Origin of the sequence: Paractinoplanes durhamensis (assembly GCF_016862175.1) — a bacterium.
Classification (GTDB): Bacteria; Actinomycetota; Actinomycetes; order Mycobacteriales; family Micromonosporaceae; genus Actinoplanes; species Actinoplanes durhamensis.
The window spans coordinates 1-56,979 of sequence record NZ_BOML01000030.1; the positions used below are offsets into that span (position 1 = coordinate 1).

General features: G+C 69.8%; 48 protein-coding genes. 27 read left to right on the forward strand and 21 right to left on the reverse strand.

From position 1 onward, the window contains the following. Positions 1–80: 80 nt before the first annotated feature. Entirely contained in the window at positions 81–2,396 is a 2,316-nt protein-coding gene (locus Adu01nite_RS17365; RefSeq protein WP_203727923.1) for a glycoside hydrolase family 9 protein, read from the reverse strand. Positions 2,397–2,611: 215 nt separating this feature from the next. On the opposite strand from Adu01nite_RS17365, the gene Adu01nite_RS17370 reads away from it, so the two are divergent. After that, on the forward strand, positions 2,612–3,088 hold the full coding sequence (locus tag Adu01nite_RS17370) for a hypothetical protein (protein WP_203727924.1): 477 nt from the start codon (positions 2,612–2,614) through the stop codon (positions 3,086–3,088). Positions 3,089–3,092: 4 nt separating this feature from the next. On the opposite strand, the gene Adu01nite_RS17375 is transcribed toward Adu01nite_RS17370, so the two are convergent. Genes Adu01nite_RS17375 through Adu01nite_RS17385 form a run of 3 tightly spaced genes read right to left on the reverse strand, consistent with a single transcriptional unit; the run spans position 3,093 to position 6,996 of the window. Beyond that, positions 3,093–4,373: a M23 family metallopeptidase gene (locus Adu01nite_RS17375; protein ID WP_203727925.1), complete on the reverse strand. Its 1,281-nt coding sequence runs from the start codon at positions 4,371–4,373 to the stop codon at positions 3,093–3,095. Between the two features lie 11 nt (positions 4,374–4,384). Next, a complete protein-coding gene (locus Adu01nite_RS17380) occupies positions 4,385–5,785 on the reverse strand; it encodes a BNR repeat-containing protein (protein ID WP_203727926.1) in 1,401 nt (466 codons plus the stop codon). Positions 5,786–5,787: 2 nt separating this feature from the next. Further along, a complete protein-coding gene (locus tag Adu01nite_RS17385) occupies positions 5,788–6,996 on the reverse strand; it encodes a M23 family metallopeptidase (RefSeq protein WP_203727927.1) in 1,209 nt (402 codons plus the stop codon). Positions 6,997–7,179: 183 nt separating this feature from the next. Between Adu01nite_RS17385 and Adu01nite_RS17390 the strand changes: the two genes are divergently transcribed. The 4 genes from Adu01nite_RS17390 (at position 7,180) to Adu01nite_RS17405 (ending at position 10,730) form a co-directional block, all read left to right on the forward strand. Next, on the forward strand, positions 7,180–8,646 hold the full coding sequence (locus Adu01nite_RS17390) for a protein kinase domain-containing protein (RefSeq protein WP_203727928.1): 1,467 nt from the start codon (positions 7,180–7,182) through the stop codon (positions 8,644–8,646). An 11-nt stretch (positions 8,647–8,657) separates the two neighbouring features. Further along, positions 8,658–9,395: an FHA domain-containing protein gene (locus tag Adu01nite_RS17395; RefSeq protein ID WP_239132479.1), complete on the forward strand. Its 738-nt coding sequence runs from the start codon at positions 8,658–8,660 to the stop codon at positions 9,393–9,395. A gap of 66 nt (positions 9,396–9,461) precedes the next feature. Then, positions 9,462–9,860: an HPF/RaiA family ribosome-associated protein gene (locus tag Adu01nite_RS17400; RefSeq protein WP_203727929.1), complete on the forward strand. Its 399-nt coding sequence runs from the start codon at positions 9,462–9,464 to the stop codon at positions 9,858–9,860. Between the two features lie 9 nt (positions 9,861–9,869). Further along, positions 9,870–10,730, forward strand: coding sequence for an alpha/beta fold hydrolase (locus Adu01nite_RS17405; RefSeq protein WP_203727930.1), 861 nt, complete (start codon positions 9,870–9,872; stop codon positions 10,728–10,730). Positions 10,731–10,791: 61 nt separating this feature from the next. Here Adu01nite_RS17405 and Adu01nite_RS17410 read toward each other — a convergent pair whose 3' ends face one another. From Adu01nite_RS17410 to Adu01nite_RS17435, 6 genes are all read right to left on the reverse strand, one after another. Continuing rightward, positions 10,792–14,343 carry a discoidin domain-containing protein gene (locus tag Adu01nite_RS17410; RefSeq protein ID WP_203727931.1) on the reverse strand — a complete coding sequence of 1,184 codons (3,552 nt, stop codon included), beginning with the start codon at positions 14,341–14,343 and terminating at the stop codon, positions 10,792–10,794. Positions 14,344–14,387: 44 nt separating this feature from the next. Continuing rightward, on the reverse strand, positions 14,388–15,965 hold the full coding sequence (locus Adu01nite_RS17415; RefSeq protein WP_239132480.1) for a glycoside hydrolase family 13 protein: 1,578 nt from the start codon (positions 15,963–15,965) through the stop codon (positions 14,388–14,390). A gap of 66 nt (positions 15,966–16,031) precedes the next feature. Further along, positions 16,032–16,904, reverse strand: coding sequence for a carbohydrate ABC transporter permease (locus tag Adu01nite_RS17420; protein WP_203727932.1), 873 nt, complete (start codon positions 16,902–16,904; stop codon positions 16,032–16,034). Between the two features lie 4 nt (positions 16,905–16,908). Then, positions 16,909–17,850, reverse strand: coding sequence for a carbohydrate ABC transporter permease (locus Adu01nite_RS17425; RefSeq protein WP_379138431.1), 942 nt, complete (start codon positions 17,848–17,850; stop codon positions 16,909–16,911). A 66-nt stretch (positions 17,851–17,916) separates the two neighbouring features. Beyond that, positions 17,917–19,299: an ABC transporter substrate-binding protein gene (locus tag Adu01nite_RS17430; RefSeq protein WP_203727934.1), complete on the reverse strand. Its 1,383-nt coding sequence runs from the start codon at positions 19,297–19,299 to the stop codon at positions 17,917–17,919. Between the two features lie 220 nt (positions 19,300–19,519). Continuing rightward, positions 19,520–20,509 (reverse strand): LacI family DNA-binding transcriptional regulator, encoded by a 990-nt coding sequence (locus tag Adu01nite_RS17435; RefSeq protein WP_203727935.1) that lies wholly within the window; start codon positions 20,507–20,509, stop codon positions 19,520–19,522. Positions 20,510–20,647: 138 nt separating this feature from the next. Here Adu01nite_RS17435 and Adu01nite_RS17440 point away from each other — a divergent pair, with 138 nt between their 5' ends. Genes Adu01nite_RS17440 through Adu01nite_RS17455 form a run of 4 tightly spaced genes read left to right on the forward strand, consistent with a single transcriptional unit; the run spans position 20,648 to position 24,143 of the window. Further along, on the forward strand, positions 20,648–21,067 hold the full coding sequence (locus Adu01nite_RS17440) for a YchJ family protein (protein ID WP_203727936.1): 420 nt from the start codon (positions 20,648–20,650) through the stop codon (positions 21,065–21,067). Positions 21,068–21,109: 42 nt separating this feature from the next. Then, a complete protein-coding gene (kynA, locus tag Adu01nite_RS17445; RefSeq protein WP_239132481.1) occupies positions 21,110–21,943 on the forward strand; it encodes a tryptophan 2,3-dioxygenase in 834 nt (277 codons plus the stop codon). After that, entirely contained in the window at positions 21,940–23,160 is a 1,221-nt protein-coding gene (kynU, locus tag Adu01nite_RS17450; RefSeq protein WP_203727938.1) for a kynureninase, read from the forward strand. The genes kynA and kynU overlap by 4 nt, the downstream gene beginning before the upstream one ends. Beyond that, positions 23,157–24,143, forward strand: a complete 987-nt coding sequence (locus tag Adu01nite_RS17455) for an amidohydrolase family protein (protein WP_203727939.1) — start codon at positions 23,157–23,159, stop codon at positions 24,141–24,143. The genes kynU and Adu01nite_RS17455 overlap by 4 nt, the downstream gene beginning before the upstream one ends. Here Adu01nite_RS17455 and Adu01nite_RS17460 read toward each other — a convergent pair. Continuing rightward, complete coding sequence (locus Adu01nite_RS17460; protein WP_203727940.1) at positions 24,140–24,643, reverse strand: winged helix-turn-helix transcriptional regulator; 504 nt, start codon at positions 24,641–24,643, stop codon at positions 24,140–24,142. The genes Adu01nite_RS17455 and Adu01nite_RS17460 overlap by 4 nt on opposite strands. Before the next feature lie 82 nt (positions 24,644–24,725). On the opposite strand from Adu01nite_RS17460, the gene Adu01nite_RS17465 reads away from it, so the two are divergent. Together Adu01nite_RS17465 and Adu01nite_RS17470 are read left to right on the forward strand one after the other, a co-directional pair. Next, positions 24,726–25,397: a Type 1 glutamine amidotransferase-like domain-containing protein gene (locus Adu01nite_RS17465; protein WP_203727941.1), complete on the forward strand. Its 672-nt coding sequence runs from the start codon at positions 24,726–24,728 to the stop codon at positions 25,395–25,397. A 9-nt stretch (positions 25,398–25,406) separates the two neighbouring features. Next, entirely contained in the window at positions 25,407–26,225 is an 819-nt protein-coding gene (locus Adu01nite_RS17470; protein ID WP_203727942.1) for an SDR family oxidoreductase, read from the forward strand. Here Adu01nite_RS17470 and Adu01nite_RS17475 read toward each other — a convergent pair. After that, positions 26,202–28,289, reverse strand: a complete 2,088-nt coding sequence (locus tag Adu01nite_RS17475) for a bifunctional SulP family inorganic anion transporter/carbonic anhydrase (protein WP_203727943.1) — start codon at positions 28,287–28,289, stop codon at positions 26,202–26,204. The genes Adu01nite_RS17470 and Adu01nite_RS17475 overlap by 24 nt on opposite strands. Positions 28,290–28,403: 114 nt before the next feature. Further along, a complete protein-coding gene (locus tag Adu01nite_RS17480) occupies positions 28,404–29,483 on the reverse strand; it encodes an NAD-dependent epimerase/dehydratase family protein (protein ID WP_203727944.1) in 1,080 nt (359 codons plus the stop codon). A 194-nt stretch (positions 29,484–29,677) separates the two neighbouring features. Between Adu01nite_RS17480 and Adu01nite_RS17485 the strand changes: the two genes are divergently transcribed. The 6 genes from Adu01nite_RS17485 to Adu01nite_RS17510 all read left to right on the forward strand — a co-directional run bounded on the left by Adu01nite_RS17485 (position 29,678) and on the right by Adu01nite_RS17510 (position 38,086). Then, positions 29,678–32,257, forward strand: coding sequence for a carboxylate--amine ligase/circularly permuted type 2 ATP-grasp protein (locus tag Adu01nite_RS17485; RefSeq protein ID WP_203727945.1), 2,580 nt, complete (start codon positions 29,678–29,680; stop codon positions 32,255–32,257). 45 nt (positions 32,258–32,302) lie between these two features. Next, complete coding sequence (locus Adu01nite_RS17490) at positions 32,303–34,075, forward strand: N-acetylglutaminylglutamine amidotransferase (RefSeq protein ID WP_203727946.1); 1,773 nt, start codon at positions 32,303–32,305, stop codon at positions 34,073–34,075. Between the two features lie 22 nt (positions 34,076–34,097). Further along, the gene (locus Adu01nite_RS17495) at positions 34,098–35,855 is read left to right on the forward strand and encodes a S9 family peptidase (RefSeq protein ID WP_203727947.1); all 1,758 of its coding nucleotides are present in this window, start codon (positions 34,098–34,100) and stop codon (positions 35,853–35,855) included. A gap of 156 nt (positions 35,856–36,011) precedes the next feature. Beyond that, entirely contained in the window at positions 36,012–36,602 is a 591-nt protein-coding gene (locus tag Adu01nite_RS17500) for a Panacea domain-containing protein (protein ID WP_203727948.1), read from the forward strand. Further along, positions 36,595–37,176: a Fic/DOC family protein gene (locus Adu01nite_RS17505; RefSeq protein WP_203727949.1), complete on the forward strand. Its 582-nt coding sequence runs from the start codon at positions 36,595–36,597 to the stop codon at positions 37,174–37,176. The genes Adu01nite_RS17500 and Adu01nite_RS17505 overlap by 8 nt, the downstream gene beginning before the upstream one ends. 181 nt (positions 37,177–37,357) lie before the next feature. Then, entirely contained in the window at positions 37,358–38,086 is a 729-nt protein-coding gene (locus tag Adu01nite_RS17510; RefSeq protein WP_203727950.1) for an alpha/beta fold hydrolase, read from the forward strand. On the opposite strand, the gene Adu01nite_RS17515 is transcribed toward Adu01nite_RS17510, so the two are convergent. Then, positions 38,076–38,582: a hypothetical protein gene (locus Adu01nite_RS17515; RefSeq protein ID WP_203727951.1), complete on the reverse strand. Its 507-nt coding sequence runs from the start codon at positions 38,580–38,582 to the stop codon at positions 38,076–38,078. The genes Adu01nite_RS17510 and Adu01nite_RS17515 overlap by 11 nt on opposite strands. A 68-nt stretch (positions 38,583–38,650) precedes the next feature. On the opposite strand from Adu01nite_RS17515, the gene Adu01nite_RS17520 reads away from it, so the two are divergent. Continuing rightward, complete coding sequence (locus Adu01nite_RS17520) at positions 38,651–39,544, forward strand: LysR family transcriptional regulator (RefSeq protein ID WP_203727952.1); 894 nt, start codon at positions 38,651–38,653, stop codon at positions 39,542–39,544. Positions 39,545–39,554: 10 nt separating this feature from the next. Further along, positions 39,555–40,322: a methyltransferase domain-containing protein gene (locus Adu01nite_RS17525; RefSeq protein WP_203727953.1), complete on the forward strand. Its 768-nt coding sequence runs from the start codon at positions 39,555–39,557 to the stop codon at positions 40,320–40,322. Here Adu01nite_RS17525 and Adu01nite_RS17530 read toward each other — a convergent pair. After that, the gene (locus Adu01nite_RS17530; RefSeq protein WP_203727954.1) at positions 40,256–40,576 is read right to left on the reverse strand and encodes a winged helix-turn-helix transcriptional regulator; all 321 of its coding nucleotides are present in this window, start codon (positions 40,574–40,576) and stop codon (positions 40,256–40,258) included. The genes Adu01nite_RS17525 and Adu01nite_RS17530 overlap by 67 nt on opposite strands. A 57-nt stretch (positions 40,577–40,633) precedes the next feature. Between Adu01nite_RS17530 and Adu01nite_RS17535 the strand changes: the two genes are divergently transcribed. Next, a complete protein-coding gene (locus tag Adu01nite_RS17535) occupies positions 40,634–41,185 on the forward strand; it encodes a carboxymuconolactone decarboxylase family protein (RefSeq protein WP_203727955.1) in 552 nt (183 codons plus the stop codon). Between the two features lie 9 nt (positions 41,186–41,194). On the opposite strand, the gene Adu01nite_RS17540 is transcribed toward Adu01nite_RS17535, so the two are convergent. Then, the gene (locus tag Adu01nite_RS17540) at positions 41,195–42,049 is read right to left on the reverse strand and encodes a class I SAM-dependent methyltransferase (RefSeq protein WP_203727956.1); all 855 of its coding nucleotides are present in this window, start codon (positions 42,047–42,049) and stop codon (positions 41,195–41,197) included. 179 nt (positions 42,050–42,228) lie between these two features. On the opposite strand from Adu01nite_RS17540, the gene Adu01nite_RS17545 reads away from it, so the two are divergent. The 4 genes from Adu01nite_RS17545 (at position 42,229) to Adu01nite_RS17560 (ending at position 45,599) form a co-directional block, all read left to right on the forward strand. Beyond that, complete coding sequence (locus Adu01nite_RS17545) at positions 42,229–42,873, forward strand: DUF2076 domain-containing protein (RefSeq protein ID WP_307836638.1); 645 nt, start codon at positions 42,229–42,231, stop codon at positions 42,871–42,873. 116 nt (positions 42,874–42,989) lie between these two features. Continuing rightward, on the forward strand, positions 42,990–44,342 hold the full coding sequence (locus Adu01nite_RS17550; protein WP_203727957.1) for an MFS transporter: 1,353 nt from the start codon (positions 42,990–42,992) through the stop codon (positions 44,340–44,342). A gap of 16 nt (positions 44,343–44,358) precedes the next feature. Next, positions 44,359–45,093, forward strand: a complete 735-nt coding sequence (locus tag Adu01nite_RS17555; protein WP_203727958.1) for a superantigen-like protein SSL4 — start codon at positions 44,359–44,361, stop codon at positions 45,091–45,093. A 5-nt stretch (positions 45,094–45,098) separates the two neighbouring features. Continuing rightward, a complete protein-coding gene (locus Adu01nite_RS17560) occupies positions 45,099–45,599 on the forward strand; it encodes a mycothiol transferase (protein WP_203727959.1) in 501 nt (166 codons plus the stop codon). Positions 45,600–45,679: 80 nt separating this feature from the next. Here the strand turns inward: Adu01nite_RS17560 and Adu01nite_RS17565 are convergent, their stop codons facing one another. The 3 genes from Adu01nite_RS17565 to Adu01nite_RS17575 are packed head-to-tail and all read right to left on the reverse strand — an operon-like array spanning position 45,680 to position 49,960. Continuing rightward, the gene (locus Adu01nite_RS17565; protein WP_203727960.1) at positions 45,680–47,140 is read right to left on the reverse strand and encodes an ATP-binding protein; all 1,461 of its coding nucleotides are present in this window, start codon (positions 47,138–47,140) and stop codon (positions 45,680–45,682) included. Next, positions 47,140–48,798, reverse strand: a complete 1,659-nt coding sequence (locus Adu01nite_RS17570; RefSeq protein ID WP_203727961.1) for an NAD(P)/FAD-dependent oxidoreductase — start codon at positions 48,796–48,798, stop codon at positions 47,140–47,142. The genes Adu01nite_RS17565 and Adu01nite_RS17570 overlap by 1 nt, the downstream gene beginning before the upstream one ends. Before the next feature lie 4 nt (positions 48,799–48,802). Then, positions 48,803–49,960, reverse strand: coding sequence for an NAD(+)/NADH kinase (locus tag Adu01nite_RS17575; RefSeq protein WP_239132482.1), 1,158 nt, complete (start codon positions 49,958–49,960; stop codon positions 48,803–48,805). A gap of 250 nt (positions 49,961–50,210) precedes the next feature. On the opposite strand from Adu01nite_RS17575, the gene Adu01nite_RS17580 reads away from it, so the two are divergent. Next, complete coding sequence (locus Adu01nite_RS17580; protein ID WP_239132483.1) at positions 50,211–51,710, forward strand: ricin-type beta-trefoil lectin domain protein; 1,500 nt, start codon at positions 50,211–50,213, stop codon at positions 51,708–51,710. A gap of 128 nt (positions 51,711–51,838) precedes the next feature. Next, the gene (locus tag Adu01nite_RS17585; RefSeq protein ID WP_203727963.1) at positions 51,839–53,452 is read left to right on the forward strand and encodes a beta-1,3-glucanase family protein; all 1,614 of its coding nucleotides are present in this window, start codon (positions 51,839–51,841) and stop codon (positions 53,450–53,452) included. Between the two features lie 50 nt (positions 53,453–53,502). Here Adu01nite_RS17585 and Adu01nite_RS17590 read toward each other — a convergent pair whose 3' ends face one another. Continuing rightward, entirely contained in the window at positions 53,503–53,979 is a 477-nt protein-coding gene (locus Adu01nite_RS17590; protein WP_203728007.1) for a GNAT family N-acetyltransferase, read from the reverse strand. 127 nt (positions 53,980–54,106) lie between these two features. Here Adu01nite_RS17590 and Adu01nite_RS17595 point away from each other — a divergent pair, with 127 nt between their 5' ends. Further along, positions 54,107–55,267 carry a hypothetical protein gene (locus Adu01nite_RS17595; RefSeq protein ID WP_203727964.1) on the forward strand — a complete coding sequence of 387 codons (1,161 nt, stop codon included), beginning with the start codon at positions 54,107–54,109 and terminating at the stop codon, positions 55,265–55,267. A gap of 138 nt (positions 55,268–55,405) precedes the next feature. Here Adu01nite_RS17595 and Adu01nite_RS17600 read toward each other — a convergent pair whose 3' ends face one another. After that, a complete protein-coding gene (locus tag Adu01nite_RS17600; RefSeq protein ID WP_203727965.1) occupies positions 55,406–56,686 on the reverse strand; it encodes a multidrug effflux MFS transporter in 1,281 nt (426 codons plus the stop codon). Positions 56,687–56,979: the final 293 nt, after the last annotated feature.

A 56,979-nucleotide genomic window follows, 5' to 3' on the forward strand; every position in this document is an offset into this window, starting at 1 on the left:
TTTCCGCGAGGCGTTTCAGCGAGGCGTTTCAGCGAGGCGTTTCAGCGAGGCGTTTCAGCGAGGCGTTTCAGCGAGGCGTTTCAGCGAGTGCAGGTCAAACCATTGATGGTGTACGCCGTGGGCGCCACATTCGTCCCGGTGTAGGTGCCGTTGAACCCGGCACTCGTGGAGCCCCCGGCCGGCACCGCGCCGTTGTACGACAGGCTGGTCGCGGTGACCTGAGCCCCGCTCTGCGTCCAGTTCGCCGACCACCCCTGGCTGATCTTCTGGTTGCCGGGGAAGGTGAAGCCCAGGTTCCAGGCCGTCCACGCCGTAGTGCCGGTGTTGGTGAGCGTGACCGTCCCGGTAAAGCCACCACCCCAGTCGTTGACGCTGTAGGTGACCTTGCAGCCCGAAGCCGCGGTAGGAGTGGGCGTGGGTGTCGGCGAGGAAGTAACCGAAGGGGACGGCGAGGGCGAGGAGGTCGTGGGCGATGTCGAAACCGTCGGTGACGGCGTGACGGTGCCCGGCTCCTGGCCCCAGATCAGCTTGCCCGCCTCGTACAGCGGCACGTTCTTGTTGATCGCCGTGCCGGCCAGATAGGACGGATCGTTCGACGAATCCCACGTCCCACCATCGGCCACCCCGACCTTGAACTGCACCTCCATCCGATAGGCCGACTGACCGGCCGGCGTGATCGAGTACCCCGCACAGTTGACCTCGACATACCAGATGTCACCCGACCACTGCTTGGCCGTCGAGGGCGAGGGACAGCCCTGCGTGTATCCGGGGGTGACAACCAGGGCAGCCGTGCCCTCGCGCCGGAAGAAATACCGGTAGGTGGATGCGGTGAGCGCCCGAGCCGGATAGGCGGACTTGTTGTAGATCATCACCTTGAGCGCGGTGTCCCGCGGCTCGTCCTGCATGACGGTCGTCTCGACGGTGATCTCGTCCATGTCCGGCGTCTCGGCCTGCGGGAAGTTGGCGAGCGGCGTCCCGCCGTACTCCTGGTAGAGCCGGGCGACCGCCGACGTGAACCCGGCGTTGTAGTCGGTGGCGACCTCGTTCATCACGTAGTCGCTGCGCTGGTCGGCGTACGCGTCGTCGTTGGTGGAAGGACCGCCGACCAGAGCGCCGTAAAGGACATGCCGCGTCTCGGTCGGCACGGTCATGTTGTCCCACCAGGAGCCATGGGCCGTACGGTGATGGGGATTCTTCGGCGCATTGGCGCCGAACCCGATCAGATAGCTGGATTGCCGCGGGTTGTCGCCGAGCGCGTAATTGACCTGCCGCACCGCGAAGTCGTGATAGCGCGCTTTCCGGGTGGCATCACTGGTCTTGTCGCTGTAGACGAGCGCGGCAAAGGCGGTGTTGGCCGAATAGCGCAGCGATCCCCAGCTGTCGAGCACCGCTTCCCCACCGGGCGAGTAGCGCACCTTCTCGCCGTTGACCCCGACGGTCCACCAGTCGAGCCACCGGTTGGCGTCGTCGATGTACTTCTGCTTGCCGGTCAGGTTGGCCAGCAGCACGTACGCCCCGAACTGCTTGTTGTCCCAGGCGATCGTCCACTTGTAGGAGTGCGTGGTGGTCTGCGGTTCGGTCCCGAGCGCGTCATAACCCGCTTCGGCCTTGGCGAGATAAGTGGCGTCATTGGTGGCCCGATAGAGCCAGATCGCCCCCCACACGAGCTCGTCCTGATAGCCGCTCCACGACTTGTAGTAGGAGGCCGCGTCGGTGATGCAGTCGCTGTAGGCCTTCCGCACCGTGTCGGCGAAGGTATAGAGCTGCTTGGCGTGGGTGAGCAGCTTGTCGGCGTAGGCCGCGTCGGTGGGCCGGAAGACGATGGAGCTGGCCGCCATCGCGGCGGCGGTCTCGCCCGCCAGGTCCGAGCCGCCGCAGGTGGCGTCGATCTTGTAGGAGGGCCGCGCCATCGGCATCACTTCGGCCGGTCCCCACCACTTGTGGTCGTCGTCCCCCTTGCCGACCTGCCCATACAGCACATTGGCCGAGGGATGCGCCTTGATGAAGTAGTCGTTCGGCACCCGCAGGTTGTTCAAGAACGAGGTCAACTGCCCACTTGCTGCGTACGCGTCGCGGTATTCGACCGCGCCCCACGCGAGCATCGTGGTGGTGAACGCCATCGGGAAGCCGAACTTGACGTGGTCGCCGGCGTCGAACCAGCCGCCGGTCAGGTCGAGCCCGGCGTCGGACCCGTCGGTCATGGCCGCGTCGCCGCGCCACGACACCTGACTCCAGGCGGGCTTCTTGCCGGCGATCTGGGCCTGGTAGAAGAACATCGACTTCTGGAGAGCTTCGCCGTAGTTGAAGGCGCCCGCGGCGGAGGCGGATCCGTTGGCGAGGGCGAGGCCGGCGACCACGGCGGCGAGGGCGACAAGGGCTGCGAGCAGACGGCGCATGGGGATGCCCCTTCGGGGAGACGAGCGTCGATGGGAGCGCTCCCAGACATTGAACAATCTCGCTGTGAATTTGGGAAGGAGCAGAATCCCCGGCAGCCGACCCAACCGGACGGCGGCGGGGCGGGTAGACGGGGTGTGAGTATTCGGATGGCGGGGGCCGCGACCGACCGGGCGGTGTTCGAGGCCTGGGTGCGGTCCGCACTGGAGGTGACGGAATGAGCAAGAACCGCGACCATGTCGACGAACTTCTGCACGCGGCCGGCGAGCGGTGGCGCGCGACCCAGCCGGCGCCGCCCGAGCCCGACCCCGGCCGCTGGCCCGCCACCACGGCCCGGACCCGCGCCCGGTGGATCCCGATCGCGGCGGCCGCGGCGGTGGCGGTCGCGGTGAGCGCGGCGTCGGTGATGCTGCGGCCGTCCGGCCCGGACGTGCCACCGGCCGGGGTGGCCGAGCAGGGACCGCCGGCGGCCGCGACTCCCCCGGCCGAGCCGAGCATCGCCGAGGGGGTCGAGGCCGCCATTCCGATCGCGGATCAGCTGTTGACCGATCCCACCACCGGCGTCTACGGGATCGACACCGGCACCGGCCATGTGCAGATGGTCATGCTCACCCCGGAGCTGTACGAGCGGCTGGCCAACGCGGGCGCGGCACAGTTGCTGGACCTGGATCCATGGCTGCGGCCGGTGGCCTGACCGGTCAGCCGTTCCAGTCGCCGAAGACGCTGGTGATGGCGGCGCCGGCCGGGCCGAAGCCGAAGGCGAGGTCGGAGCTGCCGCTGGACAGCGAGTTGGACAGGTGGAAGGTGGCGTCCCGGGTGTCGTGATAGCCGATGGTGGTGCTGCCGTTCCCGTCGAAGTCCCCGGTCACCGGCTGCACCAGAGGGCTGGCCGGGCCGAACCCGAACGCGTAGTCGGAGCTGCCACTGGCCAGGTCGTTGGAGAGGTGGAAGGTCGCGTCCCGGGTGTCGTAGTAGCCGACGCTGTCCTTGCCATCGTTGTTCCAGTCGCCGACGACCGGCCGGACCGCGGTGCTGACCGGCCCGAACCCGAAGGCGTAGTTCGAGCTGCCGCTGGCGAGCGCGTCGGACAGGTGGAAGGTGGCATCGCGGGAGTCGTAGTAGCCGACGCTGTCCTTGCCGTCACCGTTCCAGTCGCCGGTCACCGGATAGATCGCCGAGCCGCTCGGCCCGAACCCGAACGCGTAGTCCGAGCTCCCGCTGGCCAGCGCATTCGACAGATGGAACGTCGCGTCCCGGGTGTCGTAGTAGCCGACGCTGTCCTTCCCGTCACCGTTCCAGTCGCCGACCACCGGCCGCACCGCGGTGCTGACCGGCCCGAACCCGAACGCATAGTTCGAGCTACCGCTGGCGTTCGTGTTGCTCAGGTGGAAGGTGGCGTCGCCGGCGTTGTAGTAACCGACCGTCTGCGGGCTGGCACCACAGTTGTGGCTGGTCACGCTGTAGGAGTTCTGCCCGCTCGCGCCCATGTTGTAGTCGACGGAGTTGAAGGCGGCGGTGACGATCTCACCGTTCTCCCCGTCACCGTTGCCGTTGCTGTCGTAGAGCAGCTCGTAGTGCAGGTGCGGGTCGGTCGTGCCGACGTTGCCGACCTCGCCGATCTTCTGCCCCTGGGCGACCCGGGTGCCGGGCGACACCGACCGCACCCGCATGTGCAGGTAGACGGTGAACCAGCCGTTGCCGTGGTCGATCTCCAGCCCGCCCGGGTCGAACCACTCGTGCACGGTGCCGCCGAGCGCGGCGACCACCGGACTGCCGAGCGTGGTGCCACCGATCCGCTGCATGTCGATCTTGCGGTCGGCCGGGTTGTGGCCGGCGTAGCTGAACAGCGACCAGCTCTGCCCACACGGAAACGGCAGTTGGAATCGAGGCTTGGCCGGCAGCGCATGCGCAGGCCCGGCAAAGATCAGGGACAGAAAGAGGGAGAGTACGGCGGCGAAAGTCAGACGTGTTCGCGACATCGAGAATCCCTTCAGGAGAGGCGGAAGTCGGCCACCTTCAGCGCGGAGGGGGTCGTTCCGCTGGATCGCTGCTGGTAGAGCACCGAGAGCACGTCCTCGCCCTCGATCCGGGACCGGTCGATCAGCACCTCGCCGAACGCGTTCAGGGCGGTCCCGTCGAAGCGGACCGTCCAGTCGGTCCAGCCACTGGCCGCGCTCGCGCTGACGATCCGGCCGTAGGGCATGACGACGTAGAGGTTGTCGTGCGAGTCGAACATCAGCTGGGAACGGTTGGTCGAGCCGAGCGGCTCCGGCACCTCGGCCTTGCGCCAGACTCCCGCCGCGTCGCGATAAAGATGGAAGAGGCGTGCGTACGCGGCCCGCTGGCTCGCATAGCTGGAAACGCAGGACAGGTAACGGCCGGGCACGTAACTGATCGCCACGTGCGGGTTGCCGGCCGAGTCGACGTCCTGACTCTCGTCGTTCATCAGGGCGTGGTCGACGTCGAGCGGGTCGACCACGATGCCGGGGCTGTCCAGGGCGAGCTGCGGCGTCCCGCCGGTGCGGGCGACCACGGCGCCGGCGTCGTTGTGCCAGGTGCGGCCGCGGTCGTCGCTGTAGACGTAGTCGGTGTCGTGGTTGGACAGCCCGCCACCGCTGCACAGGACGCCGGTGCCGCCTTCCCGCCAGGTGAACGCGGCGTGCAGCCGACCGGCCCGGTCGTAGGTGAAGCCGTGCGGATAGAGGTTGCGGGTCGTGCTCACGCCGTAGGTGCCGGCCGCCGACTGCCACCGCCCGAGCTTGGTCCAGCCGCCTGCGACGTCGTACTCGGCAAGTTCTTCGGTTCCGTTTCCGGAGACGCCGGTGCGGTAGCTGAGTTGAAGCACCCCGCCGGGCGCGGCGAGGAACCGCGGGTAGGTGATCGTGCCCAGCTCGGCGCCGTCGAGGGTGCGCTGGATCGACCCGAACGCGCCGGCCACCCAGGCGTGCCCGGCCGGCGCGGACACCAGCCCGGCCTCCGACTTGGCGTAGAAGATGACGGTGTCGTGGGTGTCCATCGCGACGTGCAGACGCCCGTCGGCGGTGGAGATGCCGAGCGAGATGACGTTGTGCGAGTCGTTCGCGGTCAGCTGGTGCGGCAGGGTGAGGGTCTGCCAGGTGCCGCCCGGCAGGGCTCGCCGCCCGACGACGACCGAGCGGTTCGCGGTGTACCAGGACGCGTACTGGTAGCCGGCGTAGCTGAGGATCCCGCTCTGCTGGAACGACTCGTTGTTGACCAGCCCCTGATAGGACTCGAAGTAGAGGGCGGCCGGGTCGACCACGGTGTTGCTGATGAGGGTGACGGCGGGCGCGGCGGCGGTGGCCGGCGCACCCCACCCGGCCGCCGCGACGACGATCATCACGGCGGCCAGGCCGAGGCGTTTGAGTTTCACGGTCAGCCGTTCCAGTCGCCGAAGACGCCCCGGATGCTCGCGCCGGCCGGCCCGTAGCCGAAGGCGAGGTCGGAGCTGCCGCTCGCCAGCTGGTTGGACAGGTGGAAGGTGGCGTCCCGGGTGTCGTGGTAGCCGATGGTGGTGGTGCCGTTGCCGTCGAAGTCGCCGACCACCGGCTCGACGGCGGTGCTGACCGGCCCGAACCCGAACGCGTAGTTGGAGCTGCCGCTGGCGAGCGAGTTCGACAGGTGGAAGGTCGCATCCCGGGTGTCGTAGTAGCCGATGCTGTCCTTGCCGTCGCCGTTCCAGTCGCCGACCACCGGCCGGACCGCGGTGCTCACCGGCCCGAAGCCGAAGGCGTAGTTGGAGCTGCCACTGGCCAGGGAGTTGGACAGGTGGAACGTGGCGTCGCGGGAGTCGTAGTAGCCGACGCTGTCCTTCCCGTTGCCGTCCCAGTCGCCGGTGACCGGATAGATCGCCGAGCCGGCCGGGCCGAACCCGAACGCATAGTCCGAGCTGCCGCTGGCCAGCGCGTTCGACAGGTGGAACGTGGCGTCCCGGGTGTCGTAGTAGCCGACCCCGTCCTTCCCGTTGCCGTCCCAGTCGCCGACCACCGGCCGGACCGCGGTGCTGGCCGGGCCGAACCCGAACGCGTAGTCGGAGCTACCGCTGGCGTTCACGTTGCTCAGGTGGAACGTCGCGTCGCCCTGGTTGTAGTAGCCGACCGTCTGCGGGTTCCGGCTGGTCGGCGTGCACGGCACGGTGAGGCCGCGGGCGAGCAGGTAGTCGGCCGGGTTGATGCCGTGCGCGTCGCCGGCCGTGGCGTAGGTGCGCAGGTGCAGGTGCGGCCCGGTGGCCTCGCCCTCCTGGCCCATCAGGGCGATCCGCTGCCCGGCCGCGACGGTCGCGCCGACCGCCACGTCCCGCTGGTACATGTGCCCGTACTCGGTCATGCTGCCGTCGGCATGCTTGATCCGGATCCACTGCCCGTAGCCCTGGGCCGGGCCGGAGGCGGTGACGGTGCCCGCGCCGACCGCGTAGATCGGGGTGCCGAGCGCGTTGGCGATGTCGATGCCGTCGTGCCCGCTGTGATAGCCCTGCGAGATCGAGCCGGCCGCCGGGCAGCGCGCCGAGTAGGCCGCCATGGCGGTCTGCGGAGCAACGAAGGCACCCGCGATCAGTCCGATCAGTCCGAAATGGAGAATGCGCATTTTCCCGCCTCAGCCGTAGATGTGGAAGGTCTTGTCGGGGCAGCCACGCCGGGCGCCACGGTCACCAGGGACATGGACACATGTTGATGGCGTGCGTTCCGGCCGGGCACCTGAGAGCTCTCAGGTTGCGGACGGCTGTCCGATGGAGACGGTGTTGCACAATGGCCCCCGAAAGGGGGCGAAATGTGGCTGGGCAGGTCCGACCGACCCTTGGCCGACGTGGCCGACGGGACGATCATCGGCGATTACCGGGTCGTCAGTTACCTTGCCTCGGGTCAATGGGGAAGCGTGTACGCCGCGCGCCGGCTGACGCCGCGGCCGGGCGCCCCGGACGACGTGGCGCTGAAGCTGCTGCCGGCGGCGACGCTCACACCGGCCCAGCGGGCGACGTTCGCCGAGATCCTGGACCGGGAGAAGCGGTTCGGCCGCGATGCCCGGCATGCTCATCTGATCCGCGTCTTCGAGGCGCTGACCTGCCCGGACGGTTCGGTCGCGCTGGTCATGGAGCTGGCCCGCACCGACCTGCGGCGACTCCTGGAGAGCAACCCCGGTAAGCCGCCCGCGGACGGCGCCATCCTTCTCCGCCAGGTGTGGCACGCGCTGACCTACATGCACGCCAAGGGCTGGGTGCACGGCGACCTGAAACCGGCCAACGTGCTGATCGCCGACGACGGATGGGCCCGGGTCGGCGACTTCGGCCTGGCCGCCGAGCTGGACGGCACGCACGGCTACACGCCCGGCCTCGGCACCCAGGACTACCTGCCGCCGGAGTGGTGGGACCAGGGCCTGGACAGCCGCGGCGTGATCACCCGGCCGGCCACCGACGTGTGGGCGTTCGGCGTGCTCGCCCACGAGGTCCTGACCGGCGGCATGCACCCGTTCCCGGGCGCGACCCCGGCCGCCCGGGCCGGCGCCATCCGCGAGTACGCCGCCGATCCCGGCCGGCTGCGGTTGGCCACGACGATCCCGGAGCCGTGGCCGGCGATCATCCGCGACTGCCTGCGCGCCTCCTACGCCGAGCGATTGGCCGCCACCCGGGACCTGGCCGCGCGGATGGCCGGCGCGACTCCGGCCGGTTCGACGCCACCACGGCATCGGGTCGCCTCCGCCGTCGCCGCCTCCATGGCGGTGCTCCTGCTGAGTGCCTCGGCCGCGCCCGGCGAGGTGAAGCCGGCCGTGCCGGTCCAAGAAGCGGCCAAGGGTGAGCTTCGGCCCGGCGGCGAGGTGCCGGCCCAGTACCGCACGGTGATCACCAGTGCGGCGCACAGCTGCCCCAAGGCTCCGGTCACGCCGGCCCTGATCGCCGCGATGCTCAAGGTGGAGAGCAACTTCGACCCGAACAAGCGATCCCCGCAGACCGACGAATACGGCATCGCGATGTGGACGCCGACGGTCTTCGCGGGCTGGGCACCCAAGCATCCGGACCGCACCGCCAGCGTCTTCAACACAGACGACGCGATCCGGGCGATGGCCGGCTTCCTCTGCTATCTCGTCGACACCGTCGGCTACCTGCCCGGCGACCCGCAACTGCTGATCGCCGCGGCCTACCGGGTCGGCGGCAAGCGCGTCCGCAAGGTCGACGGCATCCCACCGGAGACGACGGCCTACACCAGCAAGATCAAGACCAAGATGATTGCGTACGGCTACTGAGCGGACCCACCATGCCCGGTGTTCTCATCCAGATCCCGTCCGACGCCGACAAGCCGGAGCTGGTGCGCCTGCCCCCGGGCGGCACGGCCACGTTCGGCCGGGGTGGTTCCGGCCGCACGCCGGACGTACCGCTGCCGCACCCGGCGGTGTCCCGGCTGGCCGGCCAGTTGACCGCGACCGCCGACTTCTGGCTGATCAGCAACTTCAGCGCCGAGCGCACCTACGTGGTGGACAACCCGGAGGGCGGCGGCGAGCACCTGAAGATCGCGCCGCGCCGGATCGACGCGCCGGTGCCGTTCGAGTTCGCCCGGGTGGTGATCCCGGTCCCGGACGGCGAGGTGTCCTTCCTGGTCTACGCGCCCGAGCACACCTACGCCGATCCGGCCCGGGACGGCGCACCGACCGGCCCGGCCACGATGCCGGCCTTCTCGCTGGACGAGAGCGCGAAATACTTCCTGATCCTGGTGGCCCTGTGCGAGCCACGGCTGCGGGACAGTTCCTCGGTGGCGATCCCGCTGATCCCGGAGATCGTCGACCGCCTGCACGGCGCCCTTACCCGCAGCGCGGTCAACTTCCACATCGACTACCTCGCCGAACACAAGCTGCGCCTCCGGCAGCGGGACACCGCCGGGCAGCGCTCCGGCCGCCTCGATCACAAGCGGGAAGCCCTGGTCAGCTGCGCGCTGCGCTTCAATCTGGTAGCCGAGCGGCACCTCGCCCTGCTGCCACCCCCGCCGGGCGCTCGGTAGGGGTTTTCGTTGCGCGCTCCCGGGTAACAGGCGGCTTGTCCCAGTTGTCCACCACGAGGAGATCTGATGAGTGCGGTCAGCAACCCGGCCACCGTCGAGGAGTGCCTGCGGGTCGGCGCCGGTTTCAGCCAGGGCGACCGGAACTGGCTCGCCGAGCAGTTCGCCACCCTGGACAACCGGCTGGCCTCGTTCCACGCCGACGCCACCGAGCTGGAGATCTCCGTCAAGGACCGCGAGGCGCGCGGCCAGAAGGTCACCCTGGAGTGCTGGATCAGCGGTCGCGACAAGATCGTCACCACCTCGTCGGAGGAGGACCTGCACGCGGCGGTGATGGACGTCCGCGACGACCTGCGCCGCCGCCTGAACGACGCGAAGCACCGCCAGGAGCCCCGCAACAACCGCCACCTGCGCGAGGTCCCGACCCCGGAGATCGACCCCGAGCCGGAAGCCTCAACTCCGTCCTAGGCTGGGGCCATGGAGACTGTGGTTCTACCGGACGGACGCACGCTGGAATATCTGGTCGAAGGGCCGGCGGAGGGATTGCCGCTGGTCCTGCACCACGGGACCCCGGCCGCGGCCGTCCGGTACGGCCCGCTCGCCGTCCCCGGCATCCGCCTCGTCCTGATCAGCCGCCCCGGTTACGGCACCTCGACCGAGGACCCCGGCCGCAGCGTCGCCTCGGCGGCGGCCGACACGGCCGCGGTCCTGGACGCGGCGGGCATCGCGGAGTTCGTCACCGCCGGCTGGTCCGGCGGCGGCCCGCACGCCCTGGCCTGCGCCGCCCTGCTGCCCGGCCGCTGCCTCGCGGTGGCGACGATGGCCGGGGTGGCACCGTCCGAGGCCGAAGGGCTGGACTGGCTGGACGGCATGGGCAGCGAGAACGTCGAGGAGTTCGGCGCGGCGGCGGCCGGCCGGGCGAAACTGGAGGCCTTCCTCAACCACGCCGCCGAGACGATGGGCGAGGTGAAAGGGTCGGAGGTCATCGAGGCGTTCGGTGACCTGATCGCCGACGTGGACAAGCAGGCCCTGGTCGGCGGGTTCGCGGACTATCTGGCCCAGTCGTTCCGGCATGCGCTCTCCGGCGGGATCGCCGGGTGGCGGGACGACGATCTCGCCTTCACCAAGCCGTGGGGGTTCGAGCTGGCCACCATCGAGCCGCCGGTCTCGATCTGGCAGGGCGATCAGGACCGGATGGTGCCGTTCGGGCACGGCCAGTGGCTCGCCGAGCACCTGCCCGACCCGGAGGTCCACCTGCTCCCCGGCGAGGGACACCTCTCGCTGATCGACAACTTCAAGCTGATCGTGGCCACGCTCCGCCGGCAGGCTGCGGCCTGACCCGCGGAGGGGCCCGCGCCGGACGTGGCGCGGGCCCCTCCTCTGGGGATGGGAGCGGGGTTCAGTTGCGCACGATGGTGAACGTGCTGGTCGTGTTCTCGATGTCCCGGTAGTTGTTGCTCAGCACCAGGTTGGTGAAGGTGGCGGTGCCGACCGCCGGGCCCTGACCGGGTTCGGGCAGCGGGTTGGCCCAGATGCCGTAACCGGACTTGGCGTCGTACGCGTCGCCGCTCTTCTGCGCGCCGGTGATCGTCACGTTGGTGAAGATCGTGTCCTTGACCGGGTTCTGCGGCTGACCGCCGACGTAGTTGGTCTGGAACATGATCCCGGAGTAGGTCGGGTCGACGATGTCGACGTTGCTGACCCGGATCCCCTGGAACACCTTGGACGCGCTGAACACCCAGATCGCCGGGAAGACCTGCTGGCCCCAGAAGTGGCCACCGGCCCGGACGATCGAGATGTTGTCGAGCACGGTCGGCGGCGACGCGCCGAACCCGTTCATCGGATAGCCGAAGTCCAGCGAGCTGATCGTGATGCCCGAGTAGACGAGGGTGTCCGCGACGTAGATGTTCTTGAACGTGTTGGCGTACCCGCCGTAGACCGCGATGCCGGCGGCCCGCCAGGTCAGGATCGACGTCAGGTTCGAGAAGGTGTTGTTGATCTCGTCCGAGCCGCCGGCGTCGATCGCCGAGAACAGCGCGAACGAGTCGTCGCCGGTGGCCCGGGCCTCGTTGTTGTCGACCAGGTTGCCGGTGCTGCCGTTGGTCATGTTGACGCCGTCGGCGAACGTGTCCCGGATCCGCGAGTTCTTGATGACCATGTTGTCGGTGTTCGCGCCCCAGTAGAGGCACACCACGTGCTCGGCCCAGATGTTGTCGATGGTGATCCCGGAGACGTTCGCGAAGTCGAACACCTTGCCGGGACCGTCGATCCGGGTCGTGTAGTTACCGAAGAACGCGAAGTTCTTGAAGGTGGAGCCGTTCGCGCCCGAGTCGGCCCGGAAGCCGGCGTCGGTCTCGGTCTGGGTGGTCGGCGTGTAGAACCGGGTGTACCAGGGTCCGGCACCGGTCACCACGATCGGCCGGCCGTAGACCTGCAGCTTGCTGCTGGTCGAGTAGTCCCCGGCCGGGAGGTAGACGCCCAGCTTGGTGGTGTCCTGCCGGGCGGTGTCGAGCGCGTTCTGCACCGACTGCTGGTCGAAGCCGGCCGGCACCACGTACTTGGTCGTGTCGGGGTTGGCGACCGGCGCGACCTGCTCGGTGTTGACGAAGTCGATCGCGATGGTGCCCGAGTTGGCCGCGTCCTTCTGCAGCTTCAGCGTGCTGCCGGCCGGGAACGAGCCGGTCAGCAGGATGTTCGCCTCGTCGTAGATGTGCCGCGGGTTCGAGCCGGAGTTCTGCGGTGCGGTCTCGTCGCCGTACAACCAGGCGTACTTCGAGGTGAGCGGCAGGGTCTTGGTCAGGCTGCCGTTGACGTACACGTTGATCGAGCTGGTCGTGCCGTCCGGGATGGAGAACCGGGCGACGACCGTGTTGGTGGCGGCCCGGGTGGTCCACTGCACGTACGACCCGGTCTGGTTGAGCGTCACGGCCTTGCGCCCGGACGCCTCGCCGGCCAGGTCGCCGACGGTGCGGTTGGGCCCGACGATCGCCGCGCCACCGCCGACCGTGCCGTCCTCGGCCTCGTACATGTCGTACGGCATGTTGGCGCCGCGACCGACGAAGAACGGCTTCTCCGCGGTGTTGTTGGCCTGCTTGACGGCGAGCTCGTTGCCGTCGACCGCGACCACCGTCCGGACCGTGTACTTGCCGTTCACGGCGGTCCAGGTGCCGAGGTCGAGGGCGGGCGAGGAGGCCCCGGCGGCGAGCGTGCCGCTGTAGGAGCCGGTCAGCGTCTTCACCACGGTCGAGCCGTTGAGCACGGTCAGCGTGACGCCGTGCGCGCCCGCGGCCGACGCGGCCGACCCCTGGTTCTTGATGGTCACCGAGAAGGTCACCGTGTTACCGGCGGCCGGGTTGCCGGGCGACCAGGACACCACCGAGGCGACCAGGTCGGAGCTGCTGACCGGGGTCACCACCAGGTTCGACGCGGAGGTGAACGAGTTGTTCGCCTCGTTGGTCTCGATCACCGTGTTCGACTCGTCCACCTTGGCGGAGAGCGCGTAACTGCCGGCGTCGCGAGCGCCGATGTCGGCCGTGACGGTCGCCGAGGCGCCCGCCGCGAGCGCGGCCACGGTGGCGGTGCCGACCTTCGTCGTACCCAGATAGAAATTGACGTTGGTGGCGCCGGAGGAGGCCGCACCGCCGTTGCGCACCACCGCCGACAGCGTCACCGCGTCGGTCTCGACCGGCGCCGCGGGCGAGGACGACAGGCCGGTGATCGTCAGGTCCGGGTTGGGCGCCGCGACGCCGATCACCTGGAACTCGGCGACCTGACCGCTCGGCGCGCCGGTGTTGGCGGTGAAGGACAGCCGGACGTCGGCGGCGGTCCCGCTCACCGGAACCGTCACCGTGTTACCGGAGGCCGGGTTGAAGGTGTACGTCGCGGAACCGACCAGCGTGGTGAAGGTCGACGAGCTCTGCTCCCGGCCGAGGACCGAGAACGTCTGCTGCCGGGTCGCCCACGAGCTGTCCGGGTTGAGCTTGACCACCACCTGCTGCAGGGTGGCGTTCGCGCCGAGCTTGGCGGTGAGGGTCGCCGGGTAGGCACTCCCCTCCCAGTAGGTGGCGGTGTCGCCGTCGTCGGCGTTGGTCGCCACGAACGTGTAGATCGTCGACGACGCCTCGATCGGCTGGTTGAGGGCCAGGTTGGTGCCGGTCCCGCCGGTGCCGTTGCGGGTCACCGTGCTGCTCGCCGCCGACACGTTGCCGGCCGCGTCCTTCGCCGTCACGTAGTAGGCGACGGTGGCGGTGTCCGGCTGGCTGTCGGTCCAGGTCAGCGCGCCCGCGCCGAGGCTGGTTCGGAGCACGCCGTTGGCGTAGACGTCGTAGCCGGTGACGCCGACGTTGTCGGTCGACGCCGACCAGGTCAGCCGGATCTGCCCGGACGCCGGCTGGGTGTAGGCGAGGTTGCCGGGCGCGGTGGGCGCCTGGGTGTCGCCGGTGACCGGGCCGTAGACCTCGAGCTCGGACAGCTGACCGGCCGGCCAGCCGGTGTTGGCGGTGAAGGTGAGCCGGACGAAGCGGGCCGCGGCCGCGGTGAAGTCGATCGTGACGGTGTTGCCGGAGGCCGGGTTGAAGACGTAGCCGGCCGACGCCTTCAGGGTGCTGAACGACGAGCCGTCGGTGCTGCCCGCAACGGTCAGGGTCTCGGTGCGGGTGGCCCAGGCGGTGGCCGGCGGCAGCTTGAGGACCGCCTGGTTGACCTGGGTGGCGGCGCCCAGGTCAACCTGCAGCCACTGCGGGAAGGCGTTGTTCTGGCTCTCCCAGTACGTGTCGGCGTTGCCGTCGCCCGCCCTTGGGGCCTGGTAGACGTCGGCGTAGCTGCTGGCACTGAAGGTCTTTCCGGCGGCCAGGTCGGGGCCGGCGGCGGACGCTGCGGTGGGGACGGAGAATACGGCGGCGACGACTCCGGCCGCGGCGGCCGCGGCGAGGAGTCTTCTGAATCGAGGCATAGCGGGAGCGAGCCTTTCTTCCGTGAAAAGCCCCCGGCTCCCTGTCAGGCCGTCAAACGCAGCCAGACGGCGGTGTCCGGGGGGATACGGTCACCGTCGAGTGGGCCACTGGCGAGCAGGGAGGTCTCGTGGTCCGGCAGGGGGATCGGGGAGCCGGACATGTTGACGACGCAGGCGAACCGGTCGCCTCGGGTGTAGGCGAGGACCTCGGGGCCGAGGTCCAGCCAGGACATGGCGGGCCGGTGCAGCCCGTCCTCGGTGCGGCGCAGGGCGATGGCGTTGCGGTAGAGCTCGAGCATCGAGTGGGGGTCGCCGGTCTGCGCCTCGACGGTCAGGCCCTTCCACTCGATCGGCTGCGGCAGCCACGGCGTACCGGTGCTGAACCCGAACGGCTGCTCGTCGCCGCTCCACGGCAGCGGCACCCGGCAGCCGTCCCGGCTGTGCCCGCGACGCGCCCACATCGGGTCCTGGTATTGCTCGTGCGGGATGTTCTCGTTCTCCCCGAGGCCGAGCTCCTCGCCCTGGTAGACGTAGGTGGCGCCGGGCAGCGACAGGGACAGCAGCGCGGCCGCCCGGGCCCGCCGGGTGCCGAGCTCCAGGTCGACCGGGGTGCCGTCGAGGTTGTTGTCGAAGCTGAACGTGGTGTCGGCCCGGCCGTAGCGGGTGACGTGCCGGGTGACGTCGTGGTTGGACAGCACCCAGGTCGCGGGGGCGCCGACCGCGCGGTGCGCGTCCAGGGTGCGGTCGACGCATGCGCGCATCAGCCGCGGATCCCAGGCGCAGCCGAGGAAGTCGAAGTTGAACGCGGCGTGCAACTCGTCCGGCCGCAGGTAGTTGGCGAACCGCTCGACCTCCGGCATCCACACCTCGCCGATCAGGGCGCGATCCGGATATTCGTCGGCGACCCGCCGCCACCCGCGGTAGACGTCGTGCACCTCGTCGAGGTCGTGGAACGGGTGCTTCTCCCCGTCCACCACCTCGGGCAGGTCGCGGTCCTTGAAGAGCAGCGCCGCCGAGTCGATCCGGATGCCGTCGACGCCACGGTCGAACCAGAACCGCAGAATGCTCTCGAACTCGGCCCGCACATCCGGGTGATCCCAGTTCAGGTCGGGCTGCTCGGGCGTGAACAAATGCAGATACCAAAGGCCGTCCGGCGTACGCGTCCAGGTGGTGCCGCCGAATTCCCCCCGCCAATTCGTCGGCATCTCGTCGCCGTTGCGTCCCCTACCGGGCCGGAACCAGAAGTAGTCCCGTTCCGGCGCGTCCGGGGACGCGAGGGCGGCCTTGAACCATTTGTGCTCGCTGGAGATGTGGTTCGGGACGATGTCGACGATCATCCGAATGCCGGCCGCGTGTGCCTCCTCGATCAGCGCCTCGGCCTTGGCGAGCGTGCCGAACGCCGGGTCGATGTCCCGGAAATCGGCCACGTCGTAGCCGGCGTCGGCCATCGGCGACGGGTACCACGGGCTCATCCAGATCGCGTCGACGCCCAGGTCACGCAGGTGCCGCAGGTGGGCGCGGATACCGTCGACGTCGCCGACGCCGTCGCCGTCCGCGTCGGCGAAGCTCCGCGGGTACACCTGGTAGATAACCGCGCTACGCCACCACTCGGATGTGGACACGAGGACCTGCTTTCTCGCATGGGTGAGCGGCCCGGACAATGTCCGGACCCAATTTCAGATGATTTGTCAGCCTTTGAGGCTACCGCTGGTCAGGCCGGCCATGATGTTCCGCTGGAAGATCAAGAAGATGACCACCGTGGGGATGGCGGCGATGACCGAAGCGGCGACGACCACGTTCATCGGGGTGCCGCCGGAAAACGCGTAGATGCCGACGCTCAGCGTCCTCGTCTCCGGGGACGGCATCACCAGCTTCGGCCAGAGGAAGTCCTTCCAGACGTACGTGACCGCGAAGATCGAGACCACCCCGAGGATCGGCCGCGACATCGGCAGGATGATCGACCACAGCGTGCGCAGCGGCGACGCGCCGTCCACCATCGCCGCCGCGATCAGATCCTCCGGGATCGAGTCGAAGAAGCGCTTCAGCAGGAAGATGTTGAACGCGTTGGCGACCAGCGGCAGCCAGATCGCGAACGGCGAGTCGAGCAGGCTGACGTGCACGAACGGCAGGTCGATCGCGGTCACGTACTGCGGGACGATCAGCACCATCGCCGGGATCATCAGCGTCGCCAGCATCAGGCCGAGGACCACGTTGCCGAAGATCGGGCGGAGCTTCGACAACGCGTACGCCGCGGCGGTGTCGAAGACCAGCTGGAAGAAGACCGCGCCGATCGCGTAGTAGAACGTGTTGAACATCAGCTTGGCCAGGTTGAGATTGGTCCACGCGTCGGTGTAGTTCCGCGTCTGCGGATCCTTCGGAAACAGCGTCGGCGGGGTCTGCGCGATCTCCTGCCCGCTCTTGAGCGCGCCGGTGACCATCCAGTAGAGCGGCCCGATGAAGATCAGCGTGAAGATGAGGAGGACCGCGACGACGATCGCCCAATAGAGGTACCGGCCCCGGCCGCGGCCGATCTGCGCCTGCGAGATGAGAGTTCGGGACATCGTCTCAGTCCTGTTTCGTGGTCAGCCGCACGTAGACGGCGGAGAAGGCGGCGAGGACCAGCAGCATGATCACGCCCAGCGCGGCGGCGCCGTTCAGATCGTTCTGGAAGAAGCCGTGCTGGTAGATCAGGTAGGCCACGGTGGTCGCCGAGTCCTGGGTGCCGGCGCCGTTGGCGAGGATCAGCGGCTCGATGAAGACCTGCATGGTGGCGACGATCTGCAGCATCGCCAGCAGCGCGAGGATCAGCCGGGTCTGCGGGATCGTCACGTTCCAGATCCGCCGCAGCAGGCCCGCGCCGTCCAGCTCGGCCGCCTCGTACAGCTCGCCCGGGATGTTCTGCAAGGCGGCCAGGTAGACCAGGACCGCGCTGCCCATGTTCATCCAGGTCGAGGCGAGCACCATGGCCGGCATCGTCATCCCCGGCGACTGCATCCACTCCGACGTCGGCAGATGCAGGAACTTGAGGATCGCGTTGAACAGCCCGGCGTCACTCGGGTCGTACGCGTAGTACTTGAAAAGGAAGAGGGCCGAGGCCGGCGGCAGGATGACCGGCAGGTAGACCAGGATCCGCAGGTAACCCTTGGCGTGCCGCAGCTCGTTGAGCAGGATCGCCACCACGAACGGCAGAACGTAGCCGAACACCAGCGCGAGGACGGTGAAGTACGCGGTGTTCTTCCAGGCCGTCCAGAAGCTCGGGTCCTGGACGATCCGCACGTAGTTGTCGAAGCCCACCCAGCTGGTCACGCCGCGCTTCGTGTGCTGGAAGCTCATCACGATGCCGCGGATCATCGGGAACCAGGAGAACAGGGCGAAGCAGAAGATCGCCCCGATCAGGAACGCGTAGCCGGTGAGGTTGTCCCGCATCTTGCGGCCGCGTCGTGTCCGCGTCGCCTTGCCGTACGCACCGCTGAGCGGCTTCCGGCTCGTCTCCGGCACGCTGGTCATCGTCGCCAACGAAAACTCCTGCTTTCCCAGGGGTGCGGGGGCTTGCGAGCCCCCGCACCCGTCCGGTTACTTGTTCGAGGCCAGGAGCTGGTTGGTCTTGGTCTCGGCCGTCTTGAGCAACTCGTCGATGTTGGCGTTGGGGTTGGTCAGCACCCCGGACATCGCGCTGTCGAGCACCGCGTAGATGGCCTGCGCGTTGGCCGGCTCACCCTTGATCGGGACCGGGGTCGCCTCGAAGAGCGCGAAGTTCTCGGTCGGCAGGTTCTGGTTGGCCTTGCGCAGGTCGACCTCCTGCTTCTGGGCGTCGCTGCCGTTCGCGAACAGCAGCGGCTGGGGCAGGCCGACCGGCTGGTTCTGCGGCTTGGCCCGGGCGTAGTCGAACTGGCCCTTGCCCGGGGTCAGCTTCTCGAACGCGATCCACTTCAGACCGGCCTTGACCTGCTCCGGGGTGAGGTCCTTGCGGAAGAAGTAGCCCTCGCCGCCGCCGAGCGTGCCCTTGGCCGCGCCGTCCTGGCCGGGCAGCGGCGCCATCGCCCACTCGTCGTACTTGCCCTGGAAGGTCTGCACGATCGCGGTGGTGGCGTCGGGCGCGCCGACGAACATGCCGACCTTGCCGCCGGCCGCATTGGTCAGCAGGTCGCCCCACTGCAGCAGCTGGCGGCTGCCCATGCTGTTGTCGCCGTACCGCATGTCCTTGAGGTTCTGCAGGACCTGCTTGCCCTGGGCGTTGTTGAAGTCGGCCTTCTTGTTGTCGGCCGAGAGGATCTGACCGCCCTGCGAGTAGAGCTCGGCGGTGAAGTGCCAGCCGCCGGTGTTGCCCGCGCTGTACTCCGAGTAGCCGGCGACGCCGCCGCCGAGCGCCGAGATCTTCTTGGCCGCGGCGCGGACGTCGGCCCACGTCTTGGGCGGGTTGGCGACGTCAAGGCCGGCCTTGGTGAAGAGCGTCTTGTTGTAGAGCAGGCCCATCGAGTAGTTCTTGGTGGGGACGGCGTACACCTTGTTGTCGTCGGTGAAGACCGCCTTGAGCGCCGGGTCGACGCTGTCCCAGGTCGGGATGGTGTCCTTGCTGACGTACTGGCTGATGTCCATCGCCTGGCCGGAGTCGAGCACCTGCTGCAGGTCGGTCATGTAGCCGTAGAAGACGTCGGTCATCGTGCCGCCGGTGAGCCGGGCGGTGAAGTCCGGCGGGTTGTCGCACTGCTGGCCGACGCTGACGCTCTTGATCGTGACGTCCGGGTTTTCCTTCTCGAACGCCGCGACGTCGTCGTTCCAGTTCTTCAACAGGTCTTTCTGAGAGCCGTCCGGCTGGCAGTCGACGGTGATGACGGTCTTGCCACCGGCGCTCTTGGAGGTGTCGTCGTCGCTCTTGGTGGAGCAGGCGGTGAGGCTGAATCCCAGGCCGGCCACGAGCGCTAGCGCCGCAACCTTCCGGTACTGCGGTACGGACATCTTGTCCAACCCTTCTTATGTCTGGCCCCGATGAGCTGCGCATTCGGCACTGACGGCATTCGTTGTGACCTGGGTCTCGCCGTCGCGTTTCGTGGAGGTGACGATACAAAGTCAAACGGTTACCCGCAAGAAGGCGACTACAAGAAGAAAAAACGCGACTTGACCCGGGCGACAAAAAGGGCGGGCCATCGGCCCGCCCTCTGTTAGGAGTATTACCTGGTCAGCTCGGTGCCGGCCCGGTCGAACCCCGCACCACCAGCTCCGGCTCGAAAAGCAGCTCGTCCGGCTGCACACCACTGCCCTCGATCTGGTTGACCAGCAGATCGACGGCCGCCTGTCCCATCATCTCGATCGGCTGCCGCACCGTCGTCAACGGCGGATCGGTGCACGTCATCAGCGCCGAGTCGTCGAAACCGACGATCGAGACGTCGCGCGGCACGTCCAGGCCGAGCCGCCGGGCCGCCCGGATCGAGCCGAGCGCGAGCACGTCGCTGGCGCAGATCATGCCGGTCACACCGCGCTCGATCAGCCGGCCCGCGGCGAGCCGGGCGCTCTCCATCGAGAAGCTCGTCCGCTCGACGAACCAGTCGTTGCCCGCGATCTTCTCGACGGCGGCCAGCTTGCGGCGCGACGGCACGTGGTCCTCCGGACCCATCACCATCCCGATCCGTTGATGGCCAAGGGATTTCAGGTGCCCGTACGCCTGCTCGACGGCGACCGCGTCGTCCGTCGAGATGTGCGGGAAGCCCAGGCCGTCGACGCCGGCGTTGACCATCACGACCGGCATCCGGCGGTCGGTCAGCGCCCGGTAGTGGCTGTGCTCGGCGTCGGCCAGCGCGTAGGACCCACCGGCGAAGACGACGCCGGAGACCTGGTGGTCGAGCATCATCTCGATGTAGTCGCGCTCGGGGACGCCGCCGATCGTGCGGGCGGCCAGCAGCGGGGTGAAGCCGCGCTGCGCGAGCGACGCGGTCACCACCTCGGCCAGCGCCGGGAAGATCGGGTTCTGCAACTCGGGGAGCACCAGGCCGACCAGCCGGCCGCGCTCACCCCGCAACTTGGTGGGTCGCTCATATCCGAGGACATCGAGCGCGGTCAGCACCGACGCGCGGGTCGCCTCGGAGACGCCGCTGCGTCCGTTGAGCACCCGGCTGACGGTCGCCTCGCTGACGCCCGCCTTCTTCGCCACCTCGGCAAGACGTTTGGTCACGGCGGAATCCTACGTCAGTAGTTTGCAAAATCCGAACTCAGTCTTGCAGTTTCCTCGGATCGCGCCGGTTGTACTTGCAGACATTCGTCAAACCGGGTTTCGTGACTCCGACCGTGAGCTGCTGCGAGAATCGACGGCATGGCGCAACGAACGAAGGTGGCCACCCGCTGCCCCTGCGGGCACGAAGGCATGGCGTACGACGAGTGCTGCGCCCCGGCGCACAAGGGGAACGCACCCGCCACCGCCGAGGCGCTGATGCGGTCGCGGTATTCCGCGTTCGCGCTCGACAACGACGCGTACGTGCTGCGCTCCTGGCACCCGGACACCCGGCCGGCCTTCATCGAGCCCGACCCGCACCTGCGCTGGGTGGGCCTCGACATCCTGGAGGCCACCGGCGGCAGCCTGTTCGAGGCCGAGGGCGTCGTCGAGTTCCGGGCCCACTACCGCGACCACGGCAAGCACGGCGAGATGGTCGAGCGCAGCCGGTTCGTGCGGCACAACGGTCAGTGGGTGTACTGGGGTCCGATCCTTACCAACGGGTCTCTCGCCAACGTCTGAGCGGTGTGATCTGCTTCGGGTATGGCCAGCAACGAAAGACCGATGGAGGCCGGCATCGTCCGGGACTTCAAGGTCAATCTCTCGTACGGGAAATACCTGCACCTGGACGAGATCCTCGACGCCCAGCACCCGGTGAGCGTGCCCGAGCACCACGACGAGCTGCTGTTCATCCTGCAGCACCAGACCTCCGAGCTGTGGCTCAAGCTGGTGCTGCACGAGCTGCGCGCGGTGCAGGCCAAGCTCGCCGCCGATGAGCTGCGCCCGGCACTGAAGGGGCTGGCCCGGGTCAAACACATCCAGCGGACGCTGACCGAGCAGTGGTCGGTGCTGGCCACCCTGACACCGAGCGAGTATGCGGAGTTCCGCAGCTTCCTCGGCACGTCGAGCGGCTTCCAGTCGTACCAGTACCGGGCGGTCGAGTTCATGCTCGGCAACAAGGACCGCCGGATGCTGTCGATCTTCGACGACGACCCGGCCGCGCACGCGCTGCTGACCGAGGCACTCGAGGCACCGAGCGTCTACGACGAGTTCCTGCGGTACCTGTCCCGGCACGCCTACGACGTGCCGGTCGAGCTGCTGCAGCGCGACGTCACGCTCCCCTACCAATTCAACGAGGATCTGGTGCCGGTCTTCGTCGAGGTCTACTCCGACCCGGAGAAGCACTGGGGCGCCTACGAGGCGTGCGAGGAACTCGTCGACCTGGAGGAGAACTTCCAGCTCTGGCGGTTCCGGCACCTCAAGACCGTGGAGCGGACCATCGGGTTCAAGCGCGGCAGCGGCGGGTCCAGCGGGGTCGACTTCCTCAAGGCCGCCCTCGACCTGACGTTCTTCCCCGAGCTGTACGCCGTCCGCACCGAGATCGGAGCGCCCCGTTGACCGACCTGATCGCCCGGGCGGAAGCGCTCGACTCGGCCGACCCCCTTGCGGAATACCGGTCGCAGTTCCTGGCGCCGGACGACTTCGACGTCGTGTCCTACCTGGACGGCAACTCGCTGGGCCGGCCGCTGATCGCCACCGCCGCGCTGATGGAGGAGTTCATCCGGGAGCAGTGGGCGGGCCGGCTCATCCGCGGCTGGACGGACAGTTGGATGGAGTGGCCGATCCGCCTCGGTGACCGACTCGGATCAGTGGCCCTGGGCGCCGCTGCCGACCAGGTCGTGATCGGCGACTCGACGACGGTTCTTCTGTACAAACTGGCGCGAGCGGCGGTGGACTCTTCACCTTCGCGCAAACGGGTCATTCTGGACACCGACAACTTCCCCACCGACCGGTACGTCCTGGAGGGCATCGCCGCCGAAAAGGGCCTCGAACTCGTCTGGATCGCGACCGACCCGGCCGCCGGCATCCAGCCCGATCAGGTCGCCGCGGTGGTGGACGAGCGCACCGCCCTCGTCCTGTTCAGCCACGTCGCCTACCGCTCCGGGTGGCTCGCCGACGTCGCCGAGATCAACCGGATCGCGCACGACGCCGGCGCCCTGAGCATGTGGGACCTCTGCCACTCGGCCGGCTCGGTGCCGATCCACCTGGACGCGTGGGGCGTCGACCTCGCCGTCGGCTGCACCTACAAGTACCTCAACGGCGGGCCGGGCGCGCCGGCCTTCGCGTACCTGAGGAAGGGTTTGCAGACAACTCTGCGCCAGCCGATCCAAGGCTGGATGGGGCACCGGGCGTCGTTCGAGATGGGTCCCGGCTACGAGCCGTCGGCCGGCAGCCGCGCCCTGCTCAGCGGCACCCCGCCGATCCTCGGCATGGTCCCGCTGCACGCCAACCTGGACATGCTCGCGGCGGCCGGCATCGAGGCGGTCCGGGCCAAGTCGCTGCTGCTCACCAGCTACGTGCTCGACCTGGCCGACGAGTGGCTGGCGCCGTTCGGCGTCGAGGTGGCCGGCCCGCGCGACCCGGCCCGGCGCGGCGGCCACGTGACGCTGCGCAAGCCCGGCTTCGAGGCGCTGCTCGACCCGCTCTGGGACGCCGGGGTGATCCCCGACTACCGCCGGCCGGACGGCCTGCGGATCGGCCCGGCCCCGCTGAGCACCGGCTTCGGCGAGGTCGCCCGCGGCCTGTCGACCCTGCGCGACCTCCTCGAGAAGTGACCTCGTACGTCCAGGCCGCCACGCTCTGGTGGGACGGCCGGCTCCGCACCGGGGTGGCGCTGCGCCTCGACCCGGCGACCGGCACGGCCACCCCGGTCACCGAGGTCCCGGCGGCCGAGTCGATCCGCACGCTCCCCGGCACCCTGCTGCCCGGCCTGGTCGACGCGCACGTGCACGCCGGCCTGGTCGACCTGGCCACGGTCCGGGCCGGCGGCATCGCCGGGGTGTGGGACCTGGGCGGCGTGCCGTCCTTCCTGGCCGGCCTCACCCAGCCCGGACTCCCCCGCCTTCGCTATGCCGGACCGTTTTTGATCGCCCCCGGCGGCTACCCGAGCGACCGCGCCTGGGCCACCCCCGGCAGCTGGCGGGAGATCGACTCGGCGGCCCAGGCGACCGAGGCCGTCGACGAGGCGGCCGCCATGGGCGCCACCCTGATCAAGGTGACCGCGCACACCGGCGGCCCGCAGCTGCGCCTGTTCACGATGACCGCGGTGGTCGACGCCGCGCACGACCGCGGCCTGCCGGTGGCGGTGCACGCCGAGGGCCCGGGCACGGTGGCGGCCGCCTACGAGGCCGGCGCCGACCTGCTCGCGCACACCCCGTGGACCGAGCCGCTCGACCGCGGCCTCCTCCGGGCGTGCGCCGAGCGGATGCGCTGGATCAGCACGCTCGACATCCACGGCTGGGGCACGCCGACCCCCGAGCTGGTCACGGCGGTCGGCAACCTGCGGCGCTTCCTGGAGTACGGCGGAAGCGTGCGCTACGGCACCGACCTGGGCAACGGTCCCCTGATCCCGGGGGTGAACCCGCGCGAGATCCGGGCCCTGCAGTCGGCCGGCCTGACCCCGAACGACATCCTGGCCGCGATGACCGGTCCCGACGTCACCTGGATCCCGGCCGGCCTCGACCTCGACCCGGCGCGCTTCGCCGACGTGCTGGCCACCGCCCGGGTCCTGGACGACACGGTCCGCCCGCGCCACTAACCCGCCTGCGCGACCGCCGCCTCGTAGGCCGCCTGCAGCTCGGCGAAGACCGACGGGGTCCCGGGCGGGCGCGGGATGCCGAGGTGCTGCTCGCGCAGCTCGTCCATGAACCGGGCCCACAGCTCGGGGCCGCCGCGCTCCAGCAGCTCGGCGCGGACCGACAGCTCGTGACTGGCCGGCATGTGCCGCCGCCCCCACGAGCCGAGGGCGGCCATCACCGGCACCAGCTGCACGCCCGCCTCGGTCAGGCTGTAGCGGATCTTCTGCCGGTGGGTCGCGTCGTCGGCCCGCCACAGCAGCCCGTGGGCGACCAGCCGCTTCAGCCGGTCGGCCAGGATGTTGGAGGCGATCCCCTCCTGCGACCCGGTCAGCAGCTCACGGAAGTAGTGCCGGTCGCCGAACATCACGTCCCGCAGCACCACCAGCGACCAGCGGTCGCCCAGCACTTCGACCGCCAGGTTGATCGGGCACCCCGACCGATGCACCGGATTGTCAGTCATCGGCACTGATGGTACTTCGCAACCGGTCGTGTTAATTTGCCTCGACCACTTTCGATCTGCAATCGGTTTCGACGGGGGCACCATGAAGCTTCTTCTCACGTCCGCGGGCATCAAGAACCCGAGCATCCAGCGCGCGCTGGTCGACCTGATGGGCAAGCCGATCGCCGAGGCCACCGCCCTCTGCATCCCGACCGGCAGCTACGGGAGTCCCTACGGCAGCCCCGCCGGGGCCTGGCGGTTCGTCAGCGGCCAGGAGCCGAACTGCCCGATGACCGGGCTGGGCTGGAAGTCGATGGGTCTGCTGGAGCTCACCGCGCTGCCCAGCATGGCGCAGGAGCGCTGGGTCCCCTGGGTCCGGGAGGCGGACGTCCTGCTGGTCAACGGCGGCGACGCGCTCTACCTGAACCACTGGATGCGCGAGTCCGGGCTGGCCGACCTCCTGCCGTCGCTGACCGAGACGGTCTGGGCCGGGCTGAGTGCGGGCAGCATGGTGATGACGCCCCGGATCGGGTCGGACTTCGTCGGCTGGAAGGCGCCCTCCGGCGACGACCGCGCGCTGGGGATCGTCGACTTCGCGATCTTCCCGCACGTGGATCACCCGATGCTGCCGGAGAACACGATGGCCGCCGCCGAGAAGTGGGCGGCCGAGATCGCCGGCCCGGCCTACGCGATCGACGACGAGACCGCCATCCAGGTGGTCGACGGCGTCGTCGACATCGTCTCCGAGGGCCACTGGAAGCTGTTCGGAGCGTAGAAATAGGGCATGAGCTTGATCGTGATTTCGGGGGCCACCGGACGGCTGGGTGGGCGGGTGGCCCGGAACATCGGCGGGTCGCCGCGGCTGCTGGTGCGGGATGCGTCGCGGGCGCCGGAGGGTGCTGATGTGGCGGTGGCCGACTACGCCGACGGGGCGGCCGTCCAGCGGGCGCTCGACGGGGCCGACACCGTGCTGATGGTGTCGGCGGCCGAGACCCCCGACCGGGTCACCCAGCACCGCAGCTTCGTCGACGCCGCCAAGGCGGCCGGGGTGAAGCACCTCGTCTACACCTCGTTCGCGGGCGCCGCGCCGGACGCCACCTTCACCCTCGCGCGCGACCACTGGCACACCGAGCAGCACATTCGCGACAGCGGGCTGGCCTTCACGTTCCTGCGCGACAACCTCTACGCCGACTTCCTGCCGTTCCTGGTCGGCGAGGACGGGGTGATCCGCGGGCCGGCCGGCGACGGGCGGGCCGCCGTGGTGGCGCAGGACGACATCGCCGACGCGCTGGTCGCGGTGCTGCGCGATCCGGCTCCGCACGCCGGCAAGACCTACGAGATGACCGGGCCGGAGGCGCTCAGCCTCACCGAGGTGGCGGCGATCATCGGTGGGTCGGCCACCTATTACGACGAGACGCTCGACGAGGCGTACGCCTCGCGGGAGCAGTATCAGGCGCCGAAGTGGCAGGTCGACGCGTGGGTCAGCACCTACACCGCGATCGCGGCCGGGGAGCTGGCCCGCGTCTCCACCGACGTGGAGACGCTGACCGGCCACCCGGCCACGTCGCTGCGGGAGCTTCTACACCGTGGCGACCGGGCGTAGGCCCAGGCGGTCGACCGCGTACATCTTGGCCTCGGCCAGGTCGAAATACATCCCGGTCAGGGTCAGGCGGCCGGCCTCCTCGGCCTCCCGCACCACCGGGTAGGTGCGCAGGTTGGCGAGCTGGCGGGTCACGTTGTCGGTCACGCAGCGGGTCTCGTCGGTCTCGCCGGCGAAGTCGTTGGCCGACCAGGTCAGCCAGCGGCCCAGATCACCGGTGTTGCCACCGGCCATCATCGCCCGCACCGCGCCGCAGCCGGAGTGACCGCAGACGGTGATGGTGGCAACGCCGAGGACCCCGACGGCGTACTCGATGGCGGCGCCGATCGACGAGTCCGGGCCGCCGTGCGGTGGCACCACGTTGCCGATGTTGCGGACGCAGAACAGGTCGCCGGGCCCGCTCGTGGTGATCAGGTTGGGCACCAGCCGGGAGTCGGCGCAGGTGATGAAGAGCTGCTCGGGCTGCTGGCCGTCGCGGGCCAGGCCGGCCAGGTGCGGCTGCACGAGCGGGGCGACGCTGCGTTCGAACTCGTGGATCCCGGCCGCCATCGCGTTGCGCCGCTGCCGGTCCAGGTCCTGCCATTGCGACCAGGAACCGAACCGCCGCGGCGTGCTCTTGCCGGCACCCAGCCGCCCGCGCGAGGCGCGGGCGAACCACCCGTCGTGGGTTTCTCGGACATCGACGGTTCCGCCGCTTTTGACGTACGCCTCCCGCCAGTCCTCGATCACCTGAAACGCACCGTGGTCGAGGTAGTCGAGGTGCAGCTCGACCGTGACGTCCTGCCCGGGCGGCAGGGCGTTGAGGCTGCGCGCGACCCGGCCGGAGCCGACGAAGGCCAGCGAACCGCTGATCGTGACGGTCGCGCCCTCGGTGCGGATCTCGCAGCGGGCCAGCCGCCACAGCATGAGCAGCACGGCGCAGGCGAGCCCGGCCGCGACCCCGGTGAGCAGGTCGGTGGCCACCACCCCGGCCGCGGTGACCAGGTAGGTCGGCAGCTCCCGGTGCCGGGCGTAGGTGCGGATCTGGGCCAGGCTGATCAGCCGCAGCCCGACCACGACCAGCACCGCGGCCAGCACCGCCAGCGGGATGGTTTCCAGCAGGCCGGCGAGGAGCAGCACGATCACCGCGATCCAGACGCCGTGCAGGATGGCCGAGGCGCGGGTGCGGGCGCCGGCCGCCACGTTGGCCGAGCTGCGCACGATCACGCCGGTGACCGGCAGGCCGCCGAGCAGGCCGGACACCGTGTTGGCGCAGCCCTGGGCGACCAGCTCGCGGTTGAGGTCGGCGCGCGGGCCGTCGTGCAGCCGGTCGACGGCGACCGCGGACAGCAGCGACTCGACGCTGGCGACCAGCGCGATGGTGGCGACCGCGACGCCGATCTCCCAGAGCGGCGCGTCCGGCCAGGCCGGCAGGATCAGGGCGGACAGCGGCGCGTCGGGCAGGTCGACCCGTTCCACGTCGGCGCCGATCGCCGCCGCCAGAGCGGTCACGACCACCACCGCGACCAGTGCGGCCGGGACCATCGCCAGGAGTTTCAGGCGCGGCCACAGCAGGAGTACGCCGATGGTGCACACGCCGAGCAGGGCGGACACGCCGTGGTGGCCGACCACCTGCGCGGGCAGGTCGCGCAGGTTCTGCCAGGCCGAGCTCTGCGCGTCGCCGCCGAGCAGCACGTGCACCTGACTCAGCGCGATGACCAGGCCGATGCCGGCGAGCATGCCGTGCACGACCGCGGGCGACAGGGCCAGCGCGGCCCGGCCGAGGCGGGACACCCCGAGCACGATCTGGACCAGGCCGGCGACCGCGACGATCGCCGCCGTGCCGGCCAGGCCGTAGGTCGCGATGGTGCCGGCCACGATCACGGTCAGGCCCGCGGCCGGGCCGCTGACCTGCAACGGAGCGCCGCTGAGCGCGCCCGCGACGATACCGCCGACGACGGCGGCTATCAGGCCGGAGAGAAGCGGCGCCCCGGAGGCGGCCGCGATGCCAAGGGAGAGCGGGATCGCGATCAGGAAGACGACGATCGACGCCGGAAGGTCATGCCGTAAAAGCCTCATGACGGACATGTCCGAAAAATAGCGAAGAAGAGTTAAGCGCCGGTTACGCACCGCAGTTCTTCAGGGAAGGCACAGCAAACTGCCGCCGCCTACACAGGCGACGGCAGCATGATCATCTGGATGTCAGGACTGCGGTTTCCACAGGTCCTGGTTCGCCTCGTACATCTCGCGCAGGATCGCCGGCACGTCGTAGGTGAGCTTCCACTCGGGGTAGTGCTCCTGGAACCGGCTCAGCCCGCTGATCCACCACTGGTGGTCGCCGACCCGGTTCTCCTCGACGTAGTCGGTCCGCGCCTCGACCCCGGTGATCTCGCTGGCCAGCTGGAACGCCTCAAGGACCGAGCAATTCGAATAACGTCCGCCGCCCATGTTGTAGACCTCGGCCACCCGGGGCGCCCGGTAGAACGCCTCGAACGCCGAGACCAGGTCGCTGGAGTGGATCGCGTCGCGGACCTGCTTACCCTTGTACCCGTAGATGTGGTACTGCCGCTGCTCCATCACGCAGCGCATCACGTACGCCAGGAAGCCGTGCAGCTCGGCCGCCGAGTGACCCGGCCCGGTGAGGGTGCCGCCGCGGAAGACCGAGGTGGGCATGTCGAAGTAGCGGCCGTACTCCTGGACCATCACGTCGGCGGCGACCTTGCTGGCGCCGAAGACGGAGTGCAGGCACTGGTCGATCGACATGGTCTCGTCGATGCCCTCGTACCACTGGTGGTCCTCCGGCAGCTCCCAGCGGGTCTCCTGCTCGATCAGCGGAAGCGAGTTGGGCAGGTCGCCGTAGACCTTGTTGGTCGAGGTGAAGATGAACGGGGTGGCCGGGGTGTGCTGCCGGACCGCCTCGAGCATGTTCAGCGTGCCGACCGCGTTCACGTCGAAGTCGGTGAACGGCTCGCGGGCGGCCCAGTCGTGCGAGGGCTGCGCGGCGCAGTGGATGACCAGGCCGACGTTGCGGCCGAGGCCCGCGAACAGCCTGTTCAAGCCGTCCCGGTCGCGGATGTCGATATCGTGGTGGGTGTACCGCTCGCCCACCTCCTTCGTCAGCCGGTCCAGGTTCCACTTGGTGGAGCCGTCCTTGCCGAAGAAGTAGCCGCGCATATCGTTGTCGACGCCGACCACATCCATGCCGAGGCCGGCGAAGTGCCGGACGGACTCGGAGCCGATCAGGCCCGCCGAGCCGGTGACCACGACCACACTGCTGCTCATCTAGACCTCCGCGAAAACGCTCAGTCGAACGGCCCGAGGTTACAGGGTGTGTACATGCGAGCTGAGGGCCGGTCGGCCTGTCGCGAACGTCATGCTTGGTCCCGCAGCGAAATGGGCACGTCACATATTCGGTACATCCGATGGCAAGGCTCCGGACGCAGGGACAGCCATCAACACGGACATAGGCGGTCTACATGACGGAGTCTCTCCCGGTCACGGCGGACGGCGCCGCCGCGGCCCAGGACCTCACGCTCGGTGTCGAGGAGGAGTTGCACGTCGTCGACCTGGCCACCCGCGAACTCGTGCCGCGCGCCCCCGACGTGCTGGCCCGGCTCGACCCGGAGCATTTCTCGGCCGAGCTGCACCGCTCGGTGGTGGAGACCAACACCCCGGTCGCGGCGACCCTCGACGACCTGCGGGACGGGATCGTCAGCCGGCGGCGGGACGCGATCGCGGTCGCCGAGTCGCTCGGGCTCGGCCTGGCGGCCACCGGCACGGTTCCGCTCGTCGACCTGGAGTCACTCCCCGTGACGCCCACGTCGCGGTACCGCCGGATGCTCGACGACTACCAGCTCCTCGCCCGTGAGCAGTTGATCTGCGGTGCCCAGGTGCACGTCGGCGTCCCGGACCGGGATGAAGCGGTCGCGGTGGCGCAGCGGGTCACCCCGGTGCTGCCGGTGCTGCTGGCCCTGTCGGCCAGCTCGCCCTACTGGATGGGTGAGGACTCGGGGTATGCGAGCGTGCGGTCGCTGGTGTGGATGCGCTGGCCGACCGCCGGCGACCCCGGCGTGCTCGACTCCGCCGCCGAGCACGACGCCCTGGTCGACGACCTGATCGCGTCCGGCACCATCACCGACCCGAAGATGGTCTATTTCGACGTCCGGCCGTCGGCCCATCTGCCGACCGTGGAGCTGCGGGTCACCGACTCCTCGCCGGACGCCGACACCGTGGTCCTGCTGGCCGGCCTGTTCCGGGCGCTGGTGCTGCGGGCCCGCGACGATCACCGCGCCGGCCGGCCGCTCCCGCCCAGCCGGCCGCCGCTGCAGCGGGCCGCGATGTGGCGGGCCGCCCGCTCCGGGCTTGAAGGCGACCTGCTCGACCTGCCCCGCTCCCCCTCGCCGCTGCCGGCCGCGGCCGCGGTGGAACGCCTGGTCGGCGAGCTCCGGCCGCAGCTGGAGGAGCTGGGCGACTGGGAGCAGGTCTTCGACCTGTCGGTGCGGGCGCTCAGCCGGGGCAGCTCGGCCGCCCGCCAGCGCCGGGCGATGGCCCGCCGCGGCCGGATCTCCGACGTGGTCGACCTGGTCGTGGCGGACACCCGCGGCGGCGCCACCGGCATCGGTCCGGAAGGACAAACCATTCCGGCGGGCCTTTTCCCGTACGCCGTGGAGGGCGACGAAGCCTTCCCGGGCGGGGACGTGGCACCGGCGTACACCGGAATCCTGAATGTTCTCAGTGCCCTCGGCTCGGGTGGTCTTCGTCGTCGCGAGGACGCCCGGGACGACGAGCAGCGCGCCCGCGGCATCACGTTCAGCGTGGCCGGCGAGGCCGCGACCCGGCTGTTCCCGTTCGACCTGGTGCCCCGGCTGGTGACGGCCGCCGACTGGACCAGGCTCAGCGCCGGTCTGGTGCAGCGGGTCCGCGCGCTCGACCGGTTCGTCACCGACGTCTACGGCGAGCGGGCGGTCGTGCGTGACGGCATCGTGCCGGAGTGGGTGATCGACGGATCGCCGGAGCTGCGGCCCAGCGGCGCCCTGGTCGCCCACGACGGCGTCCGCGCCCAGGTGGCCGGCGTCGACCTGGTGCGCGACGTGGACGGCGAGTGGTGCGTGCTCGAGGACAATCTGCGGGTGCCGTCCGGCATCGCGTACGCCATGCAGAACCGCCGGCTCACCGAGAGTGTCCTGCCCGAGCTGCCGATGCCCGACCACCTGCTCTCCATCGAGGGCACCCCGCAGCTGCTGCTGACGTCGCTGCGCGAGGCGGCCCGCCCGGCGGCCGGCGACAATCCGTCGATCGTGGTGCTCAGCCAGGGCCCGGACGACTCGGCCTGGTTCGAACACCGGCTGCTGGCCGAGGAGATGGGCGTGCCGCTGGTGCGCAGCACCGAGCTGTTCGTCGAGGGCACCCGGGTCTTCCGGATTCGCAGCGGCAAGCGCTACCCGGTCGACGTGATCTACCTGCGGATGGGCGAGGACAGCCTGGTGCACTCGCCGGGCGCGGACGGCATGCCGCTCGGGCCGAGCCTGGTCGCCGCGCTGCACGCGGACACGGTCACGCTGGCCAATGCGCTCGGCAACGGCATCGGCGACGACAAGGCGGTGTACGCCTACGTGCCCAAGCTCATCGAGTACTACCTGGGCGAGAAGCCGCTGCTCGCGGACGTGCCGACCTACCTGTGCGGCATTCGCGACCAGCGCGAGGAAGTGCTGAACCGGCTGGACGAGCTGGTCTGCAAGCCGGTCGACGGCTACGGCGGCGACCGGATCGTGATCGGCCCGCACGCCTCGCCCGAGGAGCTCGCCGCGGTCCGCCGGCAGATCATCACGGCCCCGCACCGCTGGGTCGCGCAGGAGGTCGTCCGGCTCTCCACCCACCCGGTCTTCGACGGTCACCAGCTGGCGGCCCGGCACGTGGACCTACGCGCGTTCGTCTTCAGCGGCAGCGAGTCGGTGGTCGCGCCGGCCGCGCTCACCCGGGTCGCCCCGGCGGGCAGCATGATCGTCAACTCGTCGCGCGGGGGTGGCTCCAAGGACACCTGGTTGCTCGGGTCGTAGGCGTTCTTAACAGGCCGGAAATCGAGCTAGAGGAGATTGGCACCGATGTGTGGAATCGCCGGTGAAATTCGGTACGACGGAAACGCCGCGGACGAGGGGGCGATCCGGCGAATGCTGCCGTGCCTCGAGTCGCGCGGCCCGGACGGCGAGGGGCTCTTCCGCCGTGGACCGGTCGCCTTCGGCCACCGCCGCCTGAAGATCATCGACCTCTCCGAGGCCGGTGGGCAGCCGATGACCGACGACGAGCTCGGGCTCACCCTGGTCTTCAACGGCTGCATCTACAACTACAAGCAGCTGCGGGACGAGCTCCAGTCGTACGGCTACCGGTTCTTCTCCACCTCGGACACCGAGGTCATCATCAAGGCGTACCACCGCTGGGGTTCGTCGTGCGTACGCCGCTTCCTCGGGATGTTCGCCTTTGCCATCCTGAAGCATGAGACCGGCGAGGTGATGCTGGCCCGGGACCGGCTCGGGATCAAGCCGATGTACCTCTCTTCGTCCGGCAACCGGCTTCGGTTCGCCTCCACGCTGCCCGCCCTGCTCGCGGCCGGTGACGTCGACAAGTCGATCGACCGGGTGGCGCTGCAGCACTACATGACGTTCCACTCGGTGGTGCCGGCGCCGCGGACGATCATCGAGGGGGTCCGCAAGCTGCCGCCGGCGACCGTCCGCACGATCAGCCCCGACGGGTCGTTCACCGACGAGGTCTACTGGGAGCCGTCGCACACCCGCCGTACCGACATCCCGGCCGACGAGTGGCCCGCGCTGATCCACGAGAAGCTCGCGCTCGCGGTCGAGCGCCGCATGGTCGCCGACGTGCCGGTCGGGGTGCTGCTCTCCGGCGGCATCGACTCCAGCTACATCGTCGCCCTGCTCGCCGAGCAGGGGCAGCGTGGGCTCACCACGTTCAGCATCGGGTTCGAGGCGGGCGGCGGGGAGAGCGGCGACGAGTTCGCCTACTCCGACATCGTCGCCAAGCAGTTCGACACCGTGCACCACCAGATCCGGATCGGTAAGGACCGGTTCCTGCCCGCGGTCGACCGCACGGTGGCGGCGATGAGCGAGCCGATGGTTTCGCACGACTGCATCGCGTTCAACCTTTTGAGCGAAGACGTGTCAAAGTCGGTGAAAGTTGTACAGTCGGGGCAGGGAGCGGACGAGATCCTGGCCGGCTACAGCTGGTATCCGCCGCTCGCCCACGTCCCGTATTCCGAGGCGGTCGACGCGTACGCACAGGAGTTCTTCGACCGCCCGCACGCCGAGCTCGCCCAGCAGCTCAGCCCGGACTGGCTCCTGGCCGACGACGTCAGCCGCGAGTTCGTGGCAGCGAGCTTCGGACGGCACGGCGCCGACACCGCGGTCGACGCAGCGTTGCGACTCGACTCCCAGGTGATGCTCGTCGACGACCCGGTCAAACGGGTCGACAACATGACCATGGCGTGGGGGCTGGAAGCTCGCGTACCGTTCCTGGATCACGAGCTCGTGGAGCTGGCCGCGGCCTGCCCACCCGAGCTCAAGCTGGCGCACGGCGGAAAGGGTGTTCTCAAGCAGGCGGCCCGCGGGGTCGTGCCCGACGAGGTGATCGACCGGACCAAGGGGTACTTCCCGGTCCCGGGGATCCGGCACCTGGCGGGACCGATGCTCGACAAGGTCCGCGACGCGCTGTACGCGCCGGAAGCACGGGCGCGGGGACTCTTCCGCCCGGAGTACGTGGATCGGCTGCTGGCCGATCCGAACACGGCGCGCACGACACTCGGCGCCAACCAGCTATGGCAGCTGGCCCTGTTGGAGATGTGGTTGCAGGACAAAGGCATCTGATCGGTTTCTCGAGGGGGATTGCATGACCGGACAGCTCAACCGGATCGACGTCACCGTGCTCCCGCTGAGCTGGACGAAACCCCTCCCGCCGGAGGCCGGTGGCAGTTGGTCACCGGCCCCCTCACCGGACGGCACGCACTGCGCCTACCTCTCCGACCGCGGCAGCCGCCCACAGGTCTGGGTGCAGCCGGTCGGCGCCGAGCTGGCGTTCCTCGTCGACACCGGGCCGGAACCGGTCACCGCGGTCCAGTGGTCCACCGGCGGCGGCTGGCTGGCCTGCCAGCTCGCCCCCGGCGGCGGCCCCCGGCACGAGATCTGGCTGATCCGGCCGGACGGCTCCGAGCTGCACCAGGTGGCCGGGTTCGGCACCGACGACGCCGACAACATGCGCTGGCTGCCCGGCCGGTCGCTGCTGGCGCTCACCGAAAATCTGACCACCGCGCTGCTCATCGACCCGGTGCACGACACCCGCTCGGTGGTCGCCAAGGGTTCGCTGATCTCGCTGCTCGACATGTCGGCGACGCACGCGCTGCTGCGGCTCGGCCCGCGCGGCGACCGCCAGGTGGTCACCCGCGACCTGGCCACCGGCGCCGACACCGTGATGGCGCTCGGCGAGCAGGCGATCTTCGCCCCCGACGGCTCGGTCTACGCCCGGTCCGAGGCGGGCGAGTTCCCGGCCCTGATCCGGGTCGCGCCGGACGGCGGCGTGACGGTCGTCGCGGCCGCCGCCCGGGCCGAGGTGGAGGCGTTCACGCTCACCGCCGACGCGGCCACCGCCGCGGTGCTGTGGAACGTGCGCGGCGGCGAGTCCGAGATCGAGCTCATCGACCTGCGCGACGGCACCCGGCGCCGGGTGGAGCCGCTGCCCGCCGCCGTGGCCTCCGACCTGACCTGGAGCTTCGACGGATCGGGGCTGGCCTTCACCGCCGAGGGGCCGGGGCAGCCACACGGCGTCTGGCTGCACTCGTTCGACGGCACGCGAGCCGTTTCCGCCGCCGGCCCCGCGCCCGGGTCGGTGCATCCGACACTGGAGGTCTTCGCCGCGCACGACGGGCTGGAGCTGAGCGGCTGGCTGTTCCGCCCGGCGGGCGACGGCCCGCACCCGACCGTGCTGTGGTTCCACGGCGGCCCCGAGGCACAGGAGCGGCCGGGTCATTCCCCGCTGTTCCAGTCGCTGGTCGACCGCGGGATCGCGGTCTTCGCACCGAACGTGCGAGGTTCCTCAGGCTTCGGCAAGTCCTTCGTGAACGCCGACAACGGCGTGCTGCGCTACGCCGGCATCGAGGACGTCCGGTCTTGCGTCCGCCACCTGGTCGCCACAGGCGTAGCCGACGAGTCCCGGATCGGCTGCATGGGCCGTTCGTACGGCGGCTACCTGACGCTGGCCGCCCTGACCCGCTTCCCCGACCTGTTCGCGGTCGGCATCGACGTCTGCGGCATGTCCAACTTTTCCACGTTTTATCAGCACACCGAGCCGTGGATCGCAGCCGCCGCGGTCTCCAAGTACGGCGACCCGGTGACCGACGCCGCCCTGCTGGCCGACCTCTCCCCGATGACCCGCATCGACCGCCTCCAGGCCCCGCTGATGATCGTGCACGGCGAGAACGACTCCAACGTCCCACTGATCGAGGCCGAACAGGTGGTAGCCGCCCTCACCGAGCGCGGCATCCCCCACCGCTACCTGCTGTTCCCCGACGAGGGCCACCAGCTCCTGCACAGCTCCTCCCGAGCCGAATACCTGCACGAGACCCTCGATTGGCTGACCGAACACCTGCGGTGAGCGCCGCCCATCCTGAGCAGCGAAATCGAACATATGTTCTATGCATCCCCGGGCGAACACCGGTAGGATTCAAAGTCAAGCGACACGCCCAGCCGGCGTCCCAGGGCGCTGGGCCCATCTCGGTACTGTCGCGACAGGCGCGGGAGGAGGTGCCAAATGAGTTCGGTTCATGACGTCGCCGCGGCGGTGATAGCTCAACTCGGCGGCATCACCGCGATGAAGCTCGAGAAGCTTGTTTACTACTGCCAAGGCTGGCATCTCGCCCGGCATGGGGTTCCACTCTTCGACGAACCCATCGAGGCATGGCGTCAGGGGCCGGTCGTCCCGGCCCTCTTCCGTCAGCATCGCCGGCAACGCACCGTTTCTGCCTGGCCCTCCGGAGACTCCGGCCAACTGACGCCTGCACAGCGCGAAACCGTCGACTGGGTGACCATTGAGTACGGCAAGTTTTCTGCCATCGAGCTCTCCCAGATGACCCACAGCGAGTTGCCCTGGCGAGTCGCCCGCGGCACCCTTCCCGATTCCGCGCGATCGACAGCCCAGTTGAGCACCAGCATCATGAGAAACTATTACTCACGGCAATTGGCAGATCCCGAGACTGCCGTCGCTCTCGCCACGGCCAACGCCGCCCTCGAGGGTGTGGAGTTCGACGACGAATGGCAAGACCGGCTCCGCGACGTGGCATCGGGGTTGGTTTCAGCCGACGACCTCATAGCCGCGGAAATAGCGCGGATAACCGGTGGATGACCCGTACACCCAACCAAATTCCGATTGCCTGATCAACAAACTCGGCCTCACTGACGCAAACAAGCTGGCCGACGCCGAGTTCCGTCTCGTCTCGATTCGCGACGTCCAAGCCGCGCGCGCTTCCATACCGGGCGACTTCGGGCTCAGCCACCTGCAGGAGTTCCACCGCTTCCTGTTCCGGGACGTGTACGAGTGGGCCGGCCAGACTCGCAGGGTCGACATCAGCAAGCCTGGCGCCTATTTCTGCCACTGGCGCTACGTCGATGACGAGGTCGGTGCCGTACTGTCCGAACTCGCCACGGAAGGTTACCTGGTCGGCCTCAATCGGGAGGCCTACCTTTCGCAACTTGCCCATTTCTATGGTGAGCTCAACACCAGGCATCCTTTCCGCGAAGGCAACGGACGAACATTGCGCGCCTTTCTGCGGCAGCTGAGTGCCGCGGCCGGTTTCCAGCTCGACTGGTCGGAGCTCAGCAAGGCCGAGAACATCGAGGCATGCCGAATTCACTTGAACACAACGGACACCACGATGTTGAAACAGGTCCTGGATCCCGTGGTAAGGCGTATCAATTGACCGAGACCGAAAACTTGAGGTGACGTCGTCGCTCACCGCGCGGGTGAGGTCCTCTCCCCCGGGAGCGCTCCCGGGAGCGTGATCCACTGACCCGAAGTTTCACTTGGACTACCGCGCGTGCGGGTCGAGGATGGACCGGGGGTGGGGGCCACCCGCGCCGACGACGCAAGGGGAAACAGTCATGGCGAAACCAACGATCGTCCTCGTTCACGGAGCATGGGCCGACGCGTCCAGCTGGAACGCTGTCGCCGCCGAGCTGCAGAGTCAGGGATTCACCGTTCTCGCACCGCCCAACCTGCTACGCGGGCCGGCGCAGGACGCCGCGTACATCTCGTCGTTCCTCGCTCAGCGCACCACCGGGCCGGTCGTCCTGGTCGGGCACTCCTACGGCGGTTTCGTCATCACCAACGCCGCCCTCGGTGGCGGTGACGTGCGCGTCCTGGTCTACGTCGACGCGTTCATCCCCGAGGAGGGCGAGTTCGTCTTCCAGATCCTCGGCGGCTCCGGCTCGGCGCTCGCGGTCCCCGATCCCACCACGGTCCTCGACCTCGTCGGCTACCCCGGCGCGCCCGAGGGCGACGTGGAGGCGTTCCTGAAGCCCGACACCGTGCACCACTCGTTCGCCCAGGACCTGCCCGAGGCCGACCGGTGGCTGATCGCCGCCGGCCAGCGCCCGATCACCCTGAGCGCCAACACCACCCCGTCGGTGACCGCGGCGTGGAAGACCCTGCCGAGCTGGGCGGTCATCGGCACCGACGACCTGGTCATCCCGGCCGACACCCAGCGCTCGATGGCCGAGCGGGCCGGCGCCAAGATCACCGACGTGGCCGGCTCGCACGTGTCGATGGTGTCCCACCCGCAGATCACCGTCGACACGATCCTGGCCGCGGCCGCCCACATCAGCGACTGACCGGCAGGCTGCTCACGATCGCCGCCTCCGCCTGGGCCCACGTCGCGGTGTGCCGCACCCAGGCGGGTGGCGGGGTGCGCTGCGGCCCGAAGAGGTAGCGATGTTCGACGACGCCGCGCAGCGCCTCGTGGACGTCGAGCTTGTCGTCCACGAAGTGGGTTATCGCCAGCTCGGCGCAGTGCCGGGCCTTGTCTCGCCGTGCGAGGCAGAAGCGGACATGGTCGCGGGGTATGCCGGTCCGGGCGAAGAAGTCGTGGTGGTCAAGCCACCGCCGGGTGCTGCGCTGGACCCGCTCGCCGCACTTCGAGACCAGCCAGACCTGCTCGAAGTGCGGCACCAGCCGGGCCAGCGCGTCGAATGCGCCCGGCACGGCCGGCGTGGCCAGCATCCGGGCGGTGTCACCGCTGAAGAACTGGGTGTCGCCGCCGCCCGGGCCGCCGCCACCGATGATGACCCGGCCGATGTCGACGCCGAGTCGCATGTCATGTGTGTTCATGCCGTCAGCCTGCGGGCCACAAAGCTATTGCAGAACTATCGATGACGGCACAGCTATAGTCCTTAGCTATGGATGTCTCGGCCGACGCGCTGGCCTCGTTCGCCGTCTTCGCCGACCATCTCAACTTCACCCACGCCGCCGCCGAGCTGCACATCTCCCAGCCGGCCCTGCACGTGAAGATCCGCAAGCTGGCGCAGGCGCTCGGCCGCCCGCTCTACCACCGCGTGGGGCGGCGGCTCGTGCTCACCGCCGACGGCGAGGCGGTGGCCCGCTTCGCCCGCGCCCACGACGAGCGGATGGCCGACTTCCTGGCCGAGTTCGCCGGCACCGCGCCGCGCCGCCCGGTGGTGCTGGCGGCCGGCCAGGGCGCCTACCTCTACCTGCTCGGCGACACGATCCGGGCGGCGCTGGCCGACGAACCGACCCGGCTGCGCCTGATCAACTGCGACCACCGGCAGATGCTGGCCGCCGTCCGCAACGGCCAGGCCCACCTCGGCGTGGGCGTGCTCGACGTGCTGCCCGACGACCTGACCGCGGCCGAGCTGGCGTCGTTCCCCCAGGTGCTGCTGATGCCGGACGACCACCGTCTGGCCCGGCAGGACGCGGTGACGCTGCCCGACCTGGCCGGTGCGAGCCTGGTCGTGCCGCCCCAGCACCGCCCGCATCGGGCGCTGCTGGAACGGGCGCTGCGCACCACCGGGACACCGTGGACGGTGGCGGTCGAGGCCGAGGGCTGGCCGCTGATCACCCACTTCGTCACCCTCGGCGTCGGCCTGGCGATCGTCAACGGCTGCGTGCCCGCCCCGCCCGGCGTGGTCGCCCGCCCGGTGACCGACCTGCCGCCGGTCACCTACCACGTGGTCCACCAGCCGTCGGCCCGCGCCGACCCGCGGGTCGCCGCCCTCCTCGAGCGCATGCGGGCCCCGAATAATCCGGATGCCACCGCCGCGCTCGCTCCGTAGGGTCGGCGGCATGCTGTGGGATGCCGAGACCGCCGCCCAGTACGACACGCCCGGCGAGGGCATGTTCTCGCCGGAGGTGCTCGATCCGACCGTCGATCGGCTGGCCGCACTGGCCGGCGGCGGCGCCGCGCTGGAGTTCGCGGTGGGCACCGGGCGGGTCGCCTTGCCGCTGGCCGCGCGCGGGGTGCCGGTGACCGGGCTGGAGATGTCCGAGCCGATGATCGAGCGGCTGCACGCCAAGGACCCGGCCTTCCCGGTCGCGACCGGCGACATGGCCACCACCCGGGTGCCCGGCGAGTTCACCCTGGTCTACCTGGTCTTCAACACCATCTCCAACATCCTCACCCAGGCCGGCCAGGTGGAGTGCTTCCGCAACGCGGCCCGCCATCTGGCGCCGGGCGGCCGGTTCGTGATCGAGCTGTGGGTGCCGGAGCTGCGGGCGCTGCCGCCGGGCCGCACCGCCTCGGTCGGGGTCAACGAGCCCGGCTACATCCTGCTCGACACCTACGATCCGCTGAACCAGCAGGTGGTGTCGCACCACTTCCGGTTCGACGAGACCCGGCAGGCGACGCTGGGCCGCTCCCCGCACCGCTACATCTGGCCGTCCGAGCTCGACCTGATGGGCCAGCTGGCCGGGTTCGAGCTGGAGTCCCGGCACGCCGACTGGGCCGGCAGCCCGTTCACCGCCGACTCGTACTCGCACGTCTCGGTCTACCAGCTCCAGCCGCCGGCCCACTCCTCCAGCGGAGCGAGCGTGGCGAGCAGCGTCCGGCCCTGACCGGTGAGCTGATAGCCGCGGTCGGTGCGCTCGACGATCGCGGCCTCGCGCAGCTCGGTCAGCCGCTCGGTGAGCACGCTCGACGAGACACCGTCGCAGCGTTGCTGAAGAGCGCGGAACGTCGGCACCGGATCGCCGCGCAACTCCCACAGCACCCGCAGCGTCCACCGGCGACCGAGCAGGTCGAGGATCGCCATGATCGGCCGCCCGGTGCGGGATCCCCGGACCGGGCGCCCCGGCAGCGGAGCGGTCACGCAAGGGCCTCCCCATCGATGCTTCTTTTTCCGAAGCACCGATGTTAGCGTGCCATCATGCTTCGGAATCCGAACCACCCGCGGGTGTCACCGGCCGAGCCGCCCTACGACGACGAGACCGCCGCCGCCCTCGCCGCCCTCGGGCCACCGATCGCCCTGTTCCGCACGTTCGCCCGCCGCCCCGACCGGGCCCGCGGCATCCACGGCTGGGGCAGCTACTACCTGTCCCGCCGGTGCGCCCTGTCGCTGCGCCACCGCGAGCTCGTCATCGACCGGACCACCGCCCGATGCGGCGCCGAGTACGAGTGGGGCATCCACATCGCGGTGTTCGCGGCCAAGGCCGGCCTCACCGGCGAGCAGGTCCGTTCGCTGGCCACCGGCACCGCGACCGACCCGTGCTGGACCGATCCCGGCGATCGGGCGGTGCTGGCCGCGGTCGACGCGCTGCACACCCGCAACGACCTGACCGACGACGAGTGGGCCGACCTCACCGCGGCCACCGGCCCGGACGGCGCCATCGACCTCATGCTGATCTGCGGCTGGTACCACGCGATCTCCTACGTGGCCCGCGCCCTCCGCCTCACCCCGGAGCCCGGCTCACCGGAGTGAAACCCGAGGTCAGTGGTCGGCGAGGGCCACGCGTCCGTTGCGCAGGGAGACGCTTTGCCTGGGGCGTACGCCTAAAGCCGTCGCCGTCACCAAGAGGTCGTGGTCGCGGCGGACGGCGAAGCCGTTCGACGCCAGCAGGTGGGCCATGGCCGTCGGGCGCCACGTGGAGCGCCACGGCTCGGCCGCCCACGGGTTGACCTTGCGGGCCGCCGCGCCGATCACCTTGCGGGTGACGCCGGCGAGCAGCGACGGTGCCTGGTAGTTGACGATGAGCCGGCTGCCGGGTGCCGAGCGGGCGGTGATCGCGGCGACCGTGGTGGCGACCTCGGGCCGGGTCAGGTAGGGCACGACGCCCTCCCAGATCCAGGTGGTGGGCTCGTCGTCGCGCTGCCCGGCGGCCTTGAGCGCGTCGGTCAGGCGGTCCCGGGCGAAGTCCACCGGCACGAACCGCGGCGGCTCGCCGTCGAGGGCCGCGGCCCGATCGCGTTTCTCCTGCTGGGAGGCCGGATGGTCGACCTCGTAGACGGTGGTGCCGGGCAGGTCGAGGCGCCAGGCCCGGCCGTCCAGACCCGCCCCGAGGATGACGAGCTGGCTGGTCGGCGCGGTGCGGACGGCATCGTCGATGGCGACCGTGCGCGGCACGACGACCTCGCTGCCGGCCCGGATCATCTCGAACTGCAGGCGCGCGGCCAGGTCTTTGGGGGGCTGCTCATCGCGTACCCGTAAAACCTGCTCCTGCTCCGCCTCGCGCAACAGAAGCATGGCGGTCGGATCCGCGAAGCGGTCCGGCGCGATCCGGCCGTGCGCCACCGCCCGGCTCTGGCAGACCAGGACGGCCGTACGGCTGGCGCGACGCTCGGTCACGGCATGATTGTGCCCGACGCCCCGGGGATGAAACAGGGCCCCACGGCCCGGGGACGAAACAGCGGCGGCTGCCGTCGCGCTGAACGAGCGGCTGAAGGTGGACGCGGACTCGCTGGTTTCGCGATAAGGGCACAGCGGCCGCACAGCCGCCTCATGGGTGGCGGTCCTACCGTCGAAACATGATGATTCTGGTGCTTTTCGCGATGCTGGGGATCGGGGTGGCGGCCCTGGTAGGCGGCGGGCGCCGCGGCGCCACGTCCCGGAACGACCAGTCGGTGGCGGACGCGCGGGCGGAGGCGCAGCGGTGGTACGAGCGGCTGGGCGGGCAGCTCGTCAACCTGTCGGCGGACAGCGCGGTCGCCCGGCAGGCGCTGGCCGACGCGGCCGAGCGGCACCAGGCCGCCGGCTCGCAGCTCGCCACCGCCAACACGATCGTGCAATACCAGCTGGCGCAGGAGACGGCGCTGGAAGGGCTCGCCTACGTCCGGGCGGCGCGCACCGCGCTGGGCCTCGACCCCGGACCGGAGCTGCCGCCGCTCGCGGCCGCCCGCGGCGTCGGGACGATCACCGAGGAGCGCGAGGTGAACGGCTACGTGGTCGGGCCGCGCTCCAGCGCCGCCACGCCCTACTACTACCCGGGTGGCTACGTCCAGGGCCGGCCCGTCCCGGCCGGGTGGTACTCGACGCCCTGGTGGAAGACGGCGCTGGGAGCGGCGGCCGGCACGGTCGGCGGCATGCTCATCTTCGAGAGCCTGTTCGGCCATCACGGTCCAGGGGGCTTCGGCGGCGGCCCCGGCGGCCCGGGCGGATTCGATCTCTTCTAGAGAGTCGACGTGAGCAGGCGCACGTGTGGCATTGGCCCCGATTCGTTGTCGGGGCCAAGCAACCGGAGAAGGCTTTGCTTCCGTACGCGTAGTAAGGGGCGAACGGAAGGCGGGACATGTCCATGCGACCCGGCTGGCGGGCCTGGGCGGTGTGGGCGGTTGGCCTCGCCGCCTACATCATGGCCGTCCTGCACCGTACCTCCCTCGGGGTGGCCGGGCTCGATGCGCAGGACCGTTTCCACGTCGGCGCGGGCGCGCTCGCCTCGTTCGCCGTCCTCCAGCTTCTCGTCTACGCCGCCCTGCAGGTGCCGGTCGGGCTGCTGCTCGACCGGTTCGGGTCGCTGCGGCTGGTGGTCAGCGGCGGGCTGATCATGGCGGCCGGGCAGGCCCTGATGGCCACCACGCACGGCGTCGAGGGGGCGGTCATCGCCCGGGTCCTGGTCGGCGCGGGCGACGCGATGACGTTCATCAGCGTGCTGCGCCTGGTGCCGCGCTGGTTCCCGGCCCGGCGGGTGCCGGTCCTGACCCAGCTGACCGGGCTCGTCGGCCAGGCCGGGCAGGTGCTCTCCGCCGTACCCCTGGCTGCGATGCTCGCCGGACCTGGCTGGACCACCGCGTTCCTCGGCGCCGCCGGCGCCGGTGTGTTCGTCGCCCTCGCCGCGTTCGCCGCCCTGCGCGACACCCCGGAGCGCAAGATCAGCACCGGCCCGCCGATCACCGTGCGTCAGCTCGGCACCGACCTGGCCGGCGCGTGGCGGCACCCCGGCACCCGCCTCGGGCTGTGGAGCCACTTCACCACCCAGTTCACCGGCACCGTGTTCGCCCTGATGTGGGGTTTCCCGTTCCTGATCGCCGGCGAGGGCCTGAAGCGGGAGACCGCGAGCACGCTGCTCACCGTCTTCGTGCTGGTCGGCATGGCGGCCGGCCCGATCATCGGGACGCTCGTGCAGCGCTACCCGCTGCGCCGCTCGTACCTGGTGCTCGGCATCGTCGGCGTGAACGCGGCGGCCTGGGGCATGGTGCTGCTCTGGCCCGGCCATGCGCCGCTGCCGGTGCTGGTGCTGCTCGTGCTGGCGCTCGGCCTCGGCGGCCCCGGCTCGATGATCGGCTTCGACTACGCCCGGACGTTCAACCCGCCGAACCGCCTCGGCACCGCGACCGGCGTGGTCAACGTCGGCGGCTTCGTCGCCTCGCTGGTGACCATCGAGCTGATCGGCCTGATCCTCGACGCGCGCACCGGCGGACGTGCGGATTACGACATCGGCGACTTCAAGATCGCGATGTCCGTGCAATATCTCATCTTCGCCGTCGGCCTGATCGGGATCCTGCGTAACCGCAGGCTGGCCCGGCGACACCTGGCCTCGGAGGGGGTTGTCATCCGTCCATTGAGGGTGGTGCTGGCCGAGCGACGGGGTTTAGCGAAGGCCCGTGCGGTAAAGGCAGAGACCTTATCCAGAGGACCCCAGTAGAGAGCAAGAGGAGGACATGACCGAGCACGCACCGGACCGGATATGGTCCGGCATCGACATCCCGAAGACCATTGCCGGAGTGCTGGCTGCGGTGTCGGCGGCCGTTGTCGGGTCGTTCACCGGCGTGGCCGGAACTCTGGTCGGCGCCGCGGTGGCGAGTCTGATCGGCTCGGTAGGGACCGAGATCTACCACCGCTCGCTCAACCGGGGCCGCAAGAAGATCGAGGGCACGTTCCTGGCGCCGGCCGCGGTCGGCACACCGCCCGTGGAGGCGGCGGCCGAGGACAAACCGTCGGCCCCACCGACCCCGCGCAACATCCGCTGGGGGCGGGTGGCGATGGTGGCCGGGTCGCTGTTCGTCCTGGCCATCGGCACGCTGACCGCCGCCGAGCTGGTCTCGGGTAAGTCGATCGCCGACGCCACCCGTGGCGGCAGCGGCGACTCCACCACGGTGAGCAGCCTGTTCTCGGACAAGAGCGGCTCCGAGGAGTCGACGCCGGCCGAGTCGCCGTCGGTCTCGCCGACGTCAACGCAGCCGGCCGACCAGAACCCGACCGATCAGCCCACCCAGCAGGCGACCACCGACCCGGCGACCACCGACCAGCCCACCGAGGCGCCCGCCACCGATGCTCCTACGGGCGGCACCGATTCTGGCGGCACCGGCACCGGCACCGGCACCGACTCCGGGAATGCTCCGAAGTCGGACACCCAGGGCGCGGATACTCAGAACCTGAACGACGGGACGGAGTAGTCAGCATGGACGCCAGAGACATCCTTACCGACGCCTTCGGGCGTCTGCCCGACCTGGTGCACGCCGCCGTGCACGACCTGACCCCCGAACAGCTCGGCTGGGCCCCGGCGCCCGGCGCCAACTCGATCGGTTGGCTGGTCTGGCACCTCACCCGGGTGCAGGACGATCACGTCGCCGACCTGATCGGCACCGAGCAGATCTACCTCACCGGCGAGTGGGCGCCGCGCTTCGGCGCGCCCGCCGACCCGTCGGACATCGGCTACGGCCACTCCGCGGCCCAGGTCGCGGCGCTCGCCCCGGAGAGCGCGCAGGCCCTCGAGGACTACTACCGGGCGGTGCACGAGCGCACAGGTGAGTTCATCGCCGGCCTGACCGAGGACGACCTGGACCGGGTGGTCGACAAGGCCTGGGATCCGCCGGTCACGCTGGGCGTCCGGCTAATCAGCGTGGTCAACGACGACGCCCAGCACGCCGGTCAGGCGGCCTACGTCCGCGGCCTGCTCTGAGTGCGTTTTCTTGCGGGTACGCGGTGACCACCGCGTACCCGCCTTTTCATGCCCACGCCCGGGACCGCGACGCCGCGTAGTCAGGCCGAGGACGGCTCGGTGAACGGGAGCCGGACCAGGAAGCGGGTGTCGCCCGGCTGCGACTTCAGGACGATGTCGCCGCCGTGGCCGTTGACCACGATGCGGTAGGAGATGTCCAGGCCCAGGCCCGTTCCCTCGCCGACCGGCTTGGTGGTGAAGAACGGCTCGAAGACCCGCTTCTTCAGGTCCTCGGGCACGCCCGGGCCGGTGTCGCCGATCGAGACGACCAGGTAGTCGTCGTCCTTGTAGGTCTTGATGGTCAGCGTGCCGACGCCGTTCATGGCCTGTACCGCGTTGTCGATCAGGTTGGTCCACACCTGGTTGAGCTCGGCCGGGTGGGACGGGATCTGCGGGAGCGTACGGTCGAAGTCCTTGACCACCGTGATGCCGTCGCCGATCTTGTGGTTGAGCATCACCAGGGTGGATTTGAGGCCGCCGTGCACGTCGATCCACTGGTGTGCGGCCCGGTCCATCTGCGAGTACTGCTTGGCCGCGTTGACCAGCGACGACACCCGGCCGGTGGCGTCCTCGATGTCGGTCATCAGCTGCTCGGTCTCGAGCGCGTAGCCGATCCAGTGGATGGCCTGGTCGAGCAGCTCGGGCGAGCCGACCTTGACCACGATGTCGTCGAGGCAGTCGAGGTCGATGCCGGCCTGGGCGAACACCGGCGCGATGTCCCAGCCGCCGGTGACCTGGTGCTGGTCCATCCAGTCGCCGAGCTCGTCCTCGCGGTCGGCGGCCTGCATGGCGGTCAGCGACGGCGCCTTCGAGGCCTTCTCGATGACCTCCTCCTGCAGCTCGACGAGCGCGTCGAGCCGGTCGGCGGGGACCTTGCCGGAGGCGAGCTTGCCGAGCTTGTGCCGCATGCCGGCAACCCGCTGACGGAGCACGGCGGTGGCCCGGGAGGCGGCCGCGGCCGGGTTGTTGAGCTCGTGCATGAGGCCGGCCGACAGCGCGCCGAGGGCCTGCAGCCGCTGCCGCTCGCTGATCGCGGCGGCCGAGCTGCGCATCCCCATGACCAGGCCTTCGAGCAGGTGGATCGCCATCGGGAACCACTCGCGCATCATGTGCCCGAAGTCTTCCGCCGACATCACGAAGAAGTCGGCGTCGTCGAGCGCCCGCATGGTCGCCTGGTTGGTGCGGAGCACGCCGTCGTCGCGCAGGTAGGACTGGGTGGCGCCCATGTAGACGCCGCGCTGCTCGGTGCGGACCGTCTGCACCTCGTCCTGGCCGACCTTGCGGGTCAGCGCGATCGTGCCGCTGAGCAGCACGTAGAACTGGTCGGCCGGGTCGCCCTCCCGGCACACGACGCCGCCGGCCGGCATGTGCATGGTGCAGCCGTGCGCGGCGATCCATGCGAGCTGCTCGTCGGTCAGCTTCTCGAACAGGAACAGGGTGCGAAGCTCGGCGGTCGTCAACATGCCGGGCTCGCAGGGGACCAACTTGACTACGTCAGTCATTACTGCGCCTCCAGGTAACGATGGACCAGCGTGACGGCCATCGCGCCCTCGCCGACCGCCGAGGCCACCCGTTTCACCGAGTTGGCCCGGACGTCGCCGGCGGCAAAGATGCCGGGAACACTGCACTCCAGGTAGAACGGATCGCGGTCCCGATCCCATCCCGCCGGACGGGATCCGTTGGCCAGCAGGTCGGGGCCGGTGAAGACGAAACCCTTGTCGTCGCGGGCCACGGTCTCGCCGAGCCAGTCCGTACGCGGCTCGGCACCGATGAAGATGAAGAGCGCGCCGCATTCGACGGTGGTCTCCAGCGTGCCCTTGTTCTCGCAGATGGTGATGGCCTGCAGGTGGCCGTCGCCGTGCGCGCTGAGCACCTCGCAGCGGGTCCGGACCTCGATGTTTTCCGTTTGGCCGAGCTGCTGGATCAGGTAGTACGACATCGACGCCTCGAGCGACTCGCCGCGAACCAGCAGCGTGACCTTCTTCGCGTAGCGGGCGAAGAACAGCGCGGCCTGCCCGGCCGAGTTGGCGCCGCCGACGATGTAGACGTCGGCGCCCGCGCAGGCCGGCCCCTCGGTGGAGGCGGAGCCGTAGTAGACGCCGGAGCCGGTGAGCCGGGCCACCCCGTCGGCGGACAGCGGGCGGTAGGCGACGCCGGTGGCGAGCAGGATCGCGTGCGCGGAGATCTCGCCGCCGTCGGCGAAGGTGAGGGTGCGGGCCGAGCCGTCCAGCCGCAGGCCGGTGACCTCGCGGGTGTTGACCACCTCGGCGTCGAACTTGCCGGCCTGCCGGCGGGCCCGGTCGGTGAGCTGGGCGCCGGAGATGCCGTCCGGGAAGCCCAGGTAGTTTTCGATCCGGGAGCTCTGCCCGGCCTGGCCGCCGACCGCCTGCCGCTCGACCATCAGCGTCTTGAGGCCCTCGGAGGCGCCGTAGACGGCGGCGCCGAGCCCGGCCGGCCCGCCACCCACGATGATCAGGTCGTAGAAGTCGCGGCCGGGGGTGGTGGACAGGCCGGCCGCCTCGGCGACGTCGGCGGTGCTCGGCCGGGCCATCGCCCGGCCGTCCGCGGTGACCACGAGCGGCACCGACTCGGCGCCGACCCCGGCCGCCTCGAGCAGCCGGCGGCCTTCCGGCTCGTCGGAGGCGAACCACCGATAGGGCACCAGGTTGCGGGCCAGGAAGTCGCGGATCGCGTAGGACGGCTCGCTCCAGCGGTGCCCGACGACCCGGATGTCCTCGATCTCCCGGTCGCCGGTGACCTGCCACGCGTCGAGCAGGGCGTCGAGCACCGGATAGAGCTTCTCCTCCGGCGGGTCCCACGGCTTGAGAAGGTAGTGGTCGACGTCGACCACGTTGATCGCCTGGATGGCGGCGTCGGTGTCGGCGTAGGCGGTCAGCAGCGCCCGGCGGGCGTTGGGGAACAGGTCCATCGCCTGCTCCAGGAACTCGATGCCGTTCATCTGCGGCATCCGGTAGTCGGCCAGGATGACGGCCACCCGGCCGCCACGCAGCTTCAACTCCTTGAGGGCGTCGAGCGCCTCGGAGGCCGAGGAGGCGCGCACGATCCGGTATTGCTCGCCGTATTTACGGCGCAGGTCGCGGGCGATGGCCCGGGACACCGAGGGGTCGTCGTCGACGGTCAGGATGGCGGGATGGCCCATGCTGTCAAGCCCCATCTGTTCGCAGGTCGGAGAACTCCGGGTGGCGGTCCAGGTAGCCGGTGACGAACGGGCAGGTGGCCACGACCGGGGTGGCGCGGGCGCGGGCGTCCTCCAGCGCGGCCGAGGCGAGGCGGGACGCCAGGCCCTGGCCGGAGAAGGTCTGCTCGATCTCGGTGTGCATCAGCTCGATCTTCCCGCCGTGCCGCCGGTAGTGCAGCACCCCGGCGACCTCGCCGCCGAGCAGGATCTCGTAGCGGCGGCGCTCGAAGCTGTCGACGACGACCGCGTCGGCGGCCGGTTCGGGCCGGCCGACCTGGGCGCTGCCCTCGACCCGCAGCTTGCGCCGGGCCCGCTCGTAGAACGAGGTGCCACCGAGCCGGACCACCTGGGCGGCGGACGGCACCGGCTCGATCTTGAGCCGGTCGTCGGGCCCGGCGTAGCCCTCGATGATCCCGTCCACCTCGATGGCGAGCCGCCCGCTGGTGGGCAGCACGATCAGCTCCAGCGCTTCGGAGAGGGCCAGCATCAGCGAACGGTTGAACGACGAGTGCGCGGCCGAGGCGCTGACGATCAGGCCTTCGACGTTGGGCGAGACGATCGGGCCGCCGGCCGAGAACGAATACGCCGTGGAGCCGGTCGGCGTCGCCACGATCACCGCGTCGGCCGCGTAGTTGACGAAGTTTTTGTCCTCGACGGTGATGCCGACCGCGGCGAGCCCGTCCCCCGGCACCCGGACCAGGGCGATGTCGTTGAACGCGGACACCTCCCGCCCGTCCGGCAGGACGGTGCGCACCGCGGTGCGCGACTCGATGGTGAACCGGTGCTCGTCGATGACCGACAGCGCGCCCGCGAGGTCGGGCAGGTCGACCTCGGCTAGGAAGCCGAGCCGCCCGACGTTGACCCCGAGGACCGGCGTCTTGCGCCCCTCGACGAGCCGCATGGTGCGCAGCATGGTGCCGTCGCCACCCAGGCTGACCAGCAGGCCGGCCCGCTCGACCATCTCCTCGGGGCTGACCGCGACGGCCTCGCAGTCGATCCGGTTGATCTCGTCGTGCAGCCCGAGCACGGTGACCTCGCGGCGGGTGGCCCACTCGACGATGGCGTCGATGGCCGAGCCGCAGTCGCGCCGGGGGTGCAGCACCAACCCGACGACCTTGATCATGCCCATCCCGCGTACCCCGTCCTCCGGAAAGAACCAGCCTTGCACGACCTGCCTATCGGCGGCGAGGGCAAGGGATCGAGGACACGCAGCAGGCTGCCTTCAGTCCTGTCAAGGGTGGCGGAGGGGCGGTTGGAAGGGATGACCGGGCATGTTTCTTAAGTGTTTCTTGACAGCGTTGTCACACATAGACAGACTCCGATCAAGAGAGCGCTCTCCTTCCTCACATTCCCCTGCGTGGAAGGACTCCCCCATGCGTCGAAGAATGCTGGCGATCGCCGCGGCGACGATCACGGCCATCACTCTGACCCCACAACCCGCGCCCGCCGCTCCGCTGCAAACCGACATCGCGCCCGGCATGCTCGCCGCCATGCGTCGCGACCTCAAGCTCGACGACAACCAGATCGCGGTGCGGTTGCGCACCGAGGCGGCGGCGCCGGTCATCGAGAAGCGGTTGTCGGCCCGGCTCGGCTCCGCCTTCGCGGGCGCCTGGATCCCGGACGGGGCGTCGAAACTCACGGTCGCGGTGACTTCCGCTTCGGCCGAGGCTTCGGTACGCGCGGAAGGCGCCAACCCTATTCGCGTACGCCGGGGAGCCGCTGACCTTGCTGCCACCCGTACCCAATTGGACCGCAACGCATCGCACGCAGCGCAAGCGGGCGTCCGGGGTTGGCATGTCGACGTGCCCGGCAACCGCGTCGTCGTCCTGGCGAAGCCGGGCGCGGAAAGCGCGGCTCGGAAGTTCGCGCAGGGCGCCGAGGTCACCGTTGAATCACTCGCCGAACAGCCCCGGACGATGTACGACATTCGCGGCGGCGACCAGTACGTGATCAACGGCAACACGCTCTGCTCGGTCGGGTTCGCGGTGGCCGGCGGGTTCGTCAGCGCCGGGCACTGCGGCGGCACCGGCAGTCCCACGCTCGGTTACAACAACATCAGCCAGGGCACGTTCGCCGGCTCGTCGTTCCCGGGCAACGACTACTCGTGGATCCGCACGAACGGCAACTGGACGCCGCAACCGTGGGTGAACAACTACGCCGGCGGCAACGTCGTGGTGGCCGGCTCCGCGGACGCCGCGATCGGCAGCTCGATCTGCCACTCGGGCCGCACGTCCGGCTGGCGCTGCGGCACCCTGCTGGGAAGAAACGAGACAATTGTGTACGCCCAGGGCTCCGTCTCCGGGCTCTCGCGCAGCAACGCGTGCGCCGAACCGGGCGACTCCGGCGGGTCATGGATCTCCGGCAACCAGGCACAGGGCGTGACGTCCGGCGGCACCGGCAACTGCACCTCCGGCGGCACGATGTGGTTCCAGCCGGTGAACGAGATCCTCAGCACCTACGGTCTGTCGCTGACCACCAGCGGCGGCGGCAGCACCAACTCGCTGATCAGCGACTGGAACGGCAAGTGCATCGACGTGCCGAACGCCAACTTCTCCGACGGCGTGCCGCTGCAGATGTGGGGGTGCAACGGGACGGGAGCGCAGAAGTGGACGTTCACCAACGGCACCCTGCAGACGTCGAACAACAAGTGCATCGACGTGGCGTGGGGCTCGACGGCCAACGGTGCGGTCATCCAGATCGCCAACTGCAGCGGCAACGCGGCCCAGCAGTTCGTCCTCTCGGCCGCCGGTGACCTGGTGAACCCGCAGGCCAACAAGTGTGTCGACATCAACGGCTGGAACGGCAACGACGGCGCGAACCTGGTTCTGTGGGACTGCACCGGCGGCGCCAACCAGAAGTGGCACCGCGGGTAATCGAGCGCGGGCAAACGGGCAGAAGCACCTTAACGGAACCGTAAAAGATCAGGTTCGACTGGGCGCATCGGCGGGCTGCTTCAGAGGATGGCCAGGTCCCCCTAGCCGATCTTTGGAGTATCCCGACGATGCGGAAACGAACTCTCCTCTTCACTGTCGTCGCTGCGGTGGCGGCCGCGACGACGACCTGGATCGCCCTGCCGGCCTCCGCCGCAGCACCGACCGCATCCCTGCGCACGGTGTCGGACTGGGGTAGCGGCTGGCAGGACGAGGTGACCGTCAGTAACACCGGGGCGGCGGCCATGACGGCGTGGAAGGTGGAGTTCGATCTGCCGGCGGGAGCGGCGATCGGCAGTTACTGGGAAACGGAGATGACCGTCTCGGGGCGACACGTCACCTTCGCGAACCGGGGATGGAACGGGGCGCTGGCCGTCGGAGCGAAGGCGACCTTCGGGTTCGTCGGCTCCGGCGGTCAGCCCACCGGTTGCAAGGTCAACGGCTTGCCGTGCAACGGGGTCGTCTCCCCCACCACCGCGGCACCGACCACGCCCACGCTGAAGCCCACGACGGTTGCGCCCACCACCGTCGCGCCGACGCCGACCACGGTCGCGCCGACCACCACCGCCCCCAAGGCGGACGTGCCGCCCGCGTCGAACCTGCTCCCGGTCACGGTGAAGAACAACACCGGCCGTAGCGAGTCGGTCTTCCTCTACCTGCTCGGCGTCAACCTGGCGACCGGCAAGCTCGGCTACGTGAACGCGGCCGGCACCTTCACCGCCTGGACCGGCGGCGGCACCGTCCCGGTGCCCGCGCCGGACGTGTCGATCGCCGGCCCGGCCAACGGCGGCAGCACCACGATCAAGATGCCGAAGGGCCTCTCCGGCCGGCTGTACATGTCGTTCGGCCAGAAGCTCGACTTCCGCCTGACGACGGATGGCCTGGTCCAGCCCGCGCCGTGGGCGGGCGGCGACCCCAACCACGACATCCTGTTCGACTGGAGCGAGTTCACCCTCGACGCCGGCGGCCTGTTCCTGAACAGCTCGCAGGTCGACATGTTCGCGGTCCCGCACATCGTCAGCGTCACCGGCGGCACCGGCGTGACCCTCTCCACCGGCGAGCTGAAGTCCGGCGGCCGGCAGAACGTCATCAACGCCGTGAAGGCGAACGGCGACTTCGCGAAGAGCGTGGTCACCCGGGCCGACGGCACGGTCCTGCGGGTCCTGGCCCCCGGTAAGGCGGCCGACGCCGGCCTGATGAGCCCGACCTACCTGGACTCGTACATCAACAGCGCCTGGAACGCCTACGCGAGCAAGACCCTCACCGTCGTGCCGTTCGGCGACCAGCCCAACAACAAGTTCTCCGGGCGGACCAGCGGCACGGTCATGAACTTCACCGACACCACCGGCAAGACGGTGGCGTCCTTCAACAAGCCGTCGACGGCCAACGTGTGGGGTTGCGACGGCGCCCTCGGTGCCCCGAACGACCAGGTGGTCGGCCCGATCGCCCGCACCCTGTGCGCCGCCCTGACCCGCGGCACCCTGGGCACCTTGGACACCCAGCCGAGCGGCACCGCCGCCGACTTCTACAAGAACAACCCCGCCGACGTGTACGCCAAGGTCATCCACGAGAACATGATCGACGGCAAGGCGTACGCGTTCGCGTTCGACGACGTCCAGAACCAGGAATCCCTGGTCCACGACGGCGATCCGCGCACCGCCACCATCACGATGACCCCGTTCTGATCCGTATCTTCTCTTCGCCCTGACGTGCGGGCCCCGCTCCGGCGGGGCCCTCACGTGATTTTCGGGCTCCGGCGTTCGATCAGGGTTACGTCTCGCCAGGTGCCATGCAGGCGGCCTATCCGGTGGCGGGTTCCGACCGTGCGGAAGCCGCACCTCGCGTGCAGGGCCAGGCTTGCGGTGTTCTCCGGGAAGATGCCGGACTGGATGGTCCAGATGCCGGCGGTCTCGGTTGAGGTGATCAAGGCGGTCAGCAGCGTGCGGCCGACGCCCCGGCCCTGGTGGGCGGGGTGGACGTAGACCGAGTGCTCGACCACGCCGGCGTAGGCCGGGCGGGTGGAGATCGGGCTGCAGGCTATCCAGCCGGTCACCTCGCCGGTGGTGGTGTCCAGGGCTACGAAGCGGTGGGCGGGCAGGCGGGTGGTCACGAAACGGGACCAGTCCGGTGGGGCGGTCTCGAACGTCGCGTTGCCGGTCGCGATGCCCGCGCGGTAGATGTCGAGCACCTGGATGGCATGGTCGTCGGCCATCGGCGCCACGTGGATACCGGGGTGAATCTGCACCTCTCCAGGGTGCCAGGCCGCCGTTGTTGCGGGCGGCCCCGATAGTCAGGATTCGATACAGTCACGGTCCAGCTTTGTGAACGGGGACCGTGTCATGGAAGAACAGGGCAGGCCGGGCGAACCGCCGGCGCCCGAACAGCCGTCGTCGCCGCCGTCGGCCGACGGCACGCAGGCGCCGGCCGAACCGACCTGGGTGAGCCCGCCGTTGCCGCAGGCGCCGGCGCATCCGGATGCGCAGTGGCAGCGGCCGGACGGCCAGCCGCAGCAGCCGCAAATTCAGCCGCCGCCGTTCGGCGGACCGCAGCAGCCGCCGCCGGCCGTTCCGCCGTGGCAGGCGCCGCCGGCGTGGCAGCCGCCGCCCGGATATCAGCCGCCGGGCTATCCGGCGCCGGGCTATCCGGCGCCGGGGCAGTGGCAGGTGCCGCCCGGGCAGGTGCCGCCGGCCGGGTGGCAGGCGGCGCCCGTGATGTGGGAGCCGCCGGGGCCGGAGCAGGTTGCGCCGCCGTTCACCTCGCCGCCGCCCAAGCTCAAGCCGTGGGCGATCGCGCTGGTCATCGTGGTCGGGCTGCTGGGGATCGGCGGCCTGTACGCCTATGCGATCGCGCGCGAGGTCGACCGGGTCCAGGACCAGGTGGCCGAGCTGAACCAGGACGAGCCGTTCGGGCTGCCGAAGACGTGGCCGTCGGGGCCGACGCCGTTCTCGACCGGGGAGTCACCCGACCCGGTCGAAACCACGCCGTCGGGGCCGCAGGCCAGCACCTATCCGGTGCGCACCGACGAGGACCTGGAGCGGGTCTGCGACGGGTGGTATTACCCGCAGTCGCCGAAGTTCACCGGCAAGGCGCCGCACCAGATCTCGGTGGGCGTGATCGACAGCACCACCCTGCCCAGCCGGCACTTCGGGTCGGTGAGCGTGCCCGAGTTGAAGGAGTCGATCTGGCGGGCCTGGATCCCGACCGATCCGACCAAGACCCAGCTGGTCGGCTGCATCGACCTGGCCACCACCGGGGCGACCGCGAAGAGCTGCAAGTTCGACGATCCGAAGCCGGAGAAGATCGCGCTGAAGAAGGCGACCTACCGGGTGCGGCTGTTCGAGGCGGCCACCGGCAAGAAGCTGCTCGACAAGGCGGCGGTCAAGGGTGAGGACGAAACCTGCCCCACCATCGTGTATCTGCTCGGCGGTGAGTCACTCGTGAGCCAGGTGAGCGACCGGCAGGTCTACGAGTTCTTCCGTCCGTACGTGATGAAGAAGTAGGAAATTGAGGAGGACCTCCCCACCGCGGAGCAGCCACCCCTTTACCTCCTCGGAAGCGGGGCCTGGCAGGTCGGGGATCGGAATGGGATGAGTCTCCTCGAACACGACGGAGATACCTTCGGCGTCCTGGGTAGTTGCCTAATGGGCGAAGGCGACGGCCGTTTCCGGCTGCTCGACGGGAAGTCGGTGCGGTTGGACGACGAGGAAGCAGACCAGGGTGGCGGCGAGCATGCCGCCGAAGACCACGATGGCCATAGCGACGGCACCCACGCCGAGGATGCCTACCAGGGGCGCGGCGAGGGCCCCGACACCGAATTGGACGGCGCCGAGCAGGGCTGCGGCGGTGCCGGCTGCTTCGCCGTGGCGGGACAGAGCCAGGGCGGGGGCGTTCGGCATGGCGAGTCCGACCATGGCCAGGACCAGCCAGAGCGGGATCAGGATGCCGACCAGGCCGCCGACCTCGGTGATGGCCAGGATCAGCAGCACGAGGCCGAAGCCGAGCCCTGCGACCAGGGACCTGGCAAGGATCTGCTGGGGTGTCCACCGGCGTAGCAGCCGCACGTTGAACTGGGTGGCGCCGATCAGACCCACGGCGCCGCCGGCGAATACGTACGCGAACTGTTGTTCGCTGAGGCCGAAGCCGTCCTGCAGAACGTAGGATGAGCCGCTGACGTAGGCGAAAAGGGCGGCCATTGCCAGGCCGGCGACCAGGATCAGCCCGACGTACACCCGGTCGGTAAACAGCTTTCCGTAGTCGCGGACGGTGCCGGCGATCCCGCCGTTGCGGCGACGCTCGACCGGCAGGGTCTCCGGCAGCACGATCGCGGTACCCGCCATGATCGCGGCGGCGGCAACGGTGAGTACGACGAACACGCCGCGCCACGAGGTGAACTGCAGTGTTTGCCCGCCGATGGTCGGGGCGAGAATCGGGGCGACGCCGACCACGAGCATCAGCCGAGAGAACAGCTTCGCGGCGGCGAATCCGCTGAACAGGTCGCGGACGATCGCCATCGCTACCACTGCCGCCGCGGCGGCACCGAGGCCTTGCAGCACGCGCAGGGAGCCGAGGATCGCCAGGTTCGGTGCGATCACGCACAGCAGCGAGGCGATCAGGTGCACACCGACGCCGGCGAGTAGCGGCACCCGCCGCCCGACCGCGTCGGACAGCGGGCCGATCAGCAACTGCCCGAAAGCTAGGCCGACGAGCGTGCCGGTCAGGGTGAGCTGGACAGCCGCCGGGGTGGCGCCGAAGTCGCCAGTGATGGTCGGTAGTGCAGGCAGGTACATGTCGATGGTGAGCGGACCGAGCGCGGTGAGGAAGCCGAGCACGAGGACAATCCGGAAACGCCGCCCTGATGGGAGCAACTCCCCCGGGGACAGGTCGGCTTCGAGCGGGGTTACGGTGCGAGTCTCAGCCACACTTCACCGCAAGTCGTTGCCTGCTCGGTTTCTTCCGCCCGGACCCGTCATGGTAATAACGGTCACAAGACTGGAATATGGCCTCCTAGCAGCTGATATTCCGCTTGCGCTGCCGCCGCGGGGCCCTTCGTGGCACTGCTCGGCGCCAGGGCCGCGACGCCACGATGGGCGCCGCGGCCGTCAGCTTTCGGGCTCGTTGTTCGCGGACCGGCGGCGGGCGAACACCAATCTGCCCACGTTTATCATGATCCAGACCACGGACAGCACCACGCCGAGCCAGAGTCGCTGCTGAA

Coding starts and splice junctions, on each gene's coding strand:
- Adu01nite_RS17570 (WP_203727961.1), bottom strand. CDS start 48,798: ATGGGCCATCCCGCCATCCTGACCGTCGACGACGACCCCTCGGTGTCC.
- Adu01nite_RS17390 (WP_203727928.1), top strand. CDS start 7,180: ATGTGGCTGGGCAGGTCCGACCGACCCTTGGCCGACGTGGCCGACGGG.
- Adu01nite_RS17490 (WP_203727946.1), top strand. CDS start 32,303: ATGTGTGGAATCGCCGGTGAAATTCGGTACGACGGAAACGCCGCGGAC.
- Adu01nite_RS17465 (WP_203727941.1), top strand. CDS start 24,726: ATGAAGCTTCTTCTCACGTCCGCGGGCATCAAGAACCCGAGCATCCAG.
- Adu01nite_RS17545 (WP_307836638.1), top strand. CDS start 42,229: ATGATGATTCTGGTGCTTTTCGCGATGCTGGGGATCGGGGTGGCGGCC.
- Adu01nite_RS17475 (WP_203727943.1), bottom strand. CDS start 28,289: ATGTCCGTCATGAGGCTTTTACGGCATGACCTTCCGGCGTCGATCGTC.
- Adu01nite_RS17500 (WP_203727948.1), top strand. CDS start 36,012: ATGAGTTCGGTTCATGACGTCGCCGCGGCGGTGATAGCTCAACTCGGC.
- Adu01nite_RS17375 (WP_203727925.1), bottom strand. CDS start 4,373: ATGTCGCGAACACGTCTGACTTTCGCCGCCGTACTCTCCCTCTTTCTG.
- Adu01nite_RS17425 (WP_379138431.1), bottom strand. CDS start 17,850: ATGACCAGCGTGCCGGAGACGAGCCGGAAGCCGCTCAGCGGTGCGTAC.
- Adu01nite_RS17565 (WP_203727960.1), bottom strand. CDS start 47,140: ATGACTGACGTAGTCAAGTTGGTCCCCTGCGAGCCCGGCATGTTGACG.
- Adu01nite_RS17485 (WP_203727945.1), top strand. CDS start 29,678: ATGACGGAGTCTCTCCCGGTCACGGCGGACGGCGCCGCCGCGGCCCAG.
- Adu01nite_RS17555 (WP_203727958.1), top strand. CDS start 44,359: ATGACCGAGCACGCACCGGACCGGATATGGTCCGGCATCGACATCCCG.
- Adu01nite_RS17550 (WP_203727957.1), top strand. CDS start 42,990: ATGTCCATGCGACCCGGCTGGCGGGCCTGGGCGGTGTGGGCGGTTGGC.
- Adu01nite_RS17470 (WP_203727942.1), top strand. CDS start 25,407: ATGAGCTTGATCGTGATTTCGGGGGCCACCGGACGGCTGGGTGGGCGG.
- Adu01nite_RS17515 (WP_203727951.1), bottom strand. CDS start 38,582: ATGAACACACATGACATGCGACTCGGCGTCGACATCGGCCGGGTCATC.
- Adu01nite_RS17510 (WP_203727950.1), top strand. CDS start 37,358: ATGGCGAAACCAACGATCGTCCTCGTTCACGGAGCATGGGCCGACGCG.
- Adu01nite_RS17480 (WP_203727944.1), bottom strand. CDS start 29,483: ATGAGCAGCAGTGTGGTCGTGGTCACCGGCTCGGCGGGCCTGATCGGC.
- Adu01nite_RS17585 (WP_203727963.1), top strand. CDS start 51,839: ATGCGGAAACGAACTCTCCTCTTCACTGTCGTCGCTGCGGTGGCGGCC.
- Adu01nite_RS17385 (WP_203727927.1), bottom strand. CDS start 6,996: ATGCGCATTCTCCATTTCGGACTGATCGGACTGATCGCGGGTGCCTTC.
- Adu01nite_RS17395 (WP_239132479.1), top strand. CDS start 8,658: ATGCCCGGTGTTCTCATCCAGATCCCGTCCGACGCCGACAAGCCGGAG.
- Adu01nite_RS17575 (WP_239132482.1), bottom strand. CDS start 49,960: ATGATCAAGGTCGTCGGGTTGGTGCTGCACCCCCGGCGCGACTGCGGC.
- Adu01nite_RS17595 (WP_203727964.1), top strand. CDS start 54,107: ATGGAAGAACAGGGCAGGCCGGGCGAACCGCCGGCGCCCGAACAGCCG.
- Adu01nite_RS17410 (WP_203727931.1), bottom strand. CDS start 14,343: ATGCCTCGATTCAGAAGACTCCTCGCCGCGGCCGCCGCGGCCGGAGTC.
- Adu01nite_RS17405 (WP_203727930.1), top strand. CDS start 9,870: ATGGAGACTGTGGTTCTACCGGACGGACGCACGCTGGAATATCTGGTC.
- Adu01nite_RS17430 (WP_203727934.1), bottom strand. CDS start 19,299: ATGTCCGTACCGCAGTACCGGAAGGTTGCGGCGCTAGCGCTCGTGGCC.
- Adu01nite_RS17590 (WP_203728007.1), bottom strand. CDS start 53,979: ATGGCCGACGACCATGCCATCCAGGTGCTCGACATCTACCGCGCGGGC.
- Adu01nite_RS17420 (WP_203727932.1), bottom strand. CDS start 16,904: ATGTCCCGAACTCTCATCTCGCAGGCGCAGATCGGCCGCGGCCGGGGC.
- Adu01nite_RS17440 (WP_203727936.1), top strand. CDS start 20,648: ATGGCGCAACGAACGAAGGTGGCCACCCGCTGCCCCTGCGGGCACGAA.
- Adu01nite_RS17525 (WP_203727953.1), top strand. CDS start 39,555: ATGCTGTGGGATGCCGAGACCGCCGCCCAGTACGACACGCCCGGCGAG.
- Adu01nite_RS17495 (WP_203727947.1), top strand. CDS start 34,098: ATGACCGGACAGCTCAACCGGATCGACGTCACCGTGCTCCCGCTGAGC.
- Adu01nite_RS17365 (WP_203727923.1), bottom strand. CDS start 2,396: ATGCGCCGTCTGCTCGCAGCCCTTGTCGCCCTCGCCGCCGTGGTCGCC.
- Adu01nite_RS17370 (WP_203727924.1), top strand. CDS start 2,612: ATGAGCAAGAACCGCGACCATGTCGACGAACTTCTGCACGCGGCCGGC.
- Adu01nite_RS17535 (WP_203727955.1), top strand. CDS start 40,634: ATGCTTCGGAATCCGAACCACCCGCGGGTGTCACCGGCCGAGCCGCCC.
- Adu01nite_RS17580 (WP_239132483.1), top strand. CDS start 50,211: ATGCGTCGAAGAATGCTGGCGATCGCCGCGGCGACGATCACGGCCATC.
- Adu01nite_RS17460 (WP_203727940.1), bottom strand. CDS start 24,643: ATGACTGACAATCCGGTGCATCGGTCGGGGTGCCCGATCAACCTGGCG.
- Adu01nite_RS17400 (WP_203727929.1), top strand. CDS start 9,462: ATGAGTGCGGTCAGCAACCCGGCCACCGTCGAGGAGTGCCTGCGGGTC.
- kynA (WP_239132481.1), top strand. CDS start 21,110: ATGGAGGCCGGCATCGTCCGGGACTTCAAGGTCAATCTCTCGTACGGG.
- Adu01nite_RS17520 (WP_203727952.1), top strand. CDS start 38,651: ATGGATGTCTCGGCCGACGCGCTGGCCTCGTTCGCCGTCTTCGCCGAC.
- Adu01nite_RS17560 (WP_203727959.1), top strand. CDS start 45,099: ATGGACGCCAGAGACATCCTTACCGACGCCTTCGGGCGTCTGCCCGAC.